The sequence below is a fragment of the Flavimaribacter sediminis genome (assembly GCF_019492055.1).
Lineage (GTDB): Bacteria > Pseudomonadota > Alphaproteobacteria > Rhizobiales > Rhizobiaceae > Flavimaribacter > Flavimaribacter sediminis.
This window is the reverse complement of sequence record NZ_JAICBX010000004.1, coordinates 282,650-339,759: the sequence shown is the minus strand read 5'-3', so window position 1 is coordinate 339,759 and position 57,110 is coordinate 282,650. Positions and strand designations below refer to the sequence as shown.

The window sequence follows — 57,110 nt, the reverse complement described above, 5'->3', positions numbered from 1 at the left end:
CCTGTCTCACGGTTCGCCGAGATCCGGTTCAATGTGCAGATCGAAGCGCCGTCGGCCTGGGACTCCTCTGTCGTTACGATGTTCATCGTCGAGGCGCTGATCGCCGCCATCGAGACCGATATCTGGGGTGTGACCAGCCAGCGCATGAAGCAGCTCGAAGGGCTTTTCAACGAGACGCGTCTTTTCAGGAAGGCCCGCGACTAGCGCCTGCGAGCCTGTGAGATGAGATCGACCGCTTGGGTTATATTGTCCTTCCCACCGAATGAATCACAAATCTGGAAGAGCAGACCGATCCGTTTCACACCTCAATTGAACCGGTTTGGCTTGCAACCCTCGCAAAAACGTGTACAAGCGCGCTGTTCGAAACACCCGGTCAATTGGCTGGGGGCTGAACGGAGGGCCGTCCGCTTCATAATGGACGACAGGAAGAAAAGTCTTCCGGCCTCCCGTGTCTCCGCTCTCGACCGTCTCGAAACGAACGCCTTTCCTGATCCCGCTTGCGCGGTCGGAAGGTCGTTGAGGCTTAGCCGCCTTTGCCGGGTGATGAAATGCAACGAAGGAAAGGCAAGTCATTCATGGCTCTCTACGAACATGTATTCCTTGCCCGACAGGACGTATCCGGACAGCAGGTCGAAGCCCTTGTGGAACAGTTCAAGGGTATTATCGAAAGCAATGGCGGATCAGTCGGGCGTATTGAAAACTGGGGACTGAAGTCCCTGACCTATCGCATCAACAAGAATCGCAAGGCGCATTACACGCTGATGAACCTCGACGCGCCGTCAGACGCCGTCAAGGAAATGGAACGCCAGATGCGCATCAACGAAGATGTGCTGCGTTACATGACCATCCGCGTCGACGAACTTGAAGAAGGTCCGTCCGCGATGATGCAGAAACGCGACCGTGACGACCGCCGTGGCGGCCGTGACCGTGATGACCGTCCGCGTCGTCCCCGCGAAGACCGCAATTAAGGGAGCCTGACCATGGTAGACATCAATCAGATTCCGACACGGCGCCCGTTTCACCGTCGCCGCAAGACATGCCCGTTTTCCGGCGCCAACGCTCCGAAGATCGACTACAAGGACGTACGCCTCTTGCAGCGTTACATCTCCGAACGCGGCAAGATCGTCCCGTCCCGTATTACTGCCGTGAGCCAGAAGAAGCAGCGCGAACTCGCCCGTGCGATCAAGCGCGCCCGTTTCCTCGGCCTGCTGCCCTATCTCGTAAAGTAAGGCGGACTGCAAACACCTGGCCGGGGAACGCCCCGGCTTCGGCCGCCGTGATGGGCGCGGCGGCCCTGAAACCAAAACCCCGAGTTGGGGCGACCGGATATTGAGAGACTGATTCCGGATTTGCCTCTAACTGCTTGAACAAGCAGGACAGCGAAACGATGAACACCGCGACTCAATCCATTGCTGTCGGCATTTTTGCCGGAATTGCTTCGGCGATGCTGGTGCTGAGCGCGCTTGCGTTTCCGCTTCTCAATTTTCTCTTCATGTTTCTTTCGCTCGTTTCAGTGCTGGTCGCCGGAATTGGCTGGTCGAACCGCGCCGGAGTCATCGCCGGCTTCATCGGCGCAATAATTTTGGGAATTGCGACCTCTCCTTTTGTAGCTGCATTGTTTGCCGGGGCCTTGTTCGCGCCAGCGGCATGGATTGCGCATCTCACCAACCTGGCCCGCCCCGCCGACGAAATCGGCGGACCGGAAGGCGAATTGGCGTGGTATCCGCTCTCGCGTTTATTCCTCTACATTTGTGGAATTTCGGCCGCCCTTTCTTCCCTGCAAATCCTCTCCGTAGGCGACAGTCAGGAAATGCGCGACACCTATTTGATGTTGCTTGAAGAATTTATCGCGCAGACTCCCGAAGCCGAGACAATTCCCCTCAACTCGATGGAAGCCGCAATAGACCAATTCCTCGCAATCATGCCGTTCCTCCTTGGCGCCTTCTTTGTACTGCTGCTCTTTTTCGGTTGGTATGTATCGGCGAGGCTTGCGGATAAATTCAGGCGTTCAAAGCGGCCCCGCGACGATCTTCCAGCTCACCTTCGTATGCAGCCAATCGCAATACCCATCCTTGGCGCAGGGCTTGTTGTCTACTTTATTGGCGGCGGCCTGTCTGCAGCCGGATTGGCGATCACGGGCGCTTTCACCGCTGGGTTTACGCTGTCCGGCCTCGCCATGCTGCACTTTGCGACCCGCGGAAAACCCTGGCGCTTGCTGCTTCTCTGGTTTGCCTATGTTGTGGTCTTCATCGCTTCGATGATGCCGCTCGTGGCTTTCTTCATTGCCGGCCTGTTCGGGACTACCCGGACAACGGCTCCGACATCCCCAAACAAGAACGACAAAACCACCTGAAAGGACTTATGCAATGGACGTCATTCTTCTCGAACGCGTGGCCAAGCTCGGCCAGATGGGCGACACCGTCAAGGTGCGCGACGGTTACGCCCGCAACTATCTCCTTCCGCAGGGAAAGGCGCTGCGCGCCAGCGAAGCCAACAAGGCTCGCTTCGAGGCCGAACGCGCGCAGCTCGAAGCCCGCAACCTCGAACGTCGCGGCGAAGCTCAGCAGGTCGCGGACAAACTTGAGGGCTCGTCCTTCATCGTTGTGCGCGCCGCCGGCGAAACCGGCCAGCTCTACGGCTCGGTCGCAGCCCGCGATGTTTTAGAAATCCTCGACAGCGAAGGTTTCAGCATCGGCCGCAACCAGGTCGAACTGCAGAACCCGATCAAGACCATCGGTCTGCACGACGTCATCATTTCGCTCCACGCTGAAGTCGAGGTGAAGATCGAACTGAACGTCGCTCGTTCCGCAGATGAAGCCGAAAGGCAGGCGAAAGGCGAAGACCTCACCTCCGCCGAAGCCATCTACGGTGTTGACGAGGAAGAAGACGTCAATGCAGAGGAACTCTTCGAGGAAGGCGTCGAATTCGAAGCCGCCGAATCCGAAGAACTTGGCGACGATGCTGCGGACGAAGCTGACGAAACCACAGAAGACGAAGAAAAGGCCTGAGGAAACTTCTCATGGCGACTATCTCGATGCCCGGTCAGTGACCGGGCATTTTTATGTTGTGGCATTCTTATCACAGCCTGACGCATGATACTGGATTATCAGATTTTTCATTGTTACAGTCACTACAAACAACGCCGAATTTCTTCGGGGACAGAGACTGACAAGCACGAGGCCTATTGTCGTGGACCGTTTTCTTGAGCGATTGATAAACAGACTGGTCAAATCGGGAAATTTGACCGTAACATTTGCAGGCGGAAGGACGAGCAAGTTTGGAGACGGCGCGGGACAGCCGGTTCATGTCCGCCTCAATTCCAAAAAAGCCGAACGCGAGATCCTTCTCGATCCATCACTCAAATTCGCTGAAGCCTTCATGGACGGCGATATCGACATGGTCGAGGGCGATATCTACGATTTCCTTGAAGTGATCTTCGAGAATGCCGGCTCCAACGCCACCACATCCTCGGCCTGGCTTAAAATTGTCGATGGCCTTCGCCGCGCTGTGTCTCATGTTGGAGACTGGAACACGCTCGGACGCTCAAGGGCCAATGTCCAACATCACTATGATCTGTCTGGCGAACTGTATGACCTGTTTCTCGACCCGGATCGCCAGTACTCCTGCGCCTACTACGAAAAACCGGATTTCGATCTGGCGGAGGCTCAGCTTGCCAAGAAAAAACACATCGCCGCAAAGCTCTATATGGAGCGCGGAAAGCTGTCGGTTCTTGATATCGGTTCCGGATGGGGCGGCATGGGACTTCACCTTGCCCGCGAATTCGACGCCCGTGTCACCGGGGTGACCCTGTCGGACGAGCAGTTCAACGTATCGAACCGCCGGGCGCGTGATGAAGGCCTCGCCGCGAAAGCCGAGTTCAAGCTGCTCGACTATCGCAAGATCGAACAGAAATTCGACCGAATCGTTTCGGTCGGCATGTTCGAACATGTCGGAAAGAAACATTACCAGACCTATTTCGACAAATGCGCCGAGATACTCGACGACGATGGCGTCATGCTGCTGCACACGATCGGTCAGACACATCCGCCCTCGCCGACCAACGCGTTCATCAAGAAATATATCTTCCCGGGCGGATATATTCCGTCCCTGTCGGAAATGCTGCCGGCCATCGAGCGGTCCGGTCTCGCAGTAACCGATGTCGAGATATTGAGGCTGCATTACGCCGAAACGCTCAAAGCCTGGCGCCACGCCTTCATGCAGAATCGCGACAAGGCGAAAGAACTGTACGACGAACGATTCTGCCGCATGTGGGAATTCTATCTCGCGTCGTCCGAATCAGGTTTTCGCCATCAGGACCTCGTTGTCTTCCAGATCCAGATGGCGAAGAAGGTCGATGCGCTTCCAATCGTACGCGATTACATTACCGAGATGGAGCATGCGCCAGCAAAGGCGAGCCCAGCGCCCTCTCCCGCCAAAATGAGACAGCCAGTGACCGCGAAATAGGCGCCCGCGAACTTCACTCATTTTTCAGTTCCTGACGGGCCTTATCCGCCGGCTTACGTTGCGTCTGCTGCACGAAAGACGAACAGGCTCAAGTTCGCGCATCTTCCCCGCCACATTTTGATTCCCTTTCGCCTGTCAAACAGAATCAGATATCAATTATATTTCCACACGAGGCTTGTGGACATCGAGCATGGCTGGACCATTTTTCGGTTTTCGCCTGATTTTGCGCCTATACCGGTCGCCCGTAAGGCAGACGATTTCCAGCGCGATCGCGGCGCGAAGAGCCGCCAGGTGAACGGGCCCGCAGACAAACGGGTTCAGTGAAGAAGGGATATTATGAGCGACCCGGCAAGACGCATCGACCAGAACGCCAATAACAACAACAGTATATACCGTGAGGCGCCTGGAAACATTGAGGCTGAACAGGCGCTGCTGGGCGCGATCCTCGTGAATAACGACGCCTATTACCGTGTCTCGGATTTCCTCAAGCCGATCCATCTGCATGAGCCGCTTCATCGCAAGATTTTCGAGGTGGCCGGCGAAATCATTCGTATGGGCAAGACGGCCAATCCAGTCACCATCAAGACATTCCTTCCCGCGGACGAGAAGGTCGGCGAAATGACGATCGCGCAATATCTCGCGCGTCTCGCCGCCGAAGCCGTCACCATCATCAATGCGGAAGACTATGGCCGCGCCATTTACGACCTGGCGCTGAGGCGCGCCCTGATCACGATCGGCGAGGACATGGTCAACATCGCCTTCGACGCGCCATTGGACATGCCGCCCCAGAGCCAGATCGAAGACGCCGAGCGCCGGCTTTTCGAACTCGCCGAGACTGGACGCTATGACGGCGGTTTTCAGAGTTTCAACGACGCCGTCGCGCTCGCAATCGACATGGCCGGCGCGGCCTATCAGCGCGATGGCGGGCTTTCGGGCATTTCCACCGGCATTCACACGCTCGATCGCAGGATGGGCGGCCTCCAGCAGTCCGACCTGATCATCCTGGCCGGGCGACCGGGCATGGGCAAGACTTCTCTTGCGACGAACATTGCGTACAATATCGCCAAAGCCTACAGGGCCGAAGTGCAAGCCGACGGTTCGTCGAAGGCCGTCAATGGCGGCGTCGTCGGCTTCTACTCACTGGAAATGTCGTCAGAACAGCTCGCGACCCGCATCATTTCCGAGCAGACGGAGATCCCCTCTTCCAAAATTCGCCGGGGCGAGATCACGGAAGCCGATTTTGAACTTCTCGTGGGCTGCTCCCAGGAGATGCAGAAGGTGCCGCTCTTCATCGACCAGACCGGCGGCATTTCGATCGCCCAGCTTGCGGCGCGCGCGCGTCGGCTGAAACGCCAGCGCGGTCTCGACCTGCTGGTCATCGACTATGTGCAGCTTATGACAGGCTCAAAGAAGTCAAACGACAATCGCGTCCAGGAAATCACCGAGATCACCACCGGGCTTAAGGCGCTTGCCAAGGAACTCGCGGTGCCGGTCATTGCCCTGTCGCAGCTGTCGCGTCAGGTGGAAAACCGAGACGACAAGCGCCCGCAGCTTTCCGACCTTCGCGAATCGGGTTCGATCGAACAGGACGCCGACGTGGTGCTTTTCGTCTATCGCGAGGAATATTACGTCAAGAACCAGGAACCGCGCCGAACGCCGGAAGAAGTCTCGGGCAACATCAAGACCGAGGAATATCTGCGCTGGGAAGAAAAGATGGCGAAGGTGCGCGGCACGGCCGACGTTATCGTCGCAAAACAGCGCCACGGCCCGACAGGCACGGTGTCACTCGGCTTCCAGGACGAGTTTACGCGCTTCTCCGACCTTGCAGACAGTTCCTATTCGCAATACAGCCATGAATAATATGAACAGACGGCGGATTGGCTGAACTATTGAAGGTTGACGAGATCGACGGCGCGATTGCGAGCGATGACGACTACGGGGCGCGACTGACTGTCGACCTTGATGCGCTCGTAGAGAACTGGCGGAGCTGCCGCGCAATGAGCGGCAACGCGCGTTGCGCGGCCGTCGTGAAGGCGGACGCTTACGGGCTCGGCGCCGTCCATGCAGTCGACGCTCTCTATGAAGCGGGCTGCAGGGATTTTTTCGTCGCGACAGCGCGCGAGGGCGCCGAATTGCGCCCACATGCGCCGGACGGCCGCATCTATGTCATGAACTGCATGCTGCCGGGCATCGAGACGATTTGCCGAACGGCCGAACTGGTTCCGGTTCTCGCATCAATGGAGCAGGTCGCCTGGTGGTCGGCGCATTGCATCGAGATGGACGATCATCCATGCGCCCTTCAAGTTGACACTGGCATGAACAGGTTGGGGGTAACCGTCGAGGAAGCGCTGGAGCTCGCAAACGACGTCGCGCGCCCGGCCGGTTTCGCGCCGGTGCTGGTAATGAGCCATCTCGCCAGCTCCGACGAACCGAACCATCCCCAGAACACAGATCAACTGGAGCGGTTCCGTCGGGTCGCGGACGCCTTTGACGGCGTTGAAGCAAGCCTTGCCGCATCCGCCGGCATCCTGCTCGGGCCGGACTTTCACTTTGATCTTACGCGCCCGGGCATCGCCCTTTATGGCGGTCGGGCGGCGAATCAGGGCGACACACCGCTCAGGATGGTCGCCGCCGCCGAAGCGCGCATCATGACTATCCGCCAGGCCCGCGCCGGCGAAACGGTCAGTTACGGCGCAACCGTGGAGCTTGCAAGGGACAGCCGTATCGCAGTGTGTTCCATCGGATATGCCGACGGCTATCTTCGCTCCGTCTCGGGGTCGGGCGTTCCTTTGCGCGATGTGATCGAAAATGGCGCCAGAGGATGGATCAACGGTCAGGCGGCGCCGGTTCTCGGACGCGTGACCATGGACATAACCGCCTTCGACGTCACCGACTTGCCTGCAGGCAGCGTTGCGGCCGGGGATTTCATCGAACTGTTCGGACCGAACATACCGGTAGACGAAGTAGCCGATGCGGCAGGCACCATTGGGTACGAGGTTCTGACGTCGCTCGGTAAGCGCTATTGCCGCCACTACATTCGGCCGCAATCGGGACCATCCGGCGATGGCTAAAGCCAGAGCACGCTTCGTCTGCCAGAATTGCGGCGCCGTTTACGGGCAATGGGCAGGTCGGTGCGACAATTGCGGCGAGTGGAACACGATCGTCGAAGACAACCCGACCGCCGGGGTCGGCGGGGGGCCGCAACGCAAGACCAGAAAGGGACGCCCTGTCGCTCTGACGCCGCTTTCCGGAGAGATCGAGGATGCGCCGCGCATTTCGAGCGACATTGCCGAACTCGATCGCGTGACCGGCGGTGGCTTTGTGCGCGGCTCGGCCATGCTCGTTGGCGGCGATCCGGGCATCGGCAAATCAACCCTGTTGATGCAGGCGGCGGCAGCCCTCTCCCGTAACGGCCACAGCGTCATCTATGTCTCCGGAGAAGAAGCAACAGCCCAGGTCCGGCTGCGCGCGCAGAGGCTCGGCGCAGCTGACAGCAATGTCATGCTGGCGGCCGAAACCAATGTCGAAGACATTCTCGCCACGCTCGATCAGAACAAGCGTCCGGATTTCGTGATCGTTGATTCCATACAGACGCTTTGGAGCGACTTCGCAGACTCTGCGCCGGGAACCGTAACGCAGGTGCGCACAGGCGCACAGGCAATGATCCGGTTCGCCAAACAGACCGGCGCCGCGGTCGTCCTTGTCGGACATGTCACCAAGGATGGCCAGATCGCCGGCCCGCGCGTTGTCGAACACATGGTCGACGGCGTCCTCTATTTCGAGGGTGACCGGGGTCACCACTACCGCATTCTGCGCACCGTGAAAAACCGCTTCGGGCCGACCGACGAGATCGGCGTTTTCGAGATGTCGGACGCAGGCCTGCGCGAGGTCGCCAACCCTTCCGAACTGTTTCTCGGAGAACGCAACGAAAAGGCTGCGGGCGCCGCGGTGTTCGCCGGAATGGAAGGCACGCGGCCGGTTCTGGTGGAAGTCCAGGCGCTGGTGTCGCCCTCGCCGCTTGGCACGCCGCGGCGCGCGGTGGTTGGTTGGGATTCGGCGCGCCTGGCGATGATACTCGCAGTCCTCGAGTCCCATTGCGGCGTGCGGCTCGGTCAACATGACGTCTATCTCAACGTCGCAGGCGGATATCGGATCACGGAACCGGCGGCGGATCTGGCGATCGCCGCGGCTTTGGTGTCTTCGCTTGCCGGGCTGGCCCTGCCGGCCGATTGCGTGTATTTCGGCGAAATCAGCCTTTCCGGGGCCGTGCGCCCGGTTGCACATACGCTGCAGCGACTCAAGGAAGCCGAAAAGCTCGGATTCACACAGGCTGTGCTGTCCGGAGGCTCCGCAGATCTGCCCGCAAGGCCTGACGGAGAATGGAGATTTGTTGAAAACCTGTCCGATCTGGTGGCGCGCATAGCCGGAACGGATATCCGGGATTTGCAAGACGTCGGGGAATAGAATAGTCAGAACCGGAAACGCCGGGTAAGAACCCTGCGCAGTTCCAGGCTTTTCGATTGCATCACGAGGTTCATCCAATATGCCGATTACCCTGCTGGACGGATTAGTGCTTGCCGTTACCCTGTTCTCGGCCGTGCTCGCCATGGTTCGAGGATTCTCGCGGGAAGTTCTCGCCGTCGTGTCATGGGCGGCTGCCGCCTTTGCCGCATACAAGTTTTATCCAACGCTTCTGCCGTTCGTGCAGCAATATGTTTCGAACGACGATGTGGCGTTGATAATTTCGGCCGCAGCCATATTTGTCGTGGTGCTGATCGTCGTCTCCGTTATCACGATGAAGATCGCCGATTTCATCATCGACAGCCGGATCGGCGCGCTCGACCGGACGCTGGGTTTCCTGTTCGGCGCGGCGCGTGGTATCCTGCTTGTGGCGGTCGCAATGCTGTTCTTTAACTGGCTCGTTGCACCTCCGCAGCAGCCGCAATGGGTTGCGGACGCCAAGTCGAAGCCGATGCTGGATTCGCTTGGGGATCAGCTTGTTAACCTGCTTCCCGAAGACGCCGATTCATCGATCATTGAACGGCTGCGCGGATCAGAAACGGGTTCCGACGATGAGGCTCGAATAAGTGACTCAGACGCACCAGACAACAACTGAAAACGAAGCTGACTGCTTCCGCGACGAGTGCGGCGTTTTCGGTATATACGGAAAGCCGGACGCCGCTGCGGTCGTGACGCTTGGACTGCACGCCCTGCAGCATCGGGGCCAGGAAGCAGCCGGCATTGTCTCGTTTGACGGAAAGCAATTTTCGGTCGAGCGCCATGTAGGCCTGATCGGCGACACCTTCACCAAACAGTCGGTCATGGACCGGCTTCCCGGAAGCCGCGCCATCGGCCATACCCGGTATTCGACAACCGGCGGCGAAGGTCTGCGCAACGTGCAGCCCTTATTCGCGGAATTCGCAGGCGGCGGTTTCGCCATCGCGCACAACGGCAATCTCACCAATGCATTGACGAAACAGCGCGAACTGCAGAAACGCGGCGCGATTTTTTCCTCGACATCCGATACCGAAACAGTGCTGCATCTGATAGCCGTGAGTGAACGGGATCGTCTCGTGGAGAAATTCATCGACGCCGTCACCCAGCTCGAAGGGGCGTTCTCCTTCGTTGGCCTGTCCGGCAAGAAGATGATCGGCGCGCGCGATCCGCTCGGAATCCGCCCTCTTGTGCTGGGCGATCTCGACGGCGCTTACATCCTTGCGTCAGAGACCTGCGCCCTCGACATTATCGGGGCTCGCATCGTCAGGGACATTCAGCCGGGCGAGGTCATCGTTATCACCGAGGAAGGCCCTCGCAGCTACTTTCCGTTCGAGAAGACAAACCCGCGCTTCTGCATATTCGAGTATGTCTACTTCGCCCGTCCGGATTCGACGATCGAGGGGCGCAACGTCTACGAGGTGCGCAAGAAAATCGGCCAGGAACTGGCCCGAGAGGCGCCGGTAAACGCTGACATGGTCGTACCTGTGCCGGATTCGGGCACGCCCGCGGCGATCGGCTTCTCCCAGGAAGCAGGGATACCTTTCGATCTCGGGATTATTCGCAACCATTACGTCGGACGGACCTTCATTCAGCCGCAGTCGGCGATCCGGCACATGGGCGTGAGGCTGAAGCACAATGCCAATCGATGGGCGATCAGGGACAAGCGTATCGTGCTGGTTGATGATTCCATAGTCAGGGGCACTACATCGCAAAAAATCGTCCAGATGGTGCGTGACGCAGGCGCCGCCGAGGTGCATATGCGCATTGCGTCGCCTCCCACATCCGCGTCTTGTTTCTATGGCGTCGACACGCCGGAGAAGTCGAAGCTGCTCGCCTCGCGCATGTCGATCGAGGAGATGCGCGATTTCATCCGCGTCGATTCCCTAGCGTTTCTGTCGATCAACGGCCTTTACCGCGCCGTCAACGAACCGCAACGCAACGATCAGTGCCCGCAATTCTGCGATGCGTGTTTTACGAGCGACTATCCCACGGCTTTGACCGATCAGGAACACACTGAGTCAACGCGCGTCCTCTCTTTGCTCGCCAATAACGGATAATCACCTATGACAGACCTGACGGGCCGGATCGCCCTGGTCACCGGCGCATCCCGGGGGATCGGATATTATACCGCGCTCGCGCTTGCCGACGCAGGCGCGCATGTCATCGCCGTCGCCCGCACCGTTGGAGGTCTGGAGGAGCTGGACGACGCAATTCGAGAACAGGGACGCGGCTCGGCGACGCTGGTGCCGCAGGATCTTCTTGACATGAAAGCGATCGACAAGCTGGGAGCAGCCATATTCGAACGCTGGGGCAAACTCGACATTCTGATCGCCAACGCCGCAGTCCTGGGCACGCTCTCTCCCGTTGGCCACTACGAAGCGCGCACTTTCGAAAAGACGATGAACACCAACGTCAACGCGACCTGGCGCGTGATCCGCACGGTCGATCCTTTGCTTGCGAAATCCGACGCCGGTCGCGCCGTTATCGTTTCGTCAGGAGCGGCGCACAGTTGCAGGCCCTTTCACGGTCTCTATGCGGCGAGCAAGGCCGCCGTGGAGGCGCTGGCGCGTTGCTGGGCGGCGGAGACGATCAACAGCCCGCTACGCGTGAATTGCGTCAATCCCGGTCCAACGCGCACCGCAATGCGGGCGCTCGCCATGCCAGGGGAAGATCCCATGACCCTGCCGCATCCGTCAGAAGTCGCAGGCAGCCTCGTTGCACTATGCGATCCTGAGTTGATCGAAACCGGCATGTTCTTTGATGTCCCCGAAGGACGCTTCAAGGCTTTTCAGGCGCCGAATTGAAGCAACCGCCTTTAAAAAAGGGCGCGTATTCAACTAATTTTGCGATGCAGCATCGGCGCCACGGGTGATTCGTAGCGCATATTTTGATTCATATGTTTCGATTAACCAATTGAATTTTCGCAACAAAGCCAAAGCTTCCCACTGCCAGACAGACACGATTTTGTGATACGATTTCGATTTCATGATTTTGCAAACGCAAAAACGAGCGAGTATATACTTGTTCGATATATATTGAGTCACTATATAGCCGCGAAGCATGCATCAGTTCTCGGTTTCCCGCCGCGAGCGTAAGTACCGGATCCGCCAATTAATGAACGTTCGCACCCTCTGCCTGGCCATACTGCACTTTTCCGAGGCCACCGGTTACGAGATCAAGAAGATGTCGACCGAAGAACATTTCTCCTTTTTCGTCGATGCAAGCTTTGGGTCGATCTATCCCGCCCTTTCCAGGCTGCAGGATGATGGATGCGTCACGGTGCGCGAGGAATTCGAGTCCGGAAAACCTTCGCGCAAGGTGTATTCGATCACCGAAAAGGGACGGCAGGAATTGCATGAATCGCTCCGTGTGCTGCCTCGACGCGACTCTTTTAAATCAGAATTTCTCCTGATGGCCATGTGCGCAGAAATTCTCGATCGCGAGACGATCGTCCGGGCGATCGACCGCCATATCCAGGATATGAAGCTTGAAATCGAAATGCTCGACCAGGTGCTGGAATGCTGCGACGAGACCTCGCCGGGCAAGACCTGGGTCGCCAAATTCGGGCGTCAGGTCAAGCAGCAGGCGCTCGAATACTTCATCAAACACCGTCACGAACTCGAAGCGCTGGTTCCCGACAATCAGGCGCAAGCCGCCGAATAGAGTATAATAGGACCGCAACCATGGCATTTCGCATCAAAGGTTCGCACATTACCGCGCTGATCATAGCCGGCGCAGTCATCGGCTGGATGTCGTCGGGCGAGATCGTTGTCGGCGGCCACGCTGACTCGCCTCACTCAGTCGCCCCGCCGGCCGAACGTCAGGAAAATCAGGACGAGTTGTTCAAGGTCCGCTTCGTCACCGTCGAGCCTGAGCAGCGGTTCGAGACATTGCTGCTGCACGGCCGCACCTCTGCAAAGTCGGTGATATCCGTGCGCGCGGAAACAAATGGCACACTGCAAGAACGCTTCGTCGAGAAGGGCGATATGGTCAAGGCCGGAGATCCGGTTTGCAGGCTCGATCCGGGCGTCAGGGACACTGACATCCTGCAGGCCGAGGCGGCGCTTGAACAGGCCAAATTCGACTATGAAGGCGCCTTGAAGCTGAAGGAAAAGGATTACATTTCGGATACGCGCGTCAAGGCGCTGAAGTACGCCATGGACAACGCCGCCGCCCGGCTTGCCTCTGCGAAGCACGAAATGTCGCATGTCGAGATTGAAGCGACGGCGTCCGGCATCGTCACCGACCCGATTGCCGAAATCGGCAGCCATCTTTCGAACGGCGATGTCTGCGTGACGCTGATTGACCCAGATCCGATGCTCTTTGTTGGACAGGTTTCCGAACGGCATGTCGGTGATATCGGCATCGGTTACGACGCGGAAGTGTCACTGATCACCGGAGAAAAAGTCGAAGGCAAGATAAGCTATGTCGCCCCTGCCGCAGACTCCGCGACCCGCACCTTCCTGACCGAAATCGAACTTCCTAACGGCGACGGCAAGCTGCGCGACGGCGTGACTGCCACAACGACGATCAAGCTCGAAGGTTCGGAGGCCTACAAGATCGCCGCGTCCTGGCTCACTCTCGACGATAAGGGCGTCCTTGGCGTGAGAACAGTGGACAGCGACAACGTCGTCGCCTTCAATCCGGTCAAGATCGTCGCACACACGCCTGAAACCATGTGGGTGACCGGGCTTGCGCCCGGAGTCCGCGTCATCACGCTCGGACAGGACTATGTGATCGCGGGTCAGACCGTGACGCCGGTTCCGGCCGAGATTGCCCGGCAGGTTCCAGCGAAGGCTAATGCTCGCTCATGACTTCTGCGCTCCAATCCATCATCACAAGGCCGAAGACGGTCCTGGCGCTCATGGTTTTCATGGTCGCGGCCGGCGTGATGTCCTACATTGGCATCCCGAAAGAGGCCAATCCGGACATTGACGTTCCCGTCTATTATGTCTCGATCACCCAGCGGGGTATTTCCCCGAATGACGCCGAGCGCCTGCTGGTGCGGCCAATGGAAACGACGCTACGCGGGCTCGACGGACTGAAGGAACTGACGGCGATTGCGTCCGAGGGACACGCCGGCATCGTGCTTGAGTTCAATGTTGAAACCGATGCAGACGAAGTGCTCGCCGACATCCGGGACAAGGTGGATCAGGCTCAGGCCGATCTGCCTGAAGAAGCAGATGAACCGACAATCACCGAAACAAACTTCGCACTGCAGCCGACGATTATCGTCACGCTGTCGGGCGACGTTCCCGAACGCACCCTGACCCATCTTGCGCGCCGCCTGAAGGACGAAATCGAAGCGGTTTCAACAGTTCGCGAAGCCGAGCTGAAGGGAGATCGGGAAGAGCTTCTCGAGGTCATTCTCGACCTCATGAAACTTGAATCCTACGACATCACCCAGGACGAGTTGCTCAACGCGCTTTCACAGAACAACCAGCTGGTTGCGGCGGGTTTCATCGACGACGGGAACGGCCGCTTCAACGTCAAGGTGCCCGGCCTCGTTGAGAACGCCGAGGATGTCTACAACATACCGATCAAGCAGAATGGCGAAGGCGTTGTGACGCTTGGCGAGGTCGGTGAAATCCGCCGAACCTTCACGGATCCCTCGATCTTCACACGTGTGAACGGCCAGCCGGCGATTTCAATCGAAGTCACCAAACGCATCGGCACCAATATTATCGAGAACAATGACGAAGTGCGCCGGGTCGTTGCGGAGTTTACCAAGGAGTGGCCGCAGTCGATTCACGTCAACTATCTGCTCGACCAGTCGAGCTTCATCTTTGAAGTGCTGGGATCGCTTCAATCATCCATCATGACCGCAATTTTGCTGGTCATGATCTGTGTAGTCGGCACACTTGGCCTGCGCTCCGGCCTCCTTGTGGGCCTCGCCATCCCCGGCTCCTTCATGCTCGCCTTCCTGATCCTCGCCAGCCTCGGCATGGTGGTCAACATGATGGTCATGTTCGGCATGGTTCTGACCGTTGGCATGCTGGTAGACGGCGCGATCGTCGTGACCGAATACGCCGACCGAAAGATCGCGGAAGGCATGGAGCCGGCCGCCGCCTATCAGCGGGCGTCGAAACTGATGTTCTGGCCTGTAGTGTCCTCTACCGCGACGACCCTCGCCGCCTTCCTGCCGCTGCTTCTGTGGCCCGGCGTTTCCGGGGAGTTCATGAGCTACCTGCCGCGCATGGTGATCATCGTTCTTACGGCGTCGCTTCTCACGGCCCTGGTCTTCCTGCCGGTTACCGGAACATTGTTCGCACAAATCGCGGCAGTGGTTTCCAGGAGGTCGAATGCGATCCTGGCCTTGTTCGTGGCCGCGATTGCCGGTCTATTTGCCTTTTTCGGTCCGCTTGCGTCATTGGGGCTACCCATACAGGCCGCAGGTTCAGCGTTGACGGCGGCGATCGCGCTGTTCCTCACTTACCGGATATCAAAATTCATCGCCAACCGGCGTCGTGAGCACGCCGTCTCTGAGGCAGACAACGTCGCGATGATGCTATCGTCGGATTCGAAGCTGGACATCGCCAAAGTGCCCGGCATCACAGGCGGCTATCTGCGCTTTCTGAATCTCGCTGTCGGATCGGTTGTTGGCAACATCGCGGTTATCGTGGTCATCATCGCCGCCACCATAGGCAGCTACATGTATTTCGGCGCCAACAACCAGGGCGTCGAATTCTTCGTTGATGAAGAACCGGATGTCGCGATCGTTCTGGTATCGGCACGCGGCAATCTCTCCGCCCGCGACATTCGAGACCTTGTCGCGGAGGTCGAGTACGAAGTGCTCAGGATCAACGGCATTGAAAACGTCGTGATGACCGCCACCGCCCCCGGCGGCGGCGGTAGCGGGGGCCCGCAGATAATCGGAGGAGTTCAGGACAAGCCTGCCGATGTCGTGGGCGAATTGCAGATTGAACTCGCAGACTATTGCTGCCGACGCAAGGCGGTCGACATCTTCGAGGACATTCGTCAGAGAACAGCTGATATCGCCGGCATCAAGGTGGAAGTGCGCAAGATCGAAGGCGGGCCGCCTACCGGCAAGGATGTTCGTCTGGAAGTGAAATCGACGGACTACGACACAATGGTGGAAACCGTTGGCCAGATTCGCGAGCAGTTCGACGCCATGGAGATGCTCACCGATCAGGAAGACGCCCGCCCGCTGCCGGGCATCGAGTGGGAAATTGATGTCGATCGCGAACTGGCCGGACGCTACAACGCCGGTATCGTACAGGTCGGATCGATGGTCCAACTCGTAACCAACGGCGTGCTGATAGGCTCCTATCGTCCAGACGATTCCCAGGACGAGGTCGACATTCGCGTGCGCCTGCCGGAAGAAGAACGCACCCTCGACCAGTTTGAGGTCTTGCGTCTGAGGACCGCCAACGGCCAGGTGCCCCTCGCGAACTTCATTACCATGGGCGCCCAGCACAAGGTTTCTTCGATCACCAGACGCGACGGACTTTACGCCATGGACGTCAAGGCCAATCTCGCAGAAGGCGTTATGGTCGACGGACGTCCTGCAACGGCCGACGACGCGGTCAAGGAAGTCCAGAAATGGCTTGATACGCAGACATTTCCGGAAAGCGTACAGCTGCGGTTCCGGGGCGCCGACGAGGAACAGCAGGAGGCAAGCGAATTTCTCGGCAAAGCCGCCATGGCCGCGCTGTTCATGATGTTCATCATCCTGTTGACCCAGTTCAATTCGTTCTACCAGACCATCCTGACGCTCTCGACGGTCATTCTGGCGGTCTCTGGCGTGCTGATTGGAATGGTGGTGACGTCACAGCCCTTCTCCATCATCATGACTGGCACAGGCATCGTAGCGCTCGCGGGCATAGTGGTGAACAACGCGATCGTCCTGATCGATACATTCAACCGAATGCGCGAGGAAGGCGTGACCGACACGCGGGAAGCCGCCCTCAAGACGGCCGCCCAGCGGCTTCGTCCAATCATGCTGACGACGATCACGACCATCCTCGGACTTGTGCCAATGGCGCTGCAGATCAACATGGACTTCTTCAGTCAGACGATCTCCGTCGGCGGCATCACCGCGATCTGGTGGGTCCAGCTTTCAACCGCGATCATCTTCGGCCTGGCCTTTTCAACCATGCTGACCTTGGTCATGATCCCTGCAATGCTGGCCATGCCCGACAATATCAGGCGACTGTGGGGTCGGATCACAGGCAATGCCTTCGTTCCGCAACCGGCCTATGCAGGCGTCGGAAGCGTGACCTCGGACGATGGGGATGTGCGACCGGACCGTCGTCCGCACAATGACGACATGCCGGCAAGACGGCCGGACGCGGCTGAGTAAGTCATAGAGTTTCTCCAGGGCGCGACTGGAATGCGGGCCGAAAGGCCCGCATTTTTCTTTCCGGGAAAGATCCCCATTTTGGGCGTCACTCTTTGCTGGAACGCTTCGGCTTGACCCGGTAGCCAAGCGGGAACAGACGCAATCCCGTCAGATCCTGAACCAGACCACAAAGACCTTTCGGCGCGACCAGCATGACAGCAATCGCAATTGCGCCGAGCACGATCAGGTAAATTGATCCGAGGTCGGCCAGTGTTTCGCGCAAAAGGAAGAATGCGACCGTGCCGATAATCGGTCCCTCCAAAGATCCAATTCCACCAATCACGACGATAAAAATCACATAGGCGGTCCAGTCATTGACACTGAACGCCGCATCCGGAGAGATCCTCAGCTTTTGCAGGAAGATCAGCGACCCAACAAGCGTCGACAAACCGCCCACTACGACATAGACAACGAATTTCGAACGCCAGATATCAATGCCAAGAGAGGAAGCCGCGAGTTCATTGTCCCGGATAGCCGTCAGAGCCAGCCCGTTGCGCGATCGCAGAAACAGATAGGCGATTGCCATGACCGCCGTGGCGCATCCAAGCGTCAGCCAGTAGCTGGCGGCCTCGCGAGCGTCGCGACCGTCGGCGAGTGAACGCACCACATCCACCGGCAATGATGTCCCGGACCCTCCGCCGAGGGCGCTCACCTGGGCGAAGCCCAACCGGAACACCTCGGCGATGACCCATGTTCCGATGGCGAAATAGGCGCCGCGCAGTCGGAAAATCAACGCCGCGACAGGCACCGAAACCAGTGCTCCAACCACAACTGACAAGCCTATGGCGGCAAATGGATGCAATCCGCCAAAAATTGTCAACGCAAACAGGACGTACCCGCCCAGGCCGACGTAGGCTTGCTGGCCGACGGAGACGAGGCCTGCATATCCGGCAAGCAGGTTCCAGAGCATCGCCAACGAAAGATAGAGGTATATTTCGCCGAGCAGCCTCAGATCGGCCCGGCCCATCCACCAGGGCGCAACGGCCAGAGCTAGCAGGATCAGCAAGCCGAGAACCGAAGCAATGCGGCTTGCCGTTGTGACGCGAAAGACACGATGTGTATCGACAACGCTCATCCGTCCATCCTCGGGAAAAGGCCACGCGGGCGCACGGCGAGTATGATCAGGAAGGCAATATGGCCTGAGAGAATCTGCCAGCCCGGATTGATCTGCGCGCCGATCGATTGCGCCACGCCGAGGATCACACCGCCGGCGAGCGTGCCCCACAGATTGCCAAGCCCGCCGATAATGACCGCTTCGAACCCGAAGATCAGCCGGGCCGGGCCGGTTGCTGGATCGAACGAGGTCCGCACGCCAAGGAAAAAGCCTGCGATCGCGGTTACAGCCAAGGACAGCGCCATGGCCAGTCCGAAGACATGGCGACGGTTCAGCCCCATCAATTGAGCGATGTCCTGATTGTCCGAAACCGCACGGAAGGCCCGTCCAAGCGCCGTGGCGTAGAAAATCCACTGAAGGCCGGCTATCACCAGCACCGCTGTCAGAAATATTACGAGCGGAAGATAGCCGACCGCCAAACCGCCGATGCTGGCGCTCGCCACCTCGATAGCACCCGCATTGAGCTTTTGCGGATCGGCGGAATAACTTTCCAGTAGCGCGTTCTGAATGATCACCGACAGGCCAAATGTGACCAGCAGTGGCGGCAGAATATCATCTCCGAGCGTCCAGTTCAGAACGCCGCGCTGCAGGACATATCCGAAGCCGGCCATCAGCGGCGCGACCAGAATGAGCGATACAAACGGATTCATCGAGAGAGCCGCCGTCACCGTCAAACCGAGATAGGCCGCCAGAACGATCAGGTCGCCATGGGCGATATTGACCAGACGCATGACGCCAAAGATCAGGGACAATCCGGCCGCAAACAGAGCATAAAGCCCTCCGAGCAACGTTCCCTGCACGATCGCATTGATCCAGTCCATTCCGTCAAGTCCCGAAATAGGCGGCAGAAATCTGCTCGCGGCTAACGTTGTCTGTCCGGCCTTCCAGCGAGACACGGCCCTCCTGCAGGCAGTAGACGCGCGATGAAACCGAAAGCGCCTTTGTGATATCCTGCTCCACGATCATTGCGCTCATGCCTTCGCCGACAATCGTTGGCAGCGACTCGTAAATCTGCCTGATGATGACGGGAGCGAGACCCAGGCTTATCTCGTCGAACATGACAAGGTCCGGGTTGGCCATCAGCGCCCGGCCGATCGCCACCATTTGCTGCTGGCCGCCTGACAGGGATGTCGAAGGGACATTCCGCCTCTCTTGCAGAACGGGAAAGAGGTCATAGATCCGTTGAAGCGACCAGGCTCCCTTGCGGCCGGTCCGGCCGCCAATGATCAGGTTCTCCTCCACCGACAGCGACTGGAATAGCTGCCGCCCCTCGGGCACCAGGGCTATGCCAAGGCCGGCGATCTGATCCGCTCTCAGGGCGCCGATGGGTCGTCCCCGGTACGTGATCTGTTCCGCCCGGTTCCGCATCAGTCCGGAGATCGACCGCATCAAAGTCGTCTTGCCCGCGCCGTTTGCGCCGATGATCGCAACCACCTCGCCCGCCTCGACTGTCATATCGACGCCATAGAGGGCCTGGAAATCTCCGTAATGGGCGTCCAATTTCCTGATGTCCAGAACAGGCTCAGGCATCGGCTTCAATCCCAAGATAGATTTCCTTCACCTCACGGCTTTCCATGACTGTCGCCGGATCCCCCTCGGCTATCATCTTGCCGAAATCGATGACGATCAGACGTTCTACTACCTTGAGGAGCGCATGCACGACATGATTGATCGCGAAAGAGCGAAATCGCTTGTCGAACAGGAATGGGGACGGCGCGGCATTGCCGGCGACTGGAGGCAATTCAGCGCAATGCTCGACAGCGTGGCGGAATCCGGCCTTGCCTACGACAATGACGAGCACACACCGGGCATATCGGCGATCGGAACCGCCTTCGTCGACATGACCGGTGAATATCACGCCATTTCCGTGCAGATACCCACCACCCGCTTTCTTGACAAGCGCCATGCTGTGGAAGACGCATTGCGCGCAACCGCAGATCAGATCCGCTCAGCCGTCGGTTAACGCCAATAGCGTTCCCGGAAGCCCCTACTCCACGTCCTGCTTTCTTGCCGCCAGTCCGTAGCGTTTCTGCCATGCGCGCGCGCCAAACGGCAGCGAGATCAGGTAAAGCACGGTCGTCACGGTCATTGTCTCCCACATGTAGGTCAATAGCAGGCCGACATAGAGCACGATCACCAGCATCAGTGGAAAGACGAGGTCGCGACGAATGCGCTGGCCGAGCGACTTCCCCGAATAGACCGGCAAGCGGCTAACCATTAAAAAGCCGATCAGCATCGTGTACGCCGACGCCACATAGGCGAATCCGGGGCTCGGATCGACGCCAAGAAATCCGAGATAGATCGGAAACAGCGCCAAAAGCGCGCCGCCAGGCGCCGGAATTCCGATGAAATAATCCGACTGCCAGGCAGCCTTGCTCTGCTGCTCCGCCATCACATTGAACCGCGCCAGGCGCAGACCCGCTGCAATAGCGTAGACCAGCGCCGCAATCCAGCCGAATGACCGCACCTGGTCAAGCAGATAGACGTAAAGAACGAGCGCCGGCGCCACGCCGAAATTGACGATATCGGCCAGTGAATCCATCTGCGCGCCGAACTTGCTGGTCGATTTGAGCAACCGGGCGACGCGGCCGTCGACGCCGTCGAGAAAGGCCGCCAGCAATACCATCGCGACGGCCAGTTCGAACCGCTGTTCGAAAGCAAGCCGCACGCCGGTCAGCCCGGCGCAAATCGCAAGCGTGGTGATCACGTTCGGCAGCATCATGCGGAAAGAGATGTCGCGCAGGCGCGGCCCACGGCTCCTCTCGCTCGACTTTTCCGGACCATGCGGGTCGAAAGGGGAAAATCCCGTATCCATTCTAGCCGAGTCCCATCATGCCCTGCGCGAAACGGTCTTGCCGCGCGCCGCATTATATTCCGCAAGCACGGTTTCGCCGGCGACGGCGGTTTGCCCGACCGAAACGCGCGGGGCGGCCGACAGCGGCAAATAGACATCGAGCCTTGACCCGAAACGGATCAGTCCGAACCGTTCTCCGGCGTCCAGCGTGTCGTTGACAGAACGCCAGCATACGATTCTGCGGGCGACGAGCCCGGCGATCTGGACGACGCCCACGAGCCCGTGCTGGCCTTCGATCACCAGTCCGTTGCGCTCGTTTTCCTCGCTTGCCTTGTCGAGCTCGGCGTTGACGAAGCTGCCCGATTTATACACCGCCTGACGCACCACGCCGCGGATCGGCGCGCGATTGATATGGCAGTTGAAGACATTCATGAAAACTGAAACACGCAGCATCTCGCCTTCGCCCAGATCAAGCTCACGCGGAGGGATCGTCTGCACGACAGAGGAGACCTTCCCGTCGGCTGGACTGATCACAAGATCATCGTCCAGCGGCGTAACTCTCTCGGGGTCCCTGAAAAAATATGCGCACCAGGCCGTCAGGATCAGCCCGATCCAGAACAGCGGATCCCAGATCCAGCCAAGCACCAGCGAAGCTGCAAGGAAGGCCATAATGAACTTGTAGCCTTCCTTGTGGATCGGGGTGAGCGCCGATGTCAGCGCATCAAAAAAATTCATAAACGAAATCCTCGCAGTGCCGCCGTTGTTCGGGATTTTCAATGTAACATGGACGCGTGTCGGGGTTCTACATGTTGTCGGGTCGCTTGCGCACGATAACGCCGAGTTCGTCGTGCTCCTGGAAATCCTTGAGCCTTTCTTCGGTTTCCTGCGCCTCGCGCTGGCGATCCCACATGGCCTTGTAGAGCCCATTCTCATCCAAAAGCGAATTGTGGGTGCCGCGTTCAGCGATCACGCCATCCTTCAGCACTATGATTTCGTCAGCGCCAATGACAGTCGACAGACGGTGCGCAATAACCAGTGTCGTGCGTCCCTTGCTGACATAGTCGAGCGCCGACTGGATCTCGCTTTCCGTCGCGCTGTCGAGCGCCGAGGTCGCCTCGTCCAGAATGAGGATCGGCGGAGCTTTCAATATCGTGCGGGCGATCGCGACGCGCTGCTTTTCGCCGCCCGACAGTTTGAGGCCGCGCTCGCCAACCATCGTGTTGAGGCCGTCCGGAAGGCTCCGGATGAAATCGGCGATCTGGGCGAGTTCCGCCGCCTCCATCACCTCTTCATCGGTTGCGTCCATGCGGCCATACCGAATATTGTAGGCGATCGTGTCGTTGAAAAGCACCGTGTCCTGCGGGACCATGCCGACCGCCGCGCGCAGCGATTTCTGTGTGATGTCGCGGAGATTCTGACCGTTGACCGTGATGGCGCCTTCCTGAATGTCGTAAAAGCGGAACAAAAGGCGCGAAATCGTTGACTTGCCGGCGCCCGAAGGCCCGACCACCGCAACCGTCTTGCCATAAGGGACCTCGAAGCTGATACCCTTCAGGATCGGCCTGTTTTCGTCGTAGCGAAAATGCACGTCATCGAAGCGGATTGATCCATTGTCCATCACCAGCGGCTTGGCGTCCGGCTTGTCGACGATTTCCGGCGGAACGTCGAGCAGATCGAACATGTGCTCGATATCGGTCAATCCCTGACGGATTTCCCGATAGACGAAACCGATGAAATTGAGCGGTATCGCAAGCTGCATCAGCATGACGTTGATGAAAACGAAGTCGCCGATCGTCTGGTCGCCGCGCTGCACGGCCAGCGCTGACATGACCATCATGATCGTCATGCCGACGCCAAATATGACGCCCTGCCCGAAATTGAGCCAGCCGAGCGAAGTCCAGACCTTCGTCGCCGAGTCCTCGTATTTCTCCATCGAGACGTCGTAGCGCCGCGCTTCCATCTCCTCGTTGCCGAAATATTTGACGGTTTCGAAGTTGAGCAGCGAATCGACGGCCTTTGTGTTGGCGTCCGTATCGGAATCGTTCATGTCGCGGCGAATGGAAATCCTGAAATCCGTAGCGCGAACGGTGAACCAGACATAGAGCCAGATCATCACTGCGGTTACAGCGACATAGGCGAAACCGTAGGAGAATCCGAAAATCGCAGCGACAAGGACGAATTCGAGAAGAGTCGGCAGCGTGTTCAGTATGGTGAAGCGAACGATCGCCTCAATTCCCTTGACGCCGCGTTCGATGATCCTCGACAATCCGCCGGTACGCCTCTGCAGATGAAACCGCAGCGACAATTCGTGCATGTGCAAGAACACCTTGTAGGCGAGTTGATGGACCGCGTGCTGGCCAACCCGTGCGAACAAGGCATCGCGCAACTGGTTGAATCCAAGCTGAACGATGCGAGCCAGATTGTAGGCGAGCACCAGGATCACCGGACCGATCAGGAAGGCGGGCAGGAAACCGAGATTGTCGTGATTGCCGTTGAGGGCGTCAGTCGCCCATTTGTAGAAATAAGGGACCGTAACCTGGCCGACTTTCGCGGTGACCAGGAAGAATGTCGCCCAGAGAACCCGGCGTTTCAGATCGTCGCGATCCGATGGCCACATATAGGGCCACAAATTGCGAAGCGTCGTTATCGGATTGCCAGTGTCTTTGGCAACGGTCTTTTGCTGGTCTGACAAGTTAAGCCTTGGATTGGGTAAGGAATTGATTGTTCGCCGGGCCTCCCGATCTCGACAAACAACGATGGGCGGCGCACCACGGCTCGCCACCCGACTTTAAATAGTTACCGTGACAGCTGCGTCAAGGACGTCGCAGCCAGGCGAACCTGCTACTGCGTCTCCCGGATCAGCGTTTGAGCACCCGGTCCCGGTGCAACTGCTCGGCGTTCGGCAAGGGGTTCTCCGGAACCATGAAGGTTTGTCCGGGCTCGATGAAATCGGGATTGTTGATCTGGTCCGTATTGGCGAGATAGATCGTGGTGTAGCGCACTCCGCGTCCATAGACCCGGCGCGATATCTGCCACAGAGTGTCGCCGCGACGAATGATCACCGAACTGTCGTGCTGCTCGAGCGGGGGCTGCACAACCGTAGGCGGCTCTCCTTCTTCACCCGCGACAGCGACCCTCTTGGTCTCGGGCTCCGGTTTCGGCTCCGCTACTGCCGCCACTTTTTCTTCGACTGGTTCGGTCGTCTTTGGCGCGTTGACGACAGCAGGTTCCTCCTTGGGCTCGACAGACGGAGCCGCGCTGTCCTGAACGGCGACCGTTTTCTGGTCCGCGTCCGACTTCATTTCAGTTTGCATTTCAGCCGGTTTTTCATCCGTCTTCGCCATTGTCTCTGTCGACATTGGCTCAGATACGGTTTCGGAGGTCATGTTGGCGGCAGGCGCCTTGACCACCACTGCTTCGTCAGCAGAGGCTTCCGGCGCGGACTTTTGATCGTTAGCGCCGGCACCCGACATCGCCTTGTCTTCCTTGTCGGTTACGGCTTCCTCGTCTGCATTTGGCTGTGGAGCCACCGCAGCGACCATATCGCCTTCGGGCCGGTTGAATGGAACAGCGACCCGCATGGCGGCAGCTGAACCGTTCGGCAAATACAAATCCGCCCGGATCGTATGGTCGCCGACCGAAAGTTCTTTTTGTGCCTCGACCAGGAAACGACCGGTCGCGCTGATCATGCTTTCACCGATGTCGTCATTGTCCGCAAAGACAATCACCTTGCCGCCCGGCGTGCCGGAGCCCGCGACGAAGAGTTGTCCATTCTCGATCTCCACGGCGTCGATCCGCACCCGGACATCGCCCGACGCGGCAGGTCTTTCCGACTTGCCTTTGTCCAGTGACGCGACCTCAATGGTTTCTTCGGTTTCCGTTTCTGCTGTGTCTTCGGCTGGCGCGGCTTCGGCTGAACCTTCCGGCTCCGGCGCGGCCTCGCTTTTCTCCGTCATCGCCGCAGTCTTCAATGGTTCAGCTGTTTGTTTCTCCGTCGACGCGGAATCCTCATTCACAACGGCATCCTGCGCTGTTTCGGTAGAGTTGACGCCCGCGTCGGCTTCCGGCGAGGAAGTGGCCTCTGGCGCGGCGACGGCAGTCTCAACCTTATCATCCGTTTTCTCCACCATCACAGTTGCGACAGGCTTGTCCTGCGTTGCGCCCTTCGCCGGTTCCGCGTCGGCAACTTCAGTCGCCGCATCCGTAGCCGTCTCGGTTGCTCCTGTGTCGGTGGCGCTCGCCGTCGACTGGCCCTCGGTCGACGCCATTTCCGATGTCTCCTTCCGGTTCGTCGAAACTGAGTCGCCGCTGGTCATCGCGCTTTCTGAAGCCGTGTCCGGTTCGTTTACAGTCTCCGCCGTCGAGGCGACCTGAACGGTTTCCCCACTGCTCGTCTCCTCGTCCGCGGCAGCCGTGGTCACTTCTTCGGTCGGCGTCATTTCCGATGTCTCTTTCTGGTTCGTCGAAACTGAGTCGCCGCTGGTCATCGTGCTTTCTGAAGCCGTGTCCGGTTCGTTTACAGTCTCCGCCGTCGAGGCGACCTGAACGGTTTCCCCACTGCTCGTCTCCTCGTCCGCGGCAGCCGTGGTCACTTCTTCGGTCGCAGCCGCAGGTCCAGTGTCTTGCGCTGTCGCGCCGGCTTCAGAGGTCGCAGCAGTCTCTCCAGCCGTCTCGGACGAAGTCTCTGCAGCGGCCATCTCTTTGCCGGCGGCGTCAGATGTCTCCTCGGATGCGGCTGCCCTGTCATCTGACTGCAAATTCTCGTCGCCGCCTGCGTCGGCTACAGCCTCCGGCTGGTCAAGCAGACGGCTCGGCTCGCCGGGTTTGGTCACCATGACCATGAGTTCGCGACTGTCTTCTTCGGGAACGCTGACGGTCGCAATCTCCTCGGAAAGCATCACCATGTCGGCGTCACCGCGGCTTCGCAGGCCGATCTCGTAGTCGCCTGGCGGCAGTGGATCGTCGAAAACAGTTACGAAATCGCCCGATGGCCCGACATCGGTCTTCGCAAGCACAGTGTCGCCGCTGAACACTTCGAGCATGACGCCTGGAGCCGCGCTGCCAGCCACGACTGTCGACCCGTCAGGCTCCACGCGCAGAAGGCTGAATGTTGGTACGCCGCCTTGCGGCGCTACGTCTGCGATCTCCGGTTGCGATGCGGCGGCGTCATCGACATCGTCTGCGCGGGATTGCTCTGCAACTGTCTCCGCCGCGGCGTCGGCGCCGTTGTCAATCGAAACGGTTTCCTCAACGACGACCTCTTCGTCAGTCGCTTGCTGAACCTCGGGTTTCTCCTGCCAGCCGTAGGGGTCGAACCGAAGCAGATAACCTATCCCGACAACGATAACGAGAAGCGCCAGAATGGACCAGAACCGGCTTTTGTTGTTAGTCATTTTGCACTCCAGTCGCACGACGTTTCGAAGCAAAAGCCGGATTGTGACAAAACGGCGAATTTTCTACTTCGTGTTTCCGCGACTATCGCCGAAAACTCAAGGTTCCGGCGCCATTGAAAACCTCTTAAATCTGTTGACAAACTAGACTTTTCCGCAGTTGCAAACAAGTTTGTCCGCCCAACCGGCTTTCCGGCCTCACAATTCGGCGACGCAGCCAACTGAATGCTTGACGGCTGGCGCGGCCTCATGCTTCCTCGAATGATGTCAAGGAATCGAACCATCTGCGTCTACTGCGGCTCCCGCAACGGACAAAATCCCAACTACGAAGCAGCGGCCCGGAAACTGGGCCTCGACATGGCCGCCAAGGACATCGGCCTGGTCTTTGGAGCAGGCACTTACGGCATCATGGGCGCCGTCGCTGACGCCGTTGTCGCCGGCGGCGGCAGGGTCACCGGCGTCATTCCGGATTTTCTGAAAAACAAGGAAGCAAACGAAGCGGATCTGAAGCAGTTCGACGAGTTGATTGTCACCGGCGACATGCATGAGCGCAAACACATCATGTTCCGCAAGTCCGGCGCTTTCGTCGCTTTGCCGGGCGGCATTGGCACACTTGAGGAAATCATCGAAATCATGACCTGGGCGCAACTTGGCCGGCATAACCTTCCGATGGTGCTTGCCAATATTGACGGCTTCTGGGACCCGTTGCTCAAGCTGATTGAGCACATGGCCGGCGAAGGCTTCCTTCACACCTCCCATCTGGTCAAACCACTCGTCATTGACAACGCCGCAGATATCGTCGACGCCGTCCTGGCGGCCTGGGAAGGCATAGACAGAAACGGCGGCGACGCCGAAATCATCGAAAAACTCTGAAACACGCCCCCAGAGAGATTGGCGCCGTCGGCGTCTTTTCTGACTGGTTTGCGACAACCATCTTCTACGTTGGTTGCATGCTCGCGAAGGTTTGAATTGAATTCGCCGGCATTCCCGGGATTGAATTCAGTCGCTACACGGAAGGATGAAATCCATGAAGCTTTACAATGCCGATCTCTCGCCAAATGCGCTTCGTGTTCGCGCTGTCGCCTTTGAGCTCGATATCGAACTGGACATCATAGACGTCGATGTCTTTAAGGGTGGGACGAAGACCAAAGAGTACCTCGCACTGAATCCGAACGGAAAAGTGCCAGTGCTGGTCGACGGCGACTTCGTACTTTGGGAAAGCCGCGCAATCAATGTCTATCTGGCCGGCGTGAAGCCGGAACGGAACCTGTATCCCGATGATCTCCAGAGTCGCGCGCTCGTTGATCAGTGGTCCTACTGGCAGGCGATCCATCTCGGCCCGGCCATGCAGCGCGTTGCCTTCGAGCGCATGCTCAAGCCGATGTTCGGTATGGGAGAAACCGATGAGACCAATATCGAACAGCAATTAAAGGAAATCGCCCAGTTTCTCCCGGTGCTCGACTGCGCGCTGGCGGGAAAGGAGTGGATCATCGACGATCTCAGCCTTGCCGATTTTGCCCTCGCCAGCACCTTCATGTACCGGGACCCGTGCCGCATTTCGCTCGATGAAACCGCCAATGTCGACGCCTGGATCAAGCGTCTCGAAGCACGCGCTTCGTGGCAAAAGGCCGTCGCGCCGATCCTCGCGTTTGGGCGCAAGTAGCTACTCGCCAGCCGATGCCGCGGGGCGCGCGCGCAAAGTCCGAAAGCTCGACCAGGAATAGATCGCGAGCGCCGCCCATATGAAGCAGAACGCCACGAACTGCCAATAGGAGAAAGGCTCCTTGAAGACAAAGACGGCGATCAGGAAAATCAGTGTCGGGGCGGTGTATTGCATCAAGCCGATCGTCGAATATTTCAGCAGTTTCGCGCCGAAGGCATAGAGGATCAGCGGAAACGCCGTCACAGGACCAGCCAGCATCAAAAGCAGCATGCCGTCAAGGCCGTCATTTGTGAAGTGTCCGTCGCCGAACAGCCACAAAAGCGCAAGCGCAGGAAGACTCAGCAGCAGTACTTCCAGCATGAAACCCTGCGTCGGACCGATGGGAAGCGTCTTCCTCAAAAACCCGTAGATGCCGAAACTGAAAGCCAGCGTCAGCGATATCCAGGGCAATCCTCCGGCGTTGACCGTGAGTATAACAACGGCGATTACCGCCAGACCGATTGCCGCGGTCTGCGGCTTGGTGAACCGTTCTCTCAGAAACAACGCGCCGAGGCAGATATTGACCAGGGGATTGATATAGTAGCCAAGCGCTGTCTCGACAGTCCGATCAACTGACACGGCCCAGATATAGATCCACCAGTTGATCGAGATCAGCGTTGCTGTCAGCGCGGCAAGAGCAAGCGTCCTTGGTTGCCGGAACGCGACCTTTAAGTCGGACGTTCGCCCGAGCAGAAGCAGGATTACGCCGGCGATTGGAACGGACCAGAGTATCCGGTGCGCGACCACCTCATAGGCCGGCACATGGGAAACCGCCTTCATGTAGAAGGGCATCAGGCCCCACAGACCATATGCGCCGAGAGCGTAAAAGAATCCCTTCCGGGATTCGGCGTCGCCTTCCTCCTGTGAATTCATGAACTCGACAACTCTTCAATCGACGTCCGGTTCTTGATCAACTTGTAATTGATCGAATCCATCAGCGCCTGGAAAGAAGCGTCGATGATGTTGTCCGACACGCCGACCGTCCACCAGCGCTCGCCGCTGTCGTCGCGCGACTCGATAAGCACCCGGGTGATTGCTTCGGTGCCGCCATTAAGGATACGCACCTTGTAGTCGCAGAGCTCCAGATCCTCGATTTCCTGCTGGAATTTGCCCAGATCCTTGCGCAAAGCGATGTCGAGTGCGTTGACCGGACCATGTCCCTCGGCCACCGAGATGTGGCGCTCTCCATCGATCTCGACCCGCACGATCGCCTCGGAAATCGTCTTCAGGACGCCGTTTGCGTCGAAGCGGCGCTCCACCATGACGCGGAAACTTTCTACCTTGAAGAATTGCGGAAGCGTGCCGAGGGTGCGACGCGCAAGCAGCTCGAAGCTGGCGTCCGCGGCCTCGTAGGCGTACCCGCTCGCCTCGTGCTCCTTGACGATTGCGATCAGCGTGTCGAGCTTCGGGCTGCTCTTAGAAACCTTGATGCCCCGGCGGGTCAGTTCGTTGATAAAATTGGATTTTCCGCCTTGGTCCGAGACCATGACCTTGCGCGTATTACCGACGCTTTCCGGCTCCACATGCTCGTAGGTCTTCGGGTCCTTCATCAGCGCAGACGCGTGAATGCCCGCTTTGGTCGCGAAGGACGAGGCGCCCACGTAGGGCATTTGCGGATCGGGGGAGCGGTTCAGAAGTTCGTCGAACGCGTGGGACAGACGGGTCAGTTCCGTCAGCTTCTCCTCGTCGATCGACGTACAGAACCTTTTGTTCCAACGCGGTTTCAACACCAGATTGGGGATCAGGACAACCAGGTTGGCGTTGCCGCAACGTTCGCCAATACCGTTCAGAGTGCCCTGGATCTGACGCGCGCCGGCCTCCACCGCCGCCAGCGTGTTGGCGACCGCAAGGCCGGTGTCGTTGTGGGCGTGAATGCCGAGCTGGTCACCCGGAATTCCCGCCGCGATCACCGCCGTCACGATCTCCCTTACTTCCTCGGTCTGGGTTCCGCCATTGGTGTCGCAAAGAACCACCCAGCGCGCCCCGGCGTCCAGCGCAGTCTTCGCACAAGCCAGGGCGTATTCTGAATTCGCCTTGTAGCCGTCGAAGAAGTGCTCGCAATCGACCATCGCCTCCTTGCCCGCGGCAACCGTCCGCTCGACGGAAGAGCGAATGCATTCGAGGTTTTCCTCATTGGAAATACCGAGCGCGACATCTACATGGTAATCCCAACTTTTGGCGACAAAACATACAGCGTCGCTGTTCGACTGGACGAGCGACGACAGGCCCGGATCGTTGGACGCCGAAACCCCGGCGCGCTTCGTCATACCGAAGGCGACGAAGGACGCTTTCTTCATCCGGTTCTGCTCGAAAAAGGCGGTGTCGGTCGGATTGGCGCCGGGATAACCGCCTTCGACGTAGTCGATTCCGAATTTGTCGAGCATCCCGGCGATCGCAATCTTGTCCTCGACGCTGAAATCGACGCCAGCCGTCTGCTGGCCGTCTCGCAATGTCGTGTCGAACAGGTAGATTTTCTCGCGGCTCATGGCTGCACATCCCAGTTTTCTGTGTCGTGATCGGGGTGCTGGCGATTGCTCGCGGCGATCGCCGACAATTCTGCGTCATCCATCTCGCCATCGGTTCCGGTTTCATGCGCCTCGAGACCGGCGAGATCTTTGAACCAGGGCATCTGCGCCTCAGTTCCAAACTGCTGCAATGGCGCCACGAGGTCCGGCTGGTCCAGCGAACCGAGCGTCACGGAATAGTGGTCGGACGCCAGCGCATCGAATATCAGCGGCGTCCCGCACCGGTTGCAAAAACCGCGCCGGACGGGCTCGGACGACCGGAACCACGATATAGCGCCGCGGGTAACGTGGAACTGCTCGCGTTTCGCTCCAGCCAACGGCATGAAATAATTGCCCGCCGCCTTCTGGCACATCCGGCAATGGCAGATATGCGGGTCGCTCAGTTCGCCGTCCACGCTGTATCGGACGGCGCCGCACTGGCAACCGCCTGTTGTTTTTTTGGTGCTCATGATCCACATGCGGCGGATAGGTCGGAAATCTGTCTCCGTCCTACCGCCTCACCTCCCATTCGGTTGTCCTCTCGCCGGTCGCCGGGTCCTTCCCGTCCTTCAGCTGGATTCCTGCTTCCGACAGCCTCTCCCTGATTGCATCCGCTTCCGGCCAGTTCTTCTGTCGGATCAGATCAAGCCTCTGCTCGATCCAGCGGGCAATTTCTCCTTCGTCCATATCGACGGAGGCCGTTTCCCGGTACGTTTCGAAGCCGAGGAACGACAGCGACGAGGCCAACGCCGCGCCGTCCAGTTCGTTTAGCCTTGGCAGAGCCTCGGAAACGTTCAGGTCGTCCGCGATCGCCGCCATGACAGCGTCATCCACCGGTCCGTCCGCCGGCGCGTCCCCTGCCCGCCTTGCAAATTTGTCCAGGATACGCTCCGCCTCCTCGAGCTTGCGCACGCTGAAATCGATGGGCTCGCGATAGTGAGTCATCAGCATTCCGAGACGCAGAACCTCGCCAGGCCAAGAACGCCCGCCAAAGGTTTCTGTCTCCAGCAACTCGCGAATTGTTACGAAGTTGCCGAGGCTCTTTGACATCTTTCTGCCCTCGACCTGCAAAAAGCCGTTGTGCATCCAGATATTGGCCATGCGCTCGGTTCCGTGCGCGCAGCAGGACTGGGCGATTTCGTTCTCGTGATGCGGAAAGATCAGATCGAGGCCGCCGCCATGAATATCGAAGGTCTGGCCGAGATAGCGCGCGCTCATCGCGGAGCATTCGATATGCCAACCGGGCCGTCCGGTGCCCCATGGCGAAGGCCATCCAGGTTCGCCTTCGGATGACAGCTTCCACAACACGAAGTCTCCGGGATTACGCTTGTGCGCCTCGACTTCGACGCGCGCTCCGGCCTGCTGATCTTCAAGCGAGCGATTGGACAACCCTCCATAGGCTGGCATCGAGGTTACGTCGAACAGCACCTCGCCTCCGGCCTCGTAGGCATGGCCCCTCCTCAACAACTCCTCGATCATTTCGATCATCTGGGGAATGTTGTCCGTCGCGCGCGGCTCGACGCTGGGCTCAAGGCAGCCAAGCGCGCGAACGTCTTCATGAAACTGGTCTGCGGTCTTCTTCGTCACCCGGGCGATGGCCTCGTTCAGAGGTTCCCCAGGATAATCGCGGGCTGCGCGGGCGTTTATCTTGTCGTCCACATCCGTGATGTTGCGCACATAGGTCACGTGATCCGGTCCGTAAACGTGCCGTAAAAGTCGATACAGCACATCAAAGACGATGACCGGTCGGGCATTGCCGATATGGGCGTAGTCGTAAACCGTAGGACCGCAGACATACATGCGCACCCTGTCGGGATCGATCGGATGGAATTCTTCCTTCCGCCGAGTCAGTGTGTTGTAGAATGTCAGAGGTCGTACGCCCATAACAAAACTCCCGGTGCCACTGGCCGGGCGTTTGTCGTGATTGTGTTGAGACGAAAACGGCCGGGCCAGCGAATGGCTAGCGAATAATGATCCAGCAAATGCAGATGGCGATAACGCCATATATCGTTTTCATGAGCGCCTTATCGCCGCTCGACAGGCGAAGGTCAAGCGCTCATTAGAGGAATTCTCATTCAGCGAAGAAGCGTTGCAGCAGCCCCAGCGCCAGCGCCGCCATGACGAGCCCGATCAGGATGTCCAGTGCGCGCCAGGCCGACGGCCTGGCAAAAAGCGGCGCAAGCAGACGCGCGCCGTAACCCAGCCCAAAGAACCAGACAAAGGAAGCCAGAACAGCGCCTGCGCCGTAGGCGACGCGCGCTGCCCCCGCGTATTGTCCCGAAAGGCCGCCGATCAGCAGCACAGTGTCTAGATAGACATGCGGATTGAGAAAGGTCAGGGCGAGACAGGTGGCGACTGCGGTCCTCAAGGTCTGTTCACGGGAATTGTCCGCCAGCAGCGCATGCGGATGGAGCGCCCGCCGGAAAGCGAGGAGCGCATAGGCAAACAGAAAGGCGGCCCCGCCGAGCGTCACCGCGGAGATCAGCCAGGGCGAGCGGGCAATAAACGTCCCGAGACCGGTGACGCCGGCGGCGATCAGCAGGGCGTCCGAAAGCGCGCCAATCATGCAGACGACGAAAACATGCGACCGGATCAGGCCTTGCCGCAGGATAAATGCGTTCTGCGCGCCTATCGCGACGATCAGCGATCCTCCGAGGAAGAAACCCGACGCTGCCGGGCCGAACAATCCCTGGTCCACCGCCATTCCTTCGGCCTAACCCTGCCCGAACAGTGACATCTGGCCACCATCGCTCTGTTCGGATTTCTCCGTCTCTGGCTCAGGTTCGACGCGCTCCTGAATTTCGGGCCCGGTATTGGCGACCTTGTTGACGAGACTGGACACCGGCACGGCTTCGAAGAAGCCGGGTTCAACCGGCTGCAGCAGATCGTCGACATCGCGCGGCTCCTGCGTCCTGCAGTCCAGCCAGCGCGCGAAATCTCGCTGGCGAATAACCACCGGCATGCGATTATGGATTGGCGCAAACTCCTCGTTGGCGCCAGTGGTCAGGATCGCGCCGGTATCGATTTCGGAACCGTCCGCGGCCAGAAGCGTGTCGGTCAACCCGGCGAAGGCGACGAGTTCGCCATTGCGCGGCCGCACCCAGTAGGCCTGCGGTTTGCTCCGCCCTTCCCGCTGCCACTCATAGAATCCTGAAGCCGGAACAAGCGCGCGCCGATGGCGCATGGAAGCGCGGAAGGAGGACTTTTCATTGGCCGTTTCCGAGCGCGCGTTGATCAGCATTGGAAAATCGCGCGGATCCTTGACCCATGACGGCAGCAGGCCCCATCTGACCAGCGTCGCTTTTCGGTCTGGCATGTTTTTGCGCTCGTCCGGATCGGCGCCCGGACCGGCCATGACCGTGAGGATCGGCTGGGAGGGAGCGATGTTATAGCGCTGGACAACCTGAATCTCGAGCTCGGCGAGTTCGAAAAACAGCTCGATGGCGTGGGCGTTCGCCAACAGCGAAAATCGGCCGCACATAAATCCTCCGCGACATTGGACAAGCGACGACCTTATAGCGGTTCACACTCGCGGCACAATATTCTATGGCAACAGGATGAAATCGCCCCCTCAACCTCTTTCACCCGTTGCCGCCGTGTCCTGTATTGTCCGGCGCGACAGCCGCTACCTCCTGGTCAAGCGCGCCAGGGGCGAAGCGAAGGGACAGTACGCCTTTCCCGGCGGAAAGGTGGAGCCGGGGGAAACATTGACGCAGGCGGTTTTGCGTGAATTGCGCGAGGAGACCGGTCTGGTTGGTTTCGGCGTGCGTTTCTTCAGGCTGTATGACCTGATCGCCCGCAACGACGACGGTTCCTTGCGAAGCCATTATGTCCTGGCGGTTCACATGGTCGAGCAGGTAGACAGCGACCAAGCGATCGCCGCCGACGACGCGGAGGAAGCGGACTGGTTCGCCGCTTCGGATTTGCAACATATTTCGGTAACTCCCAGTGTGGCAGAATGTATCGATGAGCTGGAAGAGGCCAGATATGGGCGTGACCGCTAGGCGCATCGCCTCCATCTTTCTCGCGGGAGCGTTGAATGCGGGGCTCCTCGCGCCTGTATCGGCGCAAGTTGTGCTTCCGCCTTATGAAGACAGGCTTTTGCGGCTGTCGGAGATTGTCGGGTCGATCCACTACATCCGGACCCTGTGCGCCAAGCGCGATGAGGGCTGGCGCGACAAGATGCAGGCGCTGATTGAGCTTGAAGGAGAGGACGCCCCTTCCCGCGCCCGGTTGACGGCCGCCTTCAATCGCGGCTACAGGTCTTTCGCAGCCGTGCACACGAAGTGCAACGAAGTAGCGCTTGAGGCGGAAGCCCAGTACAGGAAAGAAGGTCTCGACCTTGCGTCGGCCATCATTGCGCGCTACGGAAATTAAACAATCATTAACCTGACAATCCGGACTGCCATTGGAAGATCACAGTCTGTGGTATTCTTGAGTCGGGAAGAAATTGGAGCCTTGGTCTCCAGGTGGTGACATGAGAGAAGCAGACTTGTCTGAAATTGACGAGATGATCATTCACGAAAAGATGCAGACGGCGCTTGAACACCAGGTCGAGGCCTGGGCGGACGGCGTCGCCGACGGAATCGAGCCTGAAATCATCGCCGACGCGGCCTTGGTGACGGTCATGCGTGAAGCCGTCAAACTGTTCGGCGAAGACGGCGCGGAAGCCGTGCTTGACGATTTGAAAAGCAGAATACTCGCCGGAGAATTTTCACCGGACCGCCAGATTCAGTAGTCGCCGGAGGAGCCATGCCTTTTGCCGCCACGGGACAATCGGCGTTTGCCGCGAACCTCGGCTTCATGGCGTATTTCCTCACCGCAGGCGCCGCCTGGCCGGCTGAGCCCGTGTCAAAGGGCGATGCCGTGCAACGACCGGACCGAATTGAACTCGCGCTCAGCGAAATCAAGGAAATTGAAACCGAGGACGAAACCGGCTTCGAACAAGGCCTGCCGCTGCCTCCCAAACTCGGCGCACCTCCTCAGGAAGAGAGCGTCGAACGCCGCGATCTTCCGGACGTCGAAGTCGGCAAGGATCTGTCGCTCCTGCCGGAGCCGGTCAGACGTATGCGCGAATTGATTGTCGAGGCCGCGAAAAGCGGCGATCCGGAAAGCCTGCGACCGCTTCTGGGAATTGGGCCGACAGCCACGCAACTCTCTTTCGGTCCGGTTGACAGCGATCCGATCCAGTATCTCAAAGACGTGTCCGGAGATCAGAACGGTCTGGAACTCCTCGCCATTCTTCTCGATATTTTCGACGCCGGCTACGCCCGCCTCGACGCAGGAGAAACGACCGAAACCTATATATGGCCGTACTTCTACACCCTGCCGCTCGACGCGCTCGACGATCGGCAGATGGTTGAACTGTTCCGGATCATCACCGCTGGCGACCTGCAGGATATGCAGGCCTTCGGGTCCTACTCCTTCTATCGCACGGGCATTTCTCCGGAGGGAGAATGGTTGTTCTTTCTCGCAGGAGAATGACCATCGCGCCATACGGTCTTGCCCGAAGCCCCTCGGGTCATTAGGTAATGCCGCATACGGCAAGGAAGAGCGGATTTGAGTCGAATAACGCTGGAAAATCGCGGCATCGTTCATATTCACGGACCTGATGCGGAAACGCTGCTTCAGGACGTGATCACATGTGACCTTCTGTCACTTGAGCCCGGCGTGGCACGGCAGGGCGCCCTGCTTACGCCGCAAGGTAAAATCATGTTCGATTTCCTAGTATCGCGTTATGGCGAAGACGGATTTCGTTTCGATATCGACCGCGTGGCGCTGGGTGATTTTGTAAAGCGCATGACCATGTACAAACTTCGCGCAAAGGTCTTCATCGAGCATAAGGATTCCGAGTCCGTGACGGCCGTCTGGAACGAAGAAACGCCTCAAAACAGCCTCGCCGACGAACGCTTTGCGCAGGATTCCGGCGTCTACCGGCTTTATGGCGAGGCAGGCGGCGAAACTGCCTCTCTGCTCGATTACGACAACTTGCGAATCGACTATGGCGTGGCCGAGGCCGGTCGGGATTACGAGACCGGCGACGCGTTTCCGCATGACGCGCTGATGGACCTGAACAGAGGCGTGTCGTTCAAAAAAGGCTGTTTCGTCGGCCAGGAAGTGGTCTCCCGCATGCAGCATCGCGGCACTGCGCGCCGTCGCGTCATGCGGGTCTTGGCCGACGCGGATCTTCCTGAAACAGGCTCCGCCATCACAATCGGCGACAAGCCGGTCGGAACGCTCGGCTCCGTTGCCGGCGCAAGGGCCCTGGCGATTGTCCGCACCGACCGTGTCGCGAGCGCGCTCGGCGAGGATGCGGCGTTGCTGGCGGGCGACGTCCCCGTCAGACTTGTCTTTCCGGGATGGACAGGCCTTATGCTCGCGCAGGGCGAACAGGAATCAGGTTCGGCGACGCAATGAGTTCCAGCAACGCCGCGCCGCGCGCATGGCAGCGCATGCTTTCCGGACGTCGTCTCGATCTTATAAACCCGTCGCCGCTGGATATCGAACTGTCCGACATCGCGCATGGCCTCGCTCGGGTTGCGCGCTGGAACGGGCAGACGATCGGCCGCCACGCATTCTCGGTCGCCCAGCACTCCGTCCTCGTGGAACAGATCTTCAGCCATCTGAAACCGAAAGCCTCTGCCGCCGATAGAATGGCTGCGCTCCTTCACGACGCGCCGGAATATGTCATCGGCGACATGATCTCGCCTTTCAAGGCGATCGTCGGCGGCGACTACAAGAGCGTTGAACGCAGACTGCAGGAGGCGATCCATCTGCGTTTCGGGCTGCCGGCTCAGATGACCAAAACGCTGAAGGACGCAATAAAGCGGGCCGATCGCATTTCGGCATTCTTCGAAGCGATACAACTCGCCGGCTTCAGCGAAAGCGAAGCCGCCCGACTGTTCGGACGGCCGCGCGGCATTTCGCCCGATGCGCTTCCGATCGAGCCCATGTCGGCGACCAGGGTCCAACGTCTCTTTTCTAGACGCTTCGAGGAGATCGAAACCGGACGCCCGAAGAGCACGGAATAGGCGCCATGCCGCATCTGGTTGTTTGTCCGCTCTCCCGGCTCGAAAAGACCGCAAGCGAGCACGATGTGCGCGATGTCATCACATTGCTGTCGCCGGACATGCAGGCCGAGCGCCCGGCAGGCGTTCCGCCTGATCGCCATTTGCGGCTCTCTTTGCATGATATCAGCGCTGAAATCAGCGGCATGGAAAGACCGGCCGCCGATCACGTCTCCGGAATGATCGATTTTGCAAGATCATGGACCCGGCAAAAACCGCTCCTGATCCACTGCTGGATGGGAATTTCCCGATCGACCGCCGCCGCCTATGTCTGCGCCCTTTCGCTCAATCCGGATCTCGACGAAATGGAACTGGCGCTTGCACTGCGCAGGCGATCGCCGTCGGCGACGCCAAACGCCCGCCTCGTAGCTCTGGCGGATGAAATTCTTGGAAGAGAGGGCCGCATGAACGCTGCAATAAAGCGGATCGGACGCGGTCGGAATGCGCGGGAAGGCGCGCCATTCGTCCTGCCGATCAAGTGATAATCCATCACGACCAACGTGGAGAATCTCCACAAAACATCAATTTCTCTGATTGATCGTGCAGAAATGCTGCTTTGACTTGCAGGATTGAACGGGGCTATTTCAAATGACGGACAATCCTGCAAACATTCAGAAATCCAGTCACCACGGCGGAAGGATCTTGCGATGAGCACAACGGCAAAGGAACCGACCGCTAGCGCGCCGGCAAAGGCTGCACTGCCCTGGATCATTATCGTTTGCGGCTGTCTCATTGCGCTCATGACGTTCGGTCCGCGGTCTGCGATGGGATTCTTCCAACTTCCCATGCTTGCCGACACAGGCTGGGACCGCACGACCTTTGGTCTGGCGATGGCGCTGCAGAACCTTTGCTGGGGCCTTGGTCAGCCGTTATTCGGCGCGATCGCCGACAAATACGGCACGTGGCGCGTTCTCTTCCTGTCGGCGGCGCTCTACGCCGCCGGACTGTGGATCATGGCCCTTGGCACGACGCCGACCTGGCTTCATATCGGCGGCGGCGTCCTGGTCGGTCTGGCGGTCGCGGCCGGCTCTTTCGGCATTATCCTGTCGGCGTTCGCGCGCAACGTAGCCCCTGAAAAGCGTTCGCTGGTCTTCGGCTTCGGCACGGCCGCCGGCTCAGCCGGCATGTTTGTTTTTGCGCCCATAAGCCAGGGCCTGATCGACTCCTTCGGCTGGTCGGATTCTCTTGTCTATCTCGGCATCGCAATGCTGATCATTCCGGTTCTGGCGATACCGCTGCGCGGCAACGCCGCGTCGGGAACGCAGTCTGCCAGCGAATACGAGCAGACGGTGCGCGAGGCCCTGCGCGAAGCTTTCAATCATCACAGCTATGTGCTGCTGACAGCGGGATTTTTTGTCTGTGGATTTCAGGTCGCGTTCATCACCGCGCATTTCCCCGCCTATATCGGCGATATCGGCCTGGACGCCGGCTATGCGGTCATGGCGATCGCCCTGATCGGTTTCTTCAACATTATCGGTTCGCTGGCGTCCGGCATCATAGGGCAGACGCATTCCAAGCCGATGATGCTGGTCCTGCTCTATGTCGGTCGTTCAATCGCAATTACGATCTTTCTGCTCACGCCGCAGACCGGCGCGAGCGTGATCGTCTTTTCCATTGTCATGGGACTGCTGTGGCTTTCCACAGTGCCGCCAACCAACGGCCTGGTAGCGATCATGTTCGGTACACGGCACCTCGGAATGCTCGGAGGGGTTGTATTCCTGTCGCACCAGATCGGTTCCTTTCTTGGGGTCTGGCTGGGCGGCTATCTTTATGATCGCCTCGGCAGTTATGATCCGGTCTGGTGGCTTGGCGTGGCGCTTGGCCTATTCGCCGCGATAGTGCACTGGCCGATCCAGGAAAAAGCCGTAGACCGGCCAGTGGTCGCCCCCGCGGCATAGAGCGGTCCAAGAACCACCCTACCTCATAGTCCGATTCCGGTTGTTCCGCCTGAAGTATGAAAACAAAGGCAAAATCGGACATCGGACAAAACCAGTTTCAATGAATGAAGGTCACATTGGCCAGCCGGTGGGCTGTGACAAGTTCCTTGCGCTCCTGGCGGGTCAATCGACCCTTCGTGCCCAACCTGTGCGCTCTCTCCTGCGCCGCCTTCCTGCAGAGTTCGGTTATATGGGACATCAATATTCTCCGTTTGCGTTGATGAAACGGATATAAATGGAAAAACGAGAATTCCTAATTAAACAATCGTAATGATTGCATCGCCGCGCAGGGCCTATTGCGCAGACCCAAGCGCCTTCAACGCAGCCTGAATGAACCCTGCCCGCGCCTCCGGGGCCTGCAGGCCGCGCGGCTCATAGACGTGCCGCTCGAGAAAATAGCCGGTCAATCGAAAGGCGGAGGCGAGCCCCTCCCTGTCGGCCGCCCGCGTCGAAGTCTTGCCAAGGAATTCCGGAAGAACGAGCATCTTCCCCGCCCAGGCTTGGCCGGCGCTGCGACTGACCGCCCTGCCCGATTTCGGGGAGACGAATGCAAGGTCTTCGGTCGCGCCGGTCGCCGCGCACCGTTTCAGGTCCAGTCCGAAACCAAGATCGTCCAGAACGGCGAGTTCGAAACGGATGAAGAGTTCGCCAGCGTCAGCTGGCTCGTGAAGATGGCCGAGAATAATGCCGAACGCCTCAAAGAGATGCGGATGCGGATCGCGTTCGGGCAGCAGCCGCAGAAGCGCTCCGATCGCCTGTACGCCATAGACCGCCGTCGCGGTTTCCATCAGACGCGCGGCGCGCAGTTCAAGCGCCTCGACCTGGTAGTTGCCAAGATGCTGATCGAGACGCGCGCGCCAGTTGAGCGCTACGCTGTTGCCCGGCTGCAGCAAAGGCTGCATGCGGCGCGAGCGGCCGCCTCGCACCAACCCCAGGTGCCGGCCGTGCTCGCGCGTCATCGCTTCCGCAATCACGCTTGTTTCGCCATGCTGGCGAACCCCGAGAATTATGCCTTCATCCTGCCACTGCATGACGGAACCTTCCCGCGCGGTCAGTCGGGATATTCAAGCCCGATTTCGCGGTATCGCTCGGGATCATCGCCCCAATTGCCGCGGACTTTCACGAACAGGAAAAGGTGGACATTCTGGTCGAGTATCTCGGCGATTTCCTTGCGCGCCATCTGGCCGATCGCCTTGATGGCCTCGCCCTTGCGACCGAGCACGATCTTCTTCTGGCTGTCGCGCTGCACGTAGATCACCTGTTCGATGCGGACGCTGCCGTCCTTGCGCTCTTCCCATTTCTCGGTTTCGACGTGGGAGGCGTAAGGCAGTTCCTGGTGCAGGCGCAGATAGAGCTTTTCGCGGGTAATCTCGGCGGCGAGCTGTCGCATCGGCAAATCCGAGATCTGGTCTTCCGGATAATACCACGGCCCCTCGGGAAGCCGCTGCGCCAGGAAATCAAGCACATCGCTACAACCGGATCCTTTCAAGGCGGAAATCATGAAGGTTCGCTCGAAATCGACCGTTTCGTTGGCTTTCGCGGCCAGATCAAGCAGTTTTTCCCGCTTCACCTGGTCGATCTTGTTGAGGAGAAGGATCTTCGGTCGGTCGACCTCCTTCAGCCCTTCCAGAATGTTCAGCGCCTCGTCGACGAGACCGCGTTCGGAATCGATGATGAACAGGATGATGTCGGCGTCATGCGCGCCGCCCCAGGCGGACGAGACCATGGCCCGGTCAAGTCGTCTTTTGGGCTTGAAGATGCCCGGCGTGTCGACAAGCACGATCTGTGCGCCGTCATGCATGACAATGCCGCGCACGACTGAACGCGTCGTCTGCACCTTGTGGCTGACGATAGACACCTTCGCACCGACCAGATGATTGACGAATGTCGACTTGCCGGCGTTCGGCGCGCCGATCATCGCGACGAAACCCGACCGGGTTGGTTTATCCTGCTGCGGTTCTTCTGTCTCAGTTGTCATCGTTGGTCCGTTGCCACACGCCTTCCCGCTCCAGGAGACGGGTCGCCGCATCCTGCTCCGCGATCCGCCGGGAGCGGCCCTGCCCGATCTCGGGCTCACTGCCGCCAATCTCGACGCGCACGGTAAAATGAGGGTCGTGATCCGGTCCCGTTCTCTCCACGATCGTATAGCGCGGCGTATCGCCGGTTCTTACGTGCGCCCATTCCTGCAATTCGGTCTTCGCGTCCCGCCGCGCCTGTTCGGAGTCTTTCGCCCGAGTCTCCCAGTTTTTGGCGATGAACTGCCTCGCCGCGTCCAGTCCTGCATCGAGATAGATTGCTGCAATCAGTGATTCCATCACGTCGGCGCGAACATTGGTCATCCGCTTTCCCTTGACGCTCTTCACGTCGGAACCGGTGCGGATGTATTGGTGAAGCTGCAATTCGTCGGCAACCGCAGCACAGGTTGTGGCGCTCACAAGCCGGTTCAGCCGGACGGACAATTCGCCTTCCTTCGCCTTTGGAAACAGGCTGAACAGCATCTCGGCGATCACTAGCCCGAGCACCCGGTCGCCCAGGAATTCCAGACGCTCGTAATTTGAATAGCTCCCGGCGCGGGCGCTGGAATGGGTCAGCGCCCGTTCCAGCCTGTCACGGTTCGAGATCGGGTGTCCGACAATGTCCTCAAGTCGCCTGAAATCGCTTTCCGAGAGACCTGCGTTGTGACTCATTCAGTGAACTCGAAGAAGCGCGTCGGCCGCAGATCCTGAGGCCATTTCCAGATCTGCAGAGGCGAGGCGCCGTCGCCGATCGAGAAGAAGATCATCTCGGCGCGTCCGACAAGATTTTCGGCCGGCACATAGCCAACGTCGAAACGACTGTCGGCCGAATTGTCGCGATTGTCGCCCATCATGAAATAATGGCCTTCGGGCACCAGGAATTCCCGCGTGTCGTCGCCGGCTCCATTCGGGAACTCATCGAGCGTGTCGTAGCTGACGCCGTTTGGAAGCGTCTCGTGAAACACGGCCGCGGGATTGTCGTTGACGCCGTGGGCGCGCGGATTGAACTCGCCGACCCGCTCGCGCTTGACCGGCGTGTCGTTGATGTACAGCACGCCGCCCTTCATGCGGATGCGGTCGCCGGGCAGGCCCACGACACGTTTGATATAGTCGATCTTCGGATTCGGCGGGAAGCGGAAGACAACGATATCGCCGCGTTCCGGCTCGCCGCTCCATATACGCCCCGAAAACAGGTCGGGCGAGAACGGAAACGAGTAACGTGAATAGCCGTAGGCATATTTCGAAACGAAAAGGTAGTCGCCCTGCAAGAGCGTCGGCATCATCGATCCCGAGGGAATCGAGAAAGGCTGGAAAAGAAAACTGCGGATGACGAGCGCCAGTATCAGCGCCTGGATGATGACCTTGACGGTTTCCCAGAGAGCCGATTCTTTCTTTTCCGCTTTGTCGGACACGTTTGCCAAACCCTTTAATCCTTTTCGATGCTGCAGCTTACTAGATCGCCGGCCCTGCGTTGTAAATGGAATCCGGTCACTATGCTGGCTTTTCACCCGCATGGGCCTCGATAATCACGAAGGCCTGGGCCAGCGGAAAATCATCAGTTATTGTCAGATGCAAGGCGGCGGAGAAGCCTTGAGGAAGCAGTTTTTCAAGCTGTTGCAAAGCGCCGCCGGTCAACTCAAGCCTCGGGCGCCCGTCATCGAGATTAAAGACGCCGATATCCCGCCAGAAAACGCCTTTCGATATGCCGCTTCCAAGCGCCTTGGAACAGGCTTCCTTCGCGGCAAATCGTTTTGCATACGAGGCTGCTTTCTGCTTGCGGCGTTCAGAGCGCTCCTGCTCGACTTCGGTAAAGCAACGCGTCGTGAACCGCTTGCCATGACGCGCAATGGTGCGCTCAATGCGCCGGATGTCGATGAGATCGCTGCCGATGCCGATAATCATAAACGCTGGATCCGGCTGGTCATACAGTCTGACCGTTGGAGAGGCCGTCGCGACGCGTGCGCTTCTGGTCAAGCCTGCGACGGCGCTGGCTCTGGAAGGCGGCGACGCTCAGATAGGCGATCAGATAGGCGCCGACGCCGAATACCAGCGCAAATGGCAGGCAGCCCACCGCCATCGGCTTCAGGATTGGCCCCCAGATCTGTGAGAAATCCAGGTGTCGGAACAACTGACCGAGATCAATGACCTTGTGGGTTTCCTGAAAATCGTCAGTCATGATCCGGTTTCCGAGCTTGTAGCTGGCGGTCCAGATGAAGGGAAAGGTCAGCGGATTTCCGAAGGCGGTGCCAAGCGCCGATGCTATGATATTACCCGCAAGCACATAGGCGAGAGCCGCCGCGATCACGAAGTGAAGCCCGAGAAAGGGCGTCCAGGAAGCGATAACGCCTGCCGCTACGCCGGCTGCGATGGCGTGCGGCGTCGCCGTCAACCGCAATATCCGCTTGCCGAAGTACTGGAACGACCGTGAGAAGGACCGCCGCGGCCAGAGGAAAACGCGTATCCTTTCAATAAAACCAGCAGGTTTGCGTCGGCGAAAGAGCATGTGTCGATGTTCGAGAACGGAAGCGGCTATCTGGAATCAATGTACATGGTTGCGTTACGGATAACAGTCCCTTTGTGCACTGGTCTGGTTAAACAAATCCTGATTCTCCGGCTAATCTGTGGCCGGAACTAATCATATATGCGAACGGCGTCGCTGACGCAGGAAAGCCCCTTCAATGTGCTGACAAGTTTATTGAGGTGCTTGAGGTCCCAGACGCCAAGATCGAATTTCATCTCGGTGAAATCGTCGGCCACCCTGACCATCGTCAGCATGTTGATGTTGGTGTCGCTCGCGGCGATCGTTTGCGCCACTTCCGCGAGCGTTCCAGGCTCGTTCAACGCGTTGACGGTGACGCGGGCGTTGAACCTTCTGTCGCCGGCCTGGTCGATATCCCAGCGCACGTCGATCCAGCGCTCCGGCTTGTCGTCGAACTCCGTGAGTTTGGAAGACTGGATCGGGTAGATCGTGATGCCCTGCCCGGGCTCCATGATGCCGACAATGCGGTCGCCGGGCACAGCGCCGCCCTTCCCAAAGGAAACCGGCAATTCTCCGCCCGCTCCCCGGATCGGGAGCGCGTCGTCGACAGCCCGGTCCTTTGTATCCTTGCGCGCCTTCGATCGACCTGGAACACGGAAGATCATGCCGGCGGCGCTGCGCAGATTGAACCACCCCTCGTCGGAGGGAGTTTGCTTGATCGTCATGCGTTCGCTTTTGTGGTCCGGATGGATCGCAAGCAACACGTCTCTGGACGACAACTCGCCCCGGCCCACAGCGGCGATTGCATCTTCAACGTCCTTGAAGCCGATCCGGTGCAGAACCGGCTTCAGGTCGTCGCGCGTGAAAACCTCTCCCGCCCGGCTGAAGGCCCTTTCGATAATCCGGAAACCGAGGCCGGAGTACTGCTTGCGCACAGCCGCGCGGGTTGCGCGGCGAATGGCGTGCCGCGCCTTGCCGGTCACGACGATCTCTTCCCAGGCCGGCGGCGGCACCTGCACGCCCGAGCGAATGATTTCCACCTCGTCGCCGTTGCTGAGACGGGTGACCAGCGGCATGATCCGGCCATTGATTTTCACGCCCACGCAGGTGTCTCCTATGTCGGTGTGAACCGCATAGGCAAAATCGATCGGAGTAGCCCCGCGCGGCAGGGCGATCAACTGTCCCTTGGGCGTGAAGCAGAACACCTGGTCGTGAAACAGCTCCAGCTTGGTGTGTTCAAGAAATTCTTCCGGATTGTCGCCTGTAGACAGTTGTTCGATCGTATGCCGCAGCCAGGAATAGGCTCTGGAATCCTCCGGAAGCGCCGCGTTGCCGACATTGTCCTTGTAGAGGGCGTGGGCGGCGACGCCGTATTCGGCGATCTCGTGCATCCGCTCGGTGCGGATCTGCAGTTCCACGCGTTGGCGAGACGGCCCGATGATGGTCGTGTGGATTGAGCGGTAATCGTTTTGCTTTGGCGTGGAGATATAGTCCTTGAAGCGGCCAGGAACGACGGACCATCGCGTATGAACGATGCCAAGGGCGCGATAGCAGTCGTCCAGATCGTCGACGATGATGCGGAAACCGTAGAGGTCCGACAATTGCTCGAAGGACAGTGACTTGGACTGCATCTTGCGGAAGATCGAATAGGGTTTCTTCTGCCGGCCGCTGACCTTCGCCTTCAAACCCTTCTCGACAAAGAGCTCCTGCAGCTCAGTCTCGATCTTCTTGATGATGCCCTTGTTTTTCTTCGTCAGCTCCTCGAGCCGCGCCGACACGGTTTCGAAGGCCTCGCGGTTGAGATGCTGGAAGGAGAGTTGCTCCAGCTCCTCGCGCATATCCTGCATGCCCATGCGTCCCGCCAGCGGGGCATAGATGTCCATCGTCTCCTCGGCGATGCGCGCGCGCTTGTCGGGCGCGACGTGATCCAGCGTACGCATGTTGTGCAGCCGGTCGGCCAGTTTGACGAGCAGCACGCGCACGTCGTCGGAGACTGCGAGGAGCAGCTTGCGGAGGTTTTCCGCCTGCTTGGCGCGCTTTGTGACCAGATCGAGCTTCTTGATCTTGGTCAGTCCCTCGACAAGCGCGCCGATATCCTCTCCAAATAGCTCGTCAATCTCGTCGCGCGTGGCGGTCGTATCCTCGATCGTGTCATGCAACAGGGCGACCGCGATAGTCGATTCATCCAGATGCATATCGGTCAGAATCGCGGCGACCTCGAGAGGATGCGATATATAGGGATCGCCGCTCGCCCGCGTCTGCTTGCCGTGCTTTTGCATGGCATAGACGTAAGCCTTGTTCAGCAGGGCTTCGTTGACGTCAGGCTTGTATTTGTGCACGCGCTCGACGAGCTCGTACTGACGCATCATTGACGGTATAACTCCACACAATCAGGCATGACGGGAACCCTGCCCAACAAAAAGAAAAATGCGCCGGAAAGGACCCCGGCGCACCGAATCTTGCTCATATTGTAACACCACCGAAGTGGTTCAATAGTCGTCGCTTTTTTCCGGCGGCACAAGTCCTTCGATGCCTGCAAGCAGATCTTCTTCCGACATGCGGTCGAAAGCGACGCCCTCGACTTCCGGCTGCGGCGCATCTTCTGCGGAGACGGTCTCCGGCGCAGCGGCCTGATCGGTCGTCTCGAGGAGGGAGGCCGGATCGGGCTCCGGCTCGTCCACTTCCACATGCTTCTGCAGGGAATGGATGAGGTCTTCCTTCAGATCGCCCGGAGAAAGCGTCTCGTCGGCGATTTCGCGCAATGCGACAACGGGGTTCTTGTCGTTGTCGCGATCGACCGTGATCATTGCGCCCTGGGAAACCTGACGGGCGCGGTGACTGGCAAGCAGCACGAGATCGAAACGGTTGTCTACTTTGTCGATACAGTCTTCGACGGTGACGCGGGCCATGGCCTGTCCTTTGTTAAATCGTTCGTTCAGGGATTACGGAGCCAGATACTCCTTAATCTCCAGTTTTTCAAGCGAATTGGGCGATATTCAGGTGTCCGCCCGTTCAAACGGCTTTCATTGTTGCCAACAGCAATAAAATTCTGCGAAAACGCTTGCCTCTTTGCGAACACAAAAATATGTCTGTGTGGGACTTACGTGACAGGTTGTGACGCGATGTCTTTATACTATGCATAGTTTCTATTGATGCTTTAGTTGAACCGTTATGTTAAAAACTGCTAGATATACTCTTTCTAATTTCTGTTTTATGATTTACTCTCACTAAAAATCAACTACAGGATTATAAATGTTTGATTCTCGCGAAAAAATATCTCTCTTTATTGACGGGGCTAATCTTTATGCAACAGCGAAGAGCCTCGGATTCGATATAGACTACCGTAAACTTCTTACAGCTTTTAACCAACGCGGATATCTCCTGCGCGCCTATTATTACACGGCTGTCGTGGAAGATCAGGAATATTCCTCCATTCGTCCCCTGATCGATTGGCTCGACTACAATGGCTACCGCGTCGTCACCAAGCCAGCCAAGGAATTTACCGACGTAAGCGGCCGACGCAAGATCAAGGGCAACATGGATATCGAACTCGCCGTCGACGCCATGGAGCAGGCAAGCACGGTCGATCATCTGGTGATCTTTTCCGGCGATGGCGATTTCGCCAGCCTGGTTTCCGCCCTGCAACGGCGCGGACGCAAGGTATCGGTCGTCTCCACACTCGCCACGCAGCCGGTCATGATCGCCGACGCGCTGCGTCGTCAGGCCGACAATTTCATCGACCTTGCGGACCTGAAGGACGAAGTCGGACGCGCAGCGTCGGAACGGACTTCGCGCGCACCGATGATGGATGAAGAAGAGTACGACATGCAGCATTGATTGCGGCCTGGTTTAATCCACAAAAACTGCCGTTTATTTCCGTTCCACCGATTGCGAGTCGCGCAACGCTTCGTAAATAGTAATCGGCATGACGACACCGATCGACCCTCCGCGCGATTGCCCGCTTTGCCCCCGCCTGCATGACTTCATCGCAAGACATCGGCTTTCGCACCCCGATTGGCACAATGCGCCTGTCGACACCTGGTACCCTGCCGGCGGCCCGAAGGACGTCAGGCTTCTGGTTGTCGGTCTCGCCCCCGGCCTGCGCGGCGCAAACCGGACAGGCCGCCCGTTTACCGGCGATTACGCAGGCGATCTGCTTTATGCGACCTTGAACGAGTTCGGTCTTTCGAAAGGCCGGTTCGAAGCCCGTCCTGACGACGGGCTTGAACTGGTCGGGACAGCCATTACCAACTCGGTGCGTTGCGTGCCGCCTGAAAACAAGCCGACCTCCAGCGAAATCAATACCTGCCGACAGTTCCTTCTGACGTCTCTCGACGTCATGCAAAACCTCCGTGTCATACTGACACTTGGCAAGATTGCGCACGACTCGACGATCCGTGCGCTTGGCGGACGCGTCGCCGCCCACCCTTTCAGCCATGGCGGCGAGACCGAGATTGGCGGCCTTTCGATCGTCTCCAGCTATCACTGCTCTCGCTACAACACGAACACCGGCCGGTTGACCGAGCCGATGTTTCATCAGGTCTTCCGGCAAATCTCCGATCTGATATCGCAATCCGGACGTTGACAGCGCCGTCAATCCATACTTGGCTGCAGGCCGGGCGTAGTCCGATTGATCGGCACTGGAGACACGCATGCAGATTACGGTTCTTGGCGGCGGCGTCGTCGGCATCACCGCAGCCTATGAACTTCAAAAGGACGGCCATCTGGTCACCGTCATTGAAAAGAACGACACAGTCGGCTCGGAAACGAGTTGGGGAAACGCCGGTCTGATCGCGCCCGGCCACTCGTTCACCTGGTCCTCGCCGTCTGCGCCGATGACCATGCTGAAATCTCTGGTGTCGCCAAACCAGTCCATTCGCTTCAAACCTTCTCTCGATCCGGATCTTTGGAGCTGGTCGCTCAAGTTTCTCGCCCAATGCACGCAATCGCGCTCGGCGCGCAACACGGAGCGCAAATATCGCCTTGCCTCTTATTCCCAGACGATTCTTCACGAGACAATTCGTGACACTGAGATCGATTACGACCGCGTCGATCGGGGTATTCTTTATTTCTATCGCGATCCGGCGAAGCTCGAAGCCGGCGTTCAGCACATGCGCATCATGGAAGAACTGGGACACCGCATCGACGTGCTTGACCGGGCGCAGGTTCTGGACCTGGAGCCGGCGCTGTCGGCCGTCGGCCACAAGATCGCCGGCGGCGTATACTGCCCTACCGACGAGAGCGGTAGTTGCCACAAATTCACTGCCGGACTTGCCGAGCACATCAAGCGGAACGGCGCGGAAATCCGTACCGGCGAAACCGTCACTGCGCTTGACGCCGAAGGCGACAGGATCACTGCAGTCCACACCGACAGGGAAACGCTGAAAGCCGATCTCTACGTCATGGCGCTCGGCAATGGCAGCCCGTTCCTGTCGCGCACGATCGGAGAGTCCCTGCCGATCTATCCGGTCAAGGGCTATTCGTTGACACTTCCAGTCGGCAATAATCCCAATCCACCCACGGTTGGCTCGGTCGACGAGGAAAATCTCGTCGCCGTATCACGCTTCGGCGATCAGGTACGGGTGACAGCCACCGCCGAGATTGCCGGTCACGACCGCAGCCACCGGCCGGAGGATTTCCGGTTCATGGCCGATGTCGTGCGCGAACTCTATCCCGAGGGAGCCGACCACGACCGACCCCATATGTGGGCGGGCCTGCGGCCCATGACCCCAACCAATCTGCCTTATATCGGACGCCGAAAACACGCCAATCTCTACTACGACACCGGCCACGGCCACATCGGCTGGACAATGTCGCACGGTTCGGCGCGCATTCTCGCTGATGCGGTGGCCGGGCGCGCGCCGGCGCTCGATCTCGCTTCGATCAATGATGGCTGAGGAGACTCTGATGACCCTTGATGTCGCCGACTTCCTTGACATTGGAACCCTGCCCTGCACGCTCGACGGCGGCGTCGCCTCCCGCGCCGCGATCGGATTGATCGTTCTGGCCACGGACCAGACCATGGAGCATGAGTACCGGACGCTTATGCCAGCCATCGGGATAGGGCTTTACTGCACCCGCGTATTCAACGACGCCGACATCACGCCGGAAACGCTCAGAGCCATCGGACCGCGCATCGCGCCGGCAACCGAACTCATCATGCCTGGTCTCGACCTCGACGTGATTGGATTCGGCTGCACGGCCGCCACCATTGCGATGGGCGAGGACGCCATCTTCCGCGAAATCCGCAAGGTTCGTCCGGGCATTGAATGCACAACGCCCATCACCGCAGCGCTCGCCGCATTCCGCGCCTTCGAGGCCCGGCGCATCGGCGTCATTACCCCGTACGAACCGGCCGTCAACGAGATCGTCCGCGCTTATCTGGAAGATCGCGGCGTGCATGTAGCGGCATTCGGCACCTACAACAAGATGGATGATCGCGAGGCCGCGCGCATCGATCTCGATTCGATCGCGCAAGGCGTCGCCGCGCTCGCCAAAGCCACGCCTCTGGACGCCGTTTTCATTTCGTGCACCTCCCTCAGGCTTGCAGAACGGCTGCCGGAAATAGAAGCGGCCGCCGGACTGCCTGTCACATCCAGCGACCACGCAATGGCCTGGCATTGCCTGCGACTGGCGGGCGTTGAAGACGCCGTGGCGGGAGTCGGAAGGCTTTTCGCTCTCCCGCTGAAAGAGCCCGACGCTGCGTTGACATCCTGACGGGCATTGCCCAGAAGGATGCATCCAAAGCGGCGGATTCCGCCAATTTCATCGTTACGGACAAGGAGAACATGATGAGTGACATCAAACGGATAGACGTCGGCGCCCGGATGAGCCAGGCCGTCGTGCACGGCAATACGGTCTATACCGCCGGCCAGGTCGCGCTTCGCGCTCCCGGCGCTTCAGTAGCCGAGCAGACGAAGGACATTCTCGCCCGGATCGACGAACTCCTGGCCGAAGCCGGCACGTCCAAAGAGAAGCTGCTGATCGCCACGATCTGGCTGTCCGACATGGCGGGCTTCAACGAGATGAACGAGGTCTGGGACGCCTGGGTCGTTCCCGGTGCAACACCCGGCCGCGCCTGCGTCGAATCGAAACTCGCCGCTCCGCAGTTCACCGTCGAAATCCAGGTCATAGCGGCGCTCTGATTTCAGCTCGTTCCGGGTCGGCGGCAATCCGCCGATCCGGCTCCACAATCTACGTCCACGCAGTCACGGCAGGCAGGACGAGTTGGCTGCGATCTCTACAATAACGCCTTTGGAACAAGACTTTCTGCGTTCAGAAATAAAGCCGCAGTTGCAAAGACTTGATTGAATTCGTTGAGAAATTGATTCGGGAGTGAAACTACCCGCGATCGCGCAGAAGCCTTGCTTTCTGGCGATCCCAGTCGCGCTTCATTTCGGTCTCGCGTTTGTCATGCTGCTTCTTGCCGCGCGCCAGAGCAAGTTCCAGCTTGGCGATGCCGCGATCGTTGAAATAGATCTTCAGCGGCACCAGCGACATGCCCTCGCGCTGCACCGCCCCGATGAGCTTGCGGACTTCACGCGCATTCAGGAGCAGCTTGCGATGTCGCCGAGGCTCGTGATTGAAACGGTTCGCCTGCAGATATTCCGGGATGTGCGAATTGATCAGCCAGATCTCGCCATTTTCCTCGGTCGCGTAGGACTCGGCGATATTCGCCTTGCCCTGGCGCAGGCTCTTGACCTCGGTGCCGGTCAGAACCAGCCCGGCCTCGAAGGTCTCGATGATCTCGTAGTTGAACCGGGCCTTGCGGTTTTCAGCAGCAATCCTGCCCCGGGGTTTCGCCCCTTTAGCCATGTCTTGCGAATTCCCCTGCGATTTCTCAGTTCAGGAGACCTGCGTGGCGCATCGCATCGTCAATGATCGCACGCGTCTCCGGAGCAACCGATACGAGCGGTCTTCGCAGGGAATCGGTCATATGTCCGAGCTTGTTGAGCGCATATTTCGCGCCTGCAGGGTTCGGTTCAACAAACAGCGCCTGATGGAGCGGCATCAACCGGTCCTGATACTCCAGCGCCAGCGCATAGTTTCCGCTCCGAGTCGCCGCCTGGAATTCGGAGCAAAGACGCGGCGCGACATTGGCGGTCACCGAAATGCAGCCCACTCCGCCATGCGCGTTAAAGCCAAGCGCAGTGGCGTCCTCGCCGGACAGCTGGATGAAGTCCACGCCGCAGGCAAGCCGCTGGAGCGATACGCGATCCATCTTCGCCGTCGCATCCTTGACGCCGACGATATTGTCGAATTCGCCGGAGAGCGCGGCCATGGTCTCGACGCTCATGTCGATCACGGAGCGGCCGGGAATATTGTAGATGAATATCGGCAGCGAAGTGGCGCGGGCAATCGCCGAGTAATGTTCGTACAGGCCCCTCTGGTTGGGCTTGTTGTAATACGGCGTTACAACGAGAACGCCGTTGGCGCCGGCGCTTTCTGCGTGCTTCGCCAATTCGATCGCCTCGCGCGTGCTGTTCGAACCGGCGCCGGCGATGACCGGCACGCGCTTGTTCGCAACCTCTATGCAGATCTCGACGACACGTTTGTGTTCATCGTGGCTCAGGGTCGGGGATTCACCGGTCGTGCCGACAGGCACAAGACCGTTGCTTCCTTCTGAAATCTGCCATTCCACGAAGGCGCGGAATGCCGGTTCGTCCAGCGCGCCATCCTCGTCGAACGGCGTTACAAGCGCTGGGAGTGACCCTGTGAACATTTCATCTCCTGACAGTTCTGACGTTCGTTCTCTGCATCGAGGGACGTCGTTTCAAGCCAGTTCAGCCGTCAGGCCGAAAGGCGCTGCACCATAGTCCCGCTCCCCTGCCATCGCAAGCGATAACCGCGCGCGTTTTCGATACGGGAAACATTCCATTAACGCTCTTTTCATCGGTGTCTGAGACCCTAAGTGTTGACGATACCCGGTTGGAAACGCCGGGCATGCGTCCCGACTTACGCCGCATTTTCACGGTCAGATGAAGCCATGACACGACGCCTCACAGCAACTTTGATGATTTCAACCGCCCTGCTCGCCACATCCGGCCCCGTCTGTGCGATGACGCTGCTGGAAGACGTGCCGGTGCCGACGCCACGACCGTCTGTCGATCGCGCTTTCGTCGCCGAGGAAGCCTCGCCTTCTTATGAGACCACCGCATCGATACCGCGCGCCGCCAGCCCCGCAGCCGTCTCGCCAAAGCTGAAAATCGGCCTCGACGCGTTGAAGGCGGATCAGATCGACAAGGCGCGCGCCATGCGAGACAGCCTGCCCCGCGGCTCGCTCGACAACCATATCCTGACCTGGGCGATCGCCGTATCGGGCGCCAAGGGCGTTCCGTCGGTAGACATCGCCGTCGCGTCTCGCGAATTGCAGGGCTGGCCGGGACTTGATTCGCTTCGCGGCAATTCCGAAGAGGCGCTTTTCGAGGAATATCGCGATCGCAAGGCGACCGCGCGGCAGGTCATCGCGGCCTTTGGAAGCTCGACGCCCGAGACCGTCGATGGCTCCATTGCACTTGCCCGCGCGCTGCAGGCGACGGGCGATTCGAAGAAGGCAGCCAGCGTGATTTCCAACCTCTGGCGCACGAGAGCGCTCGATCGGTCGACGGAGAATCTCGTTAAGTCCGAGTTTTCCGGCCTGTTGACGCAGGCCGATCACAAGCGGCGAATGGATATGCTGCTTTACCGGGACCGCGTGTCCCAGGCGCAGAGGGTCGAGGGCCTCGCCAAGGCCCAGTCGCTCTTCAAGGCCCGCGCCGGTCTCAGTCAACGCAGCGGGAACACCGGCAAATTGCTGGACGCCGTTCATTCGAGTTGGCATGGCGACCCGCTCTACATCCACGCCCGCGCGAAATATTACCGCCAGGCGGATAAATACGAGACCGCGGCGAAATGGCTTCTGAAAGCGCCGCGCGACGCCGACGCGCTTGTCGACACGCATGAATGGTGGACCGAGCAGCGCATCGTTTCCCGGTCGCTCGCAGAAAGGGGCGACTACCGACTCGCCTACAAGGTGGCCACACAACACACAGCGACGGACGCCGGCGACTATGTCGACGCCGAATGGCACGCCGGCTGGTACGCGCTACGCGGTCTTAATGACGGAAAAACGGCTGCGCGTCATTTTCAGGCGGGTCTCGACCGTTCCGCCACGCCGATTTCGAGATCGCGCTTCTTCTACTGGCTCGGCCGGGCGGCGGAGAAAGGCGGACCGGGCTCCGCCAAAGCGCTCTTCGCCAAAGCTGCGGAATATCCCGGCACCTATTACGGCCAGCTTGCCTCCGCGAAACTGAACCGCAAGTCGATCCGGATCGACTACCCCTCTCCCACGCCGGCGGAACGCCAGAGGTTCTCGCAACGGGAATCCGTGCTCGCGATCAAACGCCTGAACGACGCCGGGCACGGCTATCGGGCGACGAGGCTTTACCTGGCCCTGGCTGAAGAGCTTGACAGTCCGGGAGAAATCGCGCTGCTGACGGCCATGGCCGAACGCGAGGGCGATCATCGCATGTCCCTGCTCGTCGGAAAGGCCGCCTTCGCCCGGAATTCGGACGTCGCGGCGCTCGCCTTCCCGGTCGGGGTCATTCCCGCCAACGCCAATATCGGCGGCTCCGGCAAGGCGCTGGCCTATGCGATCGCCCGGCAGGAAAGCGCCTTCAATCCGGCCGCGGTCAGCGGCGCCAATGCGCGCGGCCTGCTGCAGCTGTTGCCGTCGACGGCGAAGCTTGTGGCGCGCAAACATGGCATCTCCTATTCCGAATCGCGACTGACGAGCGACGCCGCCTACAACGCCACGCTCGGCGCGCATTATCTTGGCGAGCACATCTCTGATTTCGACGGCTCCTATATCCTCACCTTCGTCGCCTACAATGCCGGCCCGCGCCGCTCGACGGAATGGATCGAGCGTTTCGGCGACCCACGCGGCAAGTCGATCGACGAGGTCGTCGACTGGGTCGAAAGCATCCCCTACCCCGAAACCCGCAATTACGTGCAGCGGGTGATGGAAAACTATCAGGTCTACAAGACCAGGCTGGGACAGGACGCGGATATCGTAAGCGATCTGCGATATGGCCGTCGCTGAGAAATTGTTCTATTCCCTTGGCGCCGGACAGCCAGTATTCGAAGCCTGAGGGGAATTGATGCAAGCAGACACCGTTAGCGGATACCAGTCCGTCACCTTTTCATCACCGGACGGATTGAAGCTGCATGCCCGTATTTACGGCCATGACAATCCCGAGGCGCGCGACCGCACGCCACTGATCTGCCTGCCTGGTCTCACGCGCAACAGCGCGGATTTCCACCAGTTCGCTCTGCTGATCAGCACGCACGAGACAACGCCCCGACGGGTTGTCTGCTTCGACTATCGCGGCCGCGGCGGTTCCGAATGGGACAAGGACAGGAAGCATTACAATATCCTGACGGAAGCCGATGACGTCGTCGCCGGCTGTACCGCGCTCGACGTTCCGCACGGCGTGTTTCTCGGAACCTCCCGCGGCGTCCTTATCATTATGGCGCTTGCAGCGACCCGACCGGGCGCGATCAAGGCGGCCATATTCAACGACGCCGGGCCGGTGATCGATGGCGAAGGCCTGGCGCAGATCATGAGTTATCACGACCACAGAAACCAGCCGAGTTCCATGGCCGAGGCGACGGCGATGATGAAGGAGGCCTATGGCAAATCCTTCCCCGTTCTGACCGAAGAAGACTGGGTCGACTACGCCGAGGCGACATTCGTCGAAAAGGATGGCCGGCTGGTCGGCAATTTCGATCCGGCGCTTGCGGACATGCTGCGCGAGATAAATCTGAACGCGCCGCTGCCGACGATGTGGCCGCAGTTCGATGGCCTCGGCGCCGTGCCCCTGATGACCTTGCGGGGCGAACATTCGAAACTGCTTTCCGAGGAATCGGTGCGACTGATGGCGGAAAGACACCCGGGCATGCGTTCTGTCACGGTTCCCGGTCAGGGACATGCGCCGATACTGCATCTGGGCGGACTTCCGGATACGATCATGACCTTTCTGGAATCCGTGCCGGACGCGAATTGAATCTGCCAGCCGGACGTCTATAACACCTTGGCTGAGCGCCGAACGGGATCGACCACGTGTTACCGCCACTGAACTTGTCCTTCGATGGACCTGACGCCCCGTCCGACCAGGTCGATGTCAGCTTTGCGTGGGGTAAGACGCGCCGGACAACCTATTTTTCCTGCCCCGGTCACTCTCTCCTCAAAAGCGGCGACGCCTTGTTCTGTCTCGGCCTCGTCCCGGCCATGGAAATCGGCGTCGATCTCCACATCCACAGCCCCGTGGATCAGGCGCTCCTGGACAATGGCCAGAAAATCCAGGAACTGCTCTGTCAATGGTATCCGGGATACAGGCCCATCAAGGTTCTGGCGGAGGCGACGATCCGCCAATATCCGGACGGCCGCGGCAGCGGCGTTTTCTACTCCGGCGGCGTTGATTCGTCTTTTTCGCTGGCCGACGCGAGTGATCGTCTCGACGCCCTCGTCACGCTTGTCGGCGCCGACGTCGATATCGGCGACACGCGCCAGGCCAGCCATCTCGACGGCGTGGTGAGGCAGGTCGGCGCCCGGTACGGACTGGAGCCGTTTATCGTCCACACGGATATCCGGCGGGTATCCGACCGGCTGATCGGATGGGTCGAATATCACGGCGCGCTGCTCGCCGCCGTCAGGCACATGCTTGCCGACCGCCTGGAAAACCAGCTCATCGCCTCTTCCGCGGACGAATCTTCCTGGAACAGACGGTGGGGGTCGCATCCGGCGC

At 59.1% G+C, this 57,110-nt stretch carries 58 protein-coding genes and 1 pseudogene (2 of these 59 running past the window's edge); 34 read left to right on the top strand and 25 right to left on the bottom strand.

Features of this window, described 5'->3' with window-relative positions:
• From K1W69_RS20650 to K1W69_RS20580, 15 genes are all read left to right on the top strand, one after another.
• Positions 1-204, top strand: partial view of a MurR/RpiR family transcriptional regulator gene (locus K1W69_RS20650; RefSeq protein WP_258571241.1) — the end only. 663 nt of this gene lie to the left of the window's left edge; 204 of the gene's 867 nt are visible here — the last part of the coding sequence; the start codon falls outside the window, past its left edge; the stop codon is at positions 202-204.
• Between the two features lie 371 nt (positions 205-575).
• Complete coding sequence (gene rpsF, locus K1W69_RS20645; protein WP_220230595.1) at positions 576-968, top strand: 30S ribosomal protein S6; 393 nt, start codon at positions 576-578, stop codon at positions 966-968.
• Positions 969-980: 12 nt separating this feature from the next.
• Positions 981-1,229, top strand: coding sequence for a 30S ribosomal protein S18 (rpsR, locus tag K1W69_RS20640; RefSeq protein WP_136658698.1), 249 nt, complete (start codon positions 981-983; stop codon positions 1,227-1,229).
• Between the two features lie 284 nt (positions 1,230-1,513).
• On the top strand, positions 1,514-2,353 hold the full coding sequence (locus K1W69_RS20635; RefSeq protein ID WP_441713871.1) for a DUF2232 domain-containing protein: 840 nt from the start codon (positions 1,514-1,516) through the stop codon (positions 2,351-2,353).
• 13 nt (positions 2,354-2,366) lie between these two features.
• Positions 2,367-3,008 carry a 50S ribosomal protein L9 gene (gene rplI / locus K1W69_RS20630; RefSeq protein WP_220230330.1) on the top strand — a complete coding sequence of 214 codons (642 nt, stop codon included), beginning with the start codon at positions 2,367-2,369 and terminating at the stop codon, positions 3,006-3,008.
• Between the two features lie 181 nt (positions 3,009-3,189).
• Positions 3,190-4,464 (top strand): cyclopropane fatty acid synthase, encoded by a 1,275-nt coding sequence (locus tag K1W69_RS20625; RefSeq protein WP_220230329.1) that lies wholly within the window; start codon positions 3,190-3,192, stop codon positions 4,462-4,464.
• A 336-nt stretch (positions 4,465-4,800) separates the two neighbouring features.
• Positions 4,801-6,324, top strand: a complete 1,524-nt coding sequence (locus tag K1W69_RS20620; protein ID WP_220230328.1) for a replicative DNA helicase — start codon at positions 4,801-4,803, stop codon at positions 6,322-6,324.
• Between the two features lie 56 nt (positions 6,325-6,380).
• Positions 6,381-7,535 (top strand): alanine racemase, encoded by a 1,155-nt coding sequence (gene alr / locus K1W69_RS20615; protein WP_220230594.1) that lies wholly within the window; start codon positions 6,381-6,383, stop codon positions 7,533-7,535.
• Complete coding sequence (gene radA, locus K1W69_RS20610) at positions 7,528-8,928, top strand: DNA repair protein RadA (RefSeq protein WP_220230327.1); 1,401 nt, start codon at positions 7,528-7,530, stop codon at positions 8,926-8,928. The genes alr and radA overlap by 8 nt, the downstream gene beginning before the upstream one ends.
• Before the next feature lie 79 nt (positions 8,929-9,007).
• A complete protein-coding gene (locus K1W69_RS20605; protein WP_220230326.1) occupies positions 9,008-9,580 on the top strand; it encodes a CvpA family protein in 573 nt (190 codons plus the stop codon).
• Positions 9,552-11,018, top strand: a complete 1,467-nt coding sequence (purF, locus tag K1W69_RS20600) for an amidophosphoribosyltransferase (RefSeq protein WP_220230325.1) — start codon at positions 9,552-9,554, stop codon at positions 11,016-11,018. Before K1W69_RS20605 ends, purF begins: the two co-directional genes overlap by 29 nt.
• Positions 11,019-11,024: 6 nt before the next feature.
• Complete coding sequence (locus tag K1W69_RS20595; RefSeq protein WP_220230324.1) at positions 11,025-11,765, top strand: SDR family NAD(P)-dependent oxidoreductase; 741 nt, start codon at positions 11,025-11,027, stop codon at positions 11,763-11,765.
• Between the two features lie 310 nt (positions 11,766-12,075).
• Complete coding sequence (locus tag K1W69_RS20590) at positions 12,076-12,624, top strand: PadR family transcriptional regulator (protein ID WP_220230323.1); 549 nt, start codon at positions 12,076-12,078, stop codon at positions 12,622-12,624.
• Between the two features lie 20 nt (positions 12,625-12,644).
• A complete protein-coding gene (locus K1W69_RS20585) occupies positions 12,645-13,775 on the top strand; it encodes an efflux RND transporter periplasmic adaptor subunit (protein ID WP_220230322.1) in 1,131 nt (376 codons plus the stop codon).
• The gene (locus tag K1W69_RS20580) at positions 13,772-17,284 is read left to right on the top strand and encodes an efflux RND transporter permease subunit (RefSeq protein ID WP_220230321.1); all 3,513 of its coding nucleotides are present in this window, start codon (positions 13,772-13,774) and stop codon (positions 17,282-17,284) included. Before K1W69_RS20585 ends, K1W69_RS20580 begins: the two co-directional genes overlap by 4 nt.
• Positions 17,285-17,369: 85 nt before the next feature.
• On the opposite strand, the gene K1W69_RS20575 is transcribed toward K1W69_RS20580, so the two are convergent.
• The 4 genes and pseudogenes from K1W69_RS20575 to K1W69_RS27160 all read right to left on the bottom strand — a co-directional run.
• Positions 17,370-18,398 (bottom strand): branched-chain amino acid ABC transporter permease, encoded by a 1,029-nt coding sequence (locus tag K1W69_RS20575; RefSeq protein WP_220230320.1) that lies wholly within the window; start codon positions 18,396-18,398, stop codon positions 17,370-17,372.
• Positions 18,395-19,258: a branched-chain amino acid ABC transporter permease gene (locus K1W69_RS20570; RefSeq protein WP_220230319.1), complete on the bottom strand. Its 864-nt coding sequence runs from the start codon at positions 19,256-19,258 to the stop codon at positions 18,395-18,397. Before K1W69_RS20570 ends, K1W69_RS20575 begins: the two co-directional genes overlap by 4 nt.
• 4 nt (positions 19,259-19,262) lie before the next feature.
• On the bottom strand, positions 19,263-19,967 hold the full coding sequence (locus tag K1W69_RS20565; RefSeq protein ID WP_220230318.1) for an ABC transporter ATP-binding protein: 705 nt from the start codon (positions 19,965-19,967) through the stop codon (positions 19,263-19,265).
• Positions 19,960-20,109, bottom strand: a pseudogene (locus tag K1W69_RS27160) (ABC transporter ATP-binding protein C-terminal domain-containing protein); the annotation flags it as partial. The gene K1W69_RS20565 and the pseudogene K1W69_RS27160, both read right to left, overlap by 8 nt.
• Between K1W69_RS27160 and K1W69_RS27155 the strand changes: the two are divergent.
• Positions 20,092-20,400 (top strand): IclR family transcriptional regulator domain-containing protein, encoded by a 309-nt coding sequence (locus K1W69_RS27155; protein WP_306308821.1) that lies wholly within the window; start codon positions 20,092-20,094, stop codon positions 20,398-20,400. The pseudogene K1W69_RS27160 and the gene K1W69_RS27155 sit on opposite strands and share 18 nt — an antisense overlap.
• Before the next feature lie 24 nt (positions 20,401-20,424).
• On the opposite strand, the gene pssA is transcribed toward K1W69_RS27155, so the two are convergent.
• The 4 genes from pssA to K1W69_RS20540 all read right to left on the bottom strand — a co-directional run bounded on the left by pssA (position 20,425) and on the right by K1W69_RS20540 (position 26,624).
• Entirely contained in the window at positions 20,425-21,252 is an 828-nt protein-coding gene (gene pssA / locus K1W69_RS20555) for a CDP-diacylglycerol--serine O-phosphatidyltransferase (protein WP_220230317.1), read from the bottom strand.
• Between the two features lie 15 nt (positions 21,253-21,267).
• Positions 21,268-21,966 (bottom strand): phosphatidylserine decarboxylase, encoded by a 699-nt coding sequence (locus tag K1W69_RS20550; protein WP_220230316.1) that lies wholly within the window; start codon positions 21,964-21,966, stop codon positions 21,268-21,270.
• A 67-nt stretch (positions 21,967-22,033) separates the two neighbouring features.
• Positions 22,034-23,923, bottom strand: coding sequence for an ABCB family ABC transporter ATP-binding protein/permease (locus K1W69_RS20545; protein ID WP_258571239.1), 1,890 nt, complete (start codon positions 23,921-23,923; stop codon positions 22,034-22,036).
• A gap of 166 nt (positions 23,924-24,089) precedes the next feature.
• Positions 24,090-26,624: a LysM peptidoglycan-binding domain-containing protein gene (locus K1W69_RS20540; RefSeq protein ID WP_220230314.1), complete on the bottom strand. Its 2,535-nt coding sequence runs from the start codon at positions 26,622-26,624 to the stop codon at positions 24,090-24,092.
• A 261-nt stretch (positions 26,625-26,885) separates the two neighbouring features.
• Between K1W69_RS20540 and K1W69_RS20535 the strand changes: the two genes are divergently transcribed.
• Together K1W69_RS20535 and K1W69_RS20530 are read left to right on the top strand one after the other, a co-directional pair.
• Positions 26,886-27,494, top strand: a complete 609-nt coding sequence (locus K1W69_RS20535; protein ID WP_220230313.1) for an LOG family protein — start codon at positions 26,886-26,888, stop codon at positions 27,492-27,494.
• A gap of 154 nt (positions 27,495-27,648) precedes the next feature.
• Positions 27,649-28,284 carry a glutathione S-transferase family protein gene (locus tag K1W69_RS20530; protein WP_220230312.1) on the top strand — a complete coding sequence of 212 codons (636 nt, stop codon included), beginning with the start codon at positions 27,649-27,651 and terminating at the stop codon, positions 28,282-28,284.
• Here K1W69_RS20530 and rarD read toward each other — a convergent pair whose 3' ends face one another.
• From rarD to K1W69_RS20500, 6 genes are all read right to left on the bottom strand, one after another.
• A complete protein-coding gene (rarD, locus tag K1W69_RS20525; protein WP_220230311.1) occupies positions 28,285-29,196 on the bottom strand; it encodes an EamA family transporter RarD in 912 nt (303 codons plus the stop codon).
• Positions 29,193-30,809 carry a citramalate synthase gene (cimA, locus tag K1W69_RS20520; RefSeq protein ID WP_220230310.1) on the bottom strand — a complete coding sequence of 539 codons (1,617 nt, stop codon included), beginning with the start codon at positions 30,807-30,809 and terminating at the stop codon, positions 29,193-29,195. The genes rarD and cimA overlap by 4 nt, the downstream gene beginning before the upstream one ends.
• On the bottom strand, positions 30,806-31,300 hold the full coding sequence (locus tag K1W69_RS20515) for a GFA family protein (RefSeq protein ID WP_370688289.1): 495 nt from the start codon (positions 31,298-31,300) through the stop codon (positions 30,806-30,808). The genes cimA and K1W69_RS20515 overlap by 4 nt, the downstream gene beginning before the upstream one ends.
• 37 nt (positions 31,301-31,337) lie before the next feature.
• On the bottom strand, positions 31,338-32,711 hold the full coding sequence (gene cysS / locus K1W69_RS20510; RefSeq protein ID WP_220230308.1) for a cysteine--tRNA ligase: 1,374 nt from the start codon (positions 32,709-32,711) through the stop codon (positions 31,338-31,340).
• A 187-nt stretch (positions 32,712-32,898) separates the two neighbouring features.
• Complete coding sequence (locus K1W69_RS20505) at positions 32,899-33,513, bottom strand: LysE/ArgO family amino acid transporter (RefSeq protein WP_220230592.1); 615 nt, start codon at positions 33,511-33,513, stop codon at positions 32,899-32,901.
• A gap of 27 nt (positions 33,514-33,540) precedes the next feature.
• Entirely contained in the window at positions 33,541-34,308 is a 768-nt protein-coding gene (locus tag K1W69_RS20500) for an SOS response-associated peptidase (protein ID WP_220230307.1), read from the bottom strand.
• A 115-nt stretch (positions 34,309-34,423) separates the two neighbouring features.
• On the opposite strand from K1W69_RS20500, the gene K1W69_RS20495 reads away from it, so the two are divergent.
• From K1W69_RS20495 to K1W69_RS20460, 8 genes are all read left to right on the top strand, one after another.
• The gene (locus tag K1W69_RS20495) at positions 34,424-34,831 is read left to right on the top strand and encodes an NUDIX hydrolase (protein WP_220230306.1); all 408 of its coding nucleotides are present in this window, start codon (positions 34,424-34,426) and stop codon (positions 34,829-34,831) included.
• Positions 34,815-35,204 (top strand): TIGR02301 family protein, encoded by a 390-nt coding sequence (locus K1W69_RS20490; protein ID WP_220230305.1) that lies wholly within the window; start codon positions 34,815-34,817, stop codon positions 35,202-35,204. Before K1W69_RS20495 ends, K1W69_RS20490 begins: the two co-directional genes overlap by 17 nt.
• A gap of 100 nt (positions 35,205-35,304) precedes the next feature.
• Positions 35,305-35,565, top strand: a complete 261-nt coding sequence (locus tag K1W69_RS20485) for a hypothetical protein (protein ID WP_220230304.1) — start codon at positions 35,305-35,307, stop codon at positions 35,563-35,565.
• Between the two features lie 14 nt (positions 35,566-35,579).
• Positions 35,580-36,311: a hypothetical protein gene (locus K1W69_RS20480; protein WP_220230303.1), complete on the top strand. Its 732-nt coding sequence runs from the start codon at positions 35,580-35,582 to the stop codon at positions 36,309-36,311.
• 75 nt (positions 36,312-36,386) lie between these two features.
• Positions 36,387-37,244, top strand: coding sequence for a CAF17-like 4Fe-4S cluster assembly/insertion protein YgfZ (ygfZ, locus tag K1W69_RS20475; protein WP_220230302.1), 858 nt, complete (start codon positions 36,387-36,389; stop codon positions 37,242-37,244).
• Complete coding sequence (locus K1W69_RS20470) at positions 37,241-37,858, top strand: YfbR-like 5'-deoxynucleotidase (protein ID WP_220230301.1); 618 nt, start codon at positions 37,241-37,243, stop codon at positions 37,856-37,858. Before ygfZ ends, K1W69_RS20470 begins: the two co-directional genes overlap by 4 nt.
• 5 nt (positions 37,859-37,863) lie before the next feature.
• Positions 37,864-38,376: a tyrosine phosphatase family protein gene (locus K1W69_RS20465; RefSeq protein ID WP_220230300.1), complete on the top strand. Its 513-nt coding sequence runs from the start codon at positions 37,864-37,866 to the stop codon at positions 38,374-38,376.
• A 165-nt stretch (positions 38,377-38,541) separates the two neighbouring features.
• A complete protein-coding gene (locus tag K1W69_RS20460; RefSeq protein WP_220230299.1) occupies positions 38,542-39,792 on the top strand; it encodes an MFS transporter in 1,251 nt (416 codons plus the stop codon).
• Positions 39,793-39,889: 97 nt separating this feature from the next.
• Here the strand turns inward: K1W69_RS20460 and K1W69_RS20455 are convergent, their stop codons facing one another.
• From K1W69_RS20455 to rpoZ, 9 genes are all read right to left on the bottom strand, one after another.
• Positions 39,890-40,030, bottom strand: coding sequence for a hypothetical protein (locus K1W69_RS20455; RefSeq protein WP_220230298.1), 141 nt, complete (start codon positions 40,028-40,030; stop codon positions 39,890-39,892).
• A gap of 94 nt (positions 40,031-40,124) precedes the next feature.
• Positions 40,125-40,862 carry a DNA repair protein RecO gene (gene recO, locus K1W69_RS20450; RefSeq protein ID WP_220230297.1) on the bottom strand — a complete coding sequence of 246 codons (738 nt, stop codon included), beginning with the start codon at positions 40,860-40,862 and terminating at the stop codon, positions 40,125-40,127.
• Positions 40,863-40,882: 20 nt separating this feature from the next.
• Positions 40,883-41,809, bottom strand: coding sequence for a GTPase Era (gene era, locus K1W69_RS20445; RefSeq protein WP_220230296.1), 927 nt, complete (start codon positions 41,807-41,809; stop codon positions 40,883-40,885).
• Entirely contained in the window at positions 41,799-42,518 is a 720-nt protein-coding gene (gene rnc / locus K1W69_RS20440) for a ribonuclease III (RefSeq protein WP_220230295.1), read from the bottom strand. Before rnc ends, era begins: the two co-directional genes overlap by 11 nt.
• Entirely contained in the window at positions 42,515-43,258 is a 744-nt protein-coding gene (lepB, locus tag K1W69_RS20435) for a signal peptidase I (protein ID WP_370688281.1), read from the bottom strand. Before lepB ends, rnc begins: the two co-directional genes overlap by 4 nt.
• Before the next feature lie 79 nt (positions 43,259-43,337).
• Positions 43,338-43,748, bottom strand: coding sequence for a holo-ACP synthase (acpS, locus tag K1W69_RS20430; protein WP_220230293.1), 411 nt, complete (start codon positions 43,746-43,748; stop codon positions 43,338-43,340).
• Positions 43,749-43,767: 19 nt separating this feature from the next.
• Positions 43,768-44,349, bottom strand: coding sequence for a DUF2062 domain-containing protein (locus K1W69_RS20425; RefSeq protein WP_220230292.1), 582 nt, complete (start codon positions 44,347-44,349; stop codon positions 43,768-43,770).
• Positions 44,350-44,477: 128 nt separating this feature from the next.
• A complete protein-coding gene (locus tag K1W69_RS20420) occupies positions 44,478-46,694 on the bottom strand; it encodes a RelA/SpoT family protein (RefSeq protein WP_220230291.1) in 2,217 nt (738 codons plus the stop codon).
• A gap of 120 nt (positions 46,695-46,814) precedes the next feature.
• Complete coding sequence (gene rpoZ, locus K1W69_RS20415; RefSeq protein WP_220230290.1) at positions 46,815-47,234, bottom strand: DNA-directed RNA polymerase subunit omega; 420 nt, start codon at positions 47,232-47,234, stop codon at positions 46,815-46,817.
• A gap of 343 nt (positions 47,235-47,577) precedes the next feature.
• Here rpoZ and K1W69_RS20410 point away from each other — a divergent pair, with 343 nt between their 5' ends.
• The 5 genes from K1W69_RS20410 to K1W69_RS20390 all read left to right on the top strand — a co-directional run bounded on the left by K1W69_RS20410 (position 47,578) and on the right by K1W69_RS20390 (position 51,470).
• A complete protein-coding gene (locus K1W69_RS20410) occupies positions 47,578-48,162 on the top strand; it encodes a LabA-like NYN domain-containing protein (RefSeq protein WP_220230289.1) in 585 nt (194 codons plus the stop codon).
• An 88-nt stretch (positions 48,163-48,250) separates the two neighbouring features.
• A complete protein-coding gene (locus tag K1W69_RS20405; protein ID WP_220230288.1) occupies positions 48,251-48,910 on the top strand; it encodes a uracil-DNA glycosylase in 660 nt (219 codons plus the stop codon).
• 67 nt (positions 48,911-48,977) lie between these two features.
• Positions 48,978-50,222, top strand: coding sequence for a D-amino acid dehydrogenase (locus tag K1W69_RS20400; RefSeq protein WP_220230287.1), 1,245 nt, complete (start codon positions 48,978-48,980; stop codon positions 50,220-50,222).
• 10 nt (positions 50,223-50,232) lie between these two features.
• Complete coding sequence (locus tag K1W69_RS20395; protein WP_220230286.1) at positions 50,233-51,042, top strand: maleate cis-trans isomerase family protein; 810 nt, start codon at positions 50,233-50,235, stop codon at positions 51,040-51,042.
• 74 nt (positions 51,043-51,116) lie between these two features.
• A complete protein-coding gene (locus K1W69_RS20390) occupies positions 51,117-51,470 on the top strand; it encodes a RidA family protein (RefSeq protein ID WP_220230285.1) in 354 nt (117 codons plus the stop codon).
• Positions 51,471-51,666: 196 nt separating this feature from the next.
• On the opposite strand, the gene smpB is transcribed toward K1W69_RS20390, so the two are convergent.
• Positions 51,667-52,140 carry an SsrA-binding protein SmpB gene (smpB, locus tag K1W69_RS20385; RefSeq protein ID WP_220230284.1) on the bottom strand — a complete coding sequence of 158 codons (474 nt, stop codon included), beginning with the start codon at positions 52,138-52,140 and terminating at the stop codon, positions 51,667-51,669.
• Between the two features lie 25 nt (positions 52,141-52,165).
• Positions 52,166-53,047: a 4-hydroxy-tetrahydrodipicolinate synthase gene (dapA, locus tag K1W69_RS20380; protein ID WP_220230283.1), complete on the bottom strand. Its 882-nt coding sequence runs from the start codon at positions 53,045-53,047 to the stop codon at positions 52,166-52,168.
• Positions 53,048-53,383: 336 nt separating this feature from the next.
• Here dapA and K1W69_RS20375 point away from each other — a divergent pair, with 336 nt between their 5' ends.
• The 3 genes in view from K1W69_RS20375 to K1W69_RS20365 are tightly spaced (at most 58 nt apart) and all read left to right on the top strand, a layout consistent with a single transcriptional unit that may run on beyond the window.
• Positions 53,384-55,405 carry a lytic transglycosylase domain-containing protein gene (locus K1W69_RS20375; RefSeq protein WP_220230591.1) on the top strand — a complete coding sequence of 674 codons (2,022 nt, stop codon included), beginning with the start codon at positions 53,384-53,386 and terminating at the stop codon, positions 55,403-55,405.
• 58 nt (positions 55,406-55,463) lie between these two features.
• Positions 55,464-56,369 carry an alpha/beta fold hydrolase gene (locus tag K1W69_RS20370; protein ID WP_220230282.1) on the top strand — a complete coding sequence of 302 codons (906 nt, stop codon included), beginning with the start codon at positions 55,464-55,466 and terminating at the stop codon, positions 56,367-56,369.
• Between the two features lie 56 nt (positions 56,370-56,425).
• Positions 56,426-57,110: the 5' portion of a hypothetical protein gene (locus tag K1W69_RS20365; protein WP_220230281.1), read on the top strand. The gene runs 479 nt beyond the window's last position; 685 of the gene's 1,164 nt are visible here — the first part of the coding sequence; the start codon lies at positions 56,426-56,428; the stop codon falls past the right edge of the window.

Excerpts from the sequence above, each read along its gene's own strand:
- rplI (WP_220230330.1), top strand. The coding sequence starts at position 2,367 with ATGGACGTCATTCTTCTCGAACGCGTGGCCAAGCTCGGCCAGATGGGC.
- K1W69_RS20575 (WP_220230320.1), bottom strand. The coding sequence starts at position 18,398 with ATGAGCGTTGTCGATACACATCGTGTCTTTCGCGTCACAACGGCAAGC.
- K1W69_RS20460 (WP_220230299.1), top strand. The coding sequence starts at position 38,542 with ATGAGCACAACGGCAAAGGAACCGACCGCTAGCGCGCCGGCAAAGGCT.
- rpoZ (WP_220230290.1), bottom strand. The coding sequence starts at position 47,234 with ATGGCCCGCGTCACCGTCGAAGACTGTATCGACAAAGTAGACAACCGT.
- K1W69_RS20485 (WP_220230304.1), top strand. The coding sequence starts at position 35,305 with ATGAGAGAAGCAGACTTGTCTGAAATTGACGAGATGATCATTCACGAA.
- K1W69_RS20390 (WP_220230285.1), top strand. The coding sequence starts at position 51,117 with ATGAGTGACATCAAACGGATAGACGTCGGCGCCCGGATGAGCCAGGCC.
- K1W69_RS20590 (WP_220230323.1), top strand. The coding sequence starts at position 12,076 with ATGAACGTTCGCACCCTCTGCCTGGCCATACTGCACTTTTCCGAGGCC.
- K1W69_RS20540 (WP_220230314.1), bottom strand. The coding sequence starts at position 26,624 with ATGACTAACAACAAAAGCCGGTTCTGGTCCATTCTGGCGCTTCTCGTT.
- K1W69_RS20535 (WP_220230313.1), top strand. The coding sequence starts at position 26,886 with ATGTCAAGGAATCGAACCATCTGCGTCTACTGCGGCTCCCGCAACGGA.
- K1W69_RS27155 (WP_306308821.1), top strand. The coding sequence starts at position 20,092 with ATGCACGACATGATTGATCGCGAAAGAGCGAAATCGCTTGTCGAACAG.
- K1W69_RS20605 (WP_220230326.1), top strand. The coding sequence starts at position 9,008 with ATGCCGATTACCCTGCTGGACGGATTAGTGCTTGCCGTTACCCTGTTC.
- K1W69_RS20400 (WP_220230287.1), top strand. The coding sequence starts at position 48,978 with ATGCAGATTACGGTTCTTGGCGGCGGCGTCGTCGGCATCACCGCAGCC.
- radA (WP_220230327.1), top strand. The coding sequence starts at position 7,528 with ATGGCTAAAGCCAGAGCACGCTTCGTCTGCCAGAATTGCGGCGCCGTT.
- cysS (WP_220230308.1), bottom strand. The coding sequence starts at position 32,711 with ATGGGCGTACGACCTCTGACATTCTACAACACACTGACTCGGCGGAAG.
- acpS (WP_220230293.1), bottom strand. The coding sequence starts at position 43,748 with ATGATTATCGGCATCGGCAGCGATCTCATCGACATCCGGCGCATTGAG.
- K1W69_RS20455 (WP_220230298.1), bottom strand. The coding sequence starts at position 40,030 with ATGTCCCATATAACCGAACTCTGCAGGAAGGCGGCGCAGGAGAGAGCG.
- K1W69_RS20530 (WP_220230312.1), top strand. The coding sequence starts at position 27,649 with ATGAAGCTTTACAATGCCGATCTCTCGCCAAATGCGCTTCGTGTTCGC.
- K1W69_RS20395 (WP_220230286.1), top strand. The coding sequence starts at position 50,233 with ATGACCCTTGATGTCGCCGACTTCCTTGACATTGGAACCCTGCCCTGC.
- pssA (WP_220230317.1), bottom strand. The coding sequence starts at position 21,252 with ATGGATACGGGATTTTCCCCTTTCGACCCGCATGGTCCGGAAAAGTCG.
- K1W69_RS20585 (WP_220230322.1), top strand. The coding sequence starts at position 12,645 with ATGGCATTTCGCATCAAAGGTTCGCACATTACCGCGCTGATCATAGCC.
- K1W69_RS20420 (WP_220230291.1), bottom strand. The coding sequence starts at position 46,694 with ATGATGCGTCAGTACGAGCTCGTCGAGCGCGTGCACAAATACAAGCCT.
- rarD (WP_220230311.1), bottom strand. The coding sequence starts at position 29,196 with ATGAATTCACAGGAGGAAGGCGACGCCGAATCCCGGAAGGGATTCTTT.
- K1W69_RS20405 (WP_220230288.1), top strand. The coding sequence starts at position 48,251 with ATGACGACACCGATCGACCCTCCGCGCGATTGCCCGCTTTGCCCCCGC.
- K1W69_RS20480 (WP_220230303.1), top strand. The coding sequence starts at position 35,580 with ATGCCTTTTGCCGCCACGGGACAATCGGCGTTTGCCGCGAACCTCGGC.
- K1W69_RS20490 (WP_220230305.1), top strand. The coding sequence starts at position 34,815 with ATGGGCGTGACCGCTAGGCGCATCGCCTCCATCTTTCTCGCGGGAGCG.
- cimA (WP_220230310.1), bottom strand. The coding sequence starts at position 30,809 with ATGAGCCGCGAGAAAATCTACCTGTTCGACACGACATTGCGAGACGGC.
- K1W69_RS20375 (WP_220230591.1), top strand. The coding sequence starts at position 53,384 with ATGACGCTGCTGGAAGACGTGCCGGTGCCGACGCCACGACCGTCTGTC.
- dapA (WP_220230283.1), bottom strand. The coding sequence starts at position 53,047 with ATGTTCACAGGGTCACTCCCAGCGCTTGTAACGCCGTTCGACGAGGAT.
- era (WP_220230296.1), bottom strand. The coding sequence starts at position 41,809 with ATGACAACTGAGACAGAAGAACCGCAGCAGGATAAACCAACCCGGTCG.
- K1W69_RS20565 (WP_220230318.1), bottom strand. The coding sequence starts at position 19,967 with ATGCCTGAGCCTGTTCTGGACATCAGGAAATTGGACGCCCATTACGGA.
- recO (WP_220230297.1), bottom strand. The coding sequence starts at position 40,862 with ATGCAGTGGCAGGATGAAGGCATAATTCTCGGGGTTCGCCAGCATGGC.
- K1W69_RS20465 (WP_220230300.1), top strand. The coding sequence starts at position 37,864 with ATGCCGCATCTGGTTGTTTGTCCGCTCTCCCGGCTCGAAAAGACCGCA.
- K1W69_RS20370 (WP_220230282.1), top strand. The coding sequence starts at position 55,464 with ATGCAAGCAGACACCGTTAGCGGATACCAGTCCGTCACCTTTTCATCA.
- K1W69_RS20425 (WP_220230292.1), bottom strand. The coding sequence starts at position 44,349 with ATGCTCTTTCGCCGACGCAAACCTGCTGGTTTTATTGAAAGGATACGC.
- rpsF (WP_220230595.1), top strand. The coding sequence starts at position 576 with ATGGCTCTCTACGAACATGTATTCCTTGCCCGACAGGACGTATCCGGA.
- K1W69_RS20580 (WP_220230321.1), top strand. The coding sequence starts at position 13,772 with ATGACTTCTGCGCTCCAATCCATCATCACAAGGCCGAAGACGGTCCTG.
- K1W69_RS20550 (WP_220230316.1), bottom strand. The coding sequence starts at position 21,966 with ATGAATTTTTTTGATGCGCTGACATCGGCGCTCACCCCGATCCACAAG.
- K1W69_RS20595 (WP_220230324.1), top strand. The coding sequence starts at position 11,025 with ATGACAGACCTGACGGGCCGGATCGCCCTGGTCACCGGCGCATCCCGG.
- smpB (WP_220230284.1), bottom strand. The coding sequence starts at position 52,140 with ATGGCTAAAGGGGCGAAACCCCGGGGCAGGATTGCTGCTGAAAACCGC.
- rpsR (WP_136658698.1), top strand. The coding sequence starts at position 981 with ATGGTAGACATCAATCAGATTCCGACACGGCGCCCGTTTCACCGTCGC.
- K1W69_RS20620 (WP_220230328.1), top strand. The coding sequence starts at position 4,801 with ATGAGCGACCCGGCAAGACGCATCGACCAGAACGCCAATAACAACAAC.
- K1W69_RS20570 (WP_220230319.1), bottom strand. The coding sequence starts at position 19,258 with ATGGACTGGATCAATGCGATCGTGCAGGGAACGTTGCTCGGAGGGCTT.
- K1W69_RS20500 (WP_220230307.1), bottom strand. The coding sequence starts at position 34,308 with ATGTGCGGCCGATTTTCGCTGTTGGCGAACGCCCACGCCATCGAGCTG.
- rnc (WP_220230295.1), bottom strand. The coding sequence starts at position 42,518 with ATGAGTCACAACGCAGGTCTCTCGGAAAGCGATTTCAGGCGACTTGAG.
- K1W69_RS20410 (WP_220230289.1), top strand. The coding sequence starts at position 47,578 with ATGTTTGATTCTCGCGAAAAAATATCTCTCTTTATTGACGGGGCTAAT.
- K1W69_RS20470 (WP_220230301.1), top strand. The coding sequence starts at position 37,241 with ATGAGTTCCAGCAACGCCGCGCCGCGCGCATGGCAGCGCATGCTTTCC.